General features: G+C 72.2%; 47 protein-coding genes, 1 tRNA gene, 5 pseudogenes and 1 riboswitch (2 of these 54 only partly in view). Of the genes and pseudogenes, 20 read left to right on the top strand and 33 right to left on the bottom strand.

Annotated features, from left to right (window positions below; genetic code table 11):
• The 3 genes in view from ACFYQA_RS20745 to ACFYQA_RS20755 are tightly spaced (at most 43 nt apart) and all read left to right on the top strand, a layout consistent with a single transcriptional unit that may run on beyond the window.
• Nucleotides 1-876, top strand: the 3' portion of a protein-coding gene (locus tag ACFYQA_RS20745; protein ID WP_388919675.1) for an HpcH/HpaI aldolase/citrate lyase family protein. Its footprint begins 291 nt before the window's first position; the window shows 876 of its 1167 coding nt (coding positions 292-1167); its start codon lies off the left edge, out of view; the stop codon is at nucleotides 874-876.
• Nucleotides 877-919: 43 nt separating this feature from the next.
• Entirely contained in the window at nucleotides 920-3553 is a 2634-nt protein-coding gene (locus ACFYQA_RS20750; RefSeq protein ID WP_388919678.1) for a phosphoribosyltransferase, read from the top strand.
• Nucleotides 3553-4365, top strand: coding sequence for an HAD family hydrolase (locus ACFYQA_RS20755; protein WP_388919681.1), 813 nt, complete (start codon nucleotides 3553-3555; stop codon nucleotides 4363-4365). Before ACFYQA_RS20750 ends, ACFYQA_RS20755 begins: the two co-directional genes overlap by 1 nt.
• Nucleotides 4366-4447: 82 nt before the next feature.
• On the opposite strand, the gene ACFYQA_RS20760 is transcribed toward ACFYQA_RS20755, so the two are convergent.
• The 5 genes and pseudogenes from ACFYQA_RS20760 to ACFYQA_RS20780 all read right to left on the bottom strand — a co-directional run.
• On the bottom strand, nucleotides 4448-5209 hold the full coding sequence (locus ACFYQA_RS20760; RefSeq protein ID WP_388919684.1) for a DedA family protein: 762 nt from the start codon (nucleotides 5207-5209) through the stop codon (nucleotides 4448-4450).
• A 102-nt stretch (nucleotides 5210-5311) separates the two neighbouring features.
• On the bottom strand, nucleotides 5312-5539 hold the full coding sequence (locus ACFYQA_RS20765) for a zinc ribbon domain-containing protein (protein ID WP_332427180.1): 228 nt from the start codon (nucleotides 5537-5539) through the stop codon (nucleotides 5312-5314).
• Between the two features lie 145 nt (nucleotides 5540-5684).
• Nucleotides 5685-7184, bottom strand: coding sequence for a hypothetical protein (locus ACFYQA_RS20770; protein ID WP_388919687.1), 1500 nt, complete (start codon nucleotides 7182-7184; stop codon nucleotides 5685-5687).
• Nucleotides 7185-7259: 75 nt separating this feature from the next.
• Nucleotides 7260-8087 carry a DUF4097 family beta strand repeat-containing protein gene (locus tag ACFYQA_RS20775; RefSeq protein WP_388919690.1) on the bottom strand — a complete coding sequence of 276 codons (828 nt, stop codon included), beginning with the start codon at nucleotides 8085-8087 and terminating at the stop codon, nucleotides 7260-7262.
• 370 nt (nucleotides 8088-8457) lie between these two features.
• Nucleotides 8458-9660 (bottom strand): annotated as a pseudogene (locus tag ACFYQA_RS20780) (IS110 family transposase); the annotation flags it as partial.
• Nucleotides 9661-10029: 369 nt separating this feature from the next.
• On the opposite strand from ACFYQA_RS20780, the gene ACFYQA_RS20785 reads away from it, so the two are divergent.
• Nucleotides 10030-10101: transfer RNA gene (locus tag ACFYQA_RS20785), tRNA-Val, on the top strand.
• Nucleotides 10102-10425: 324 nt separating this feature from the next.
• Here ACFYQA_RS20785 and tnpA read toward each other — a convergent pair.
• Nucleotides 10426-10854, bottom strand: a complete 429-nt coding sequence (gene tnpA / locus ACFYQA_RS20790) for an IS200/IS605 family transposase (RefSeq protein WP_386404260.1) — start codon at nucleotides 10852-10854, stop codon at nucleotides 10426-10428.
• Between the two features lie 174 nt (nucleotides 10855-11028).
• Between tnpA and ACFYQA_RS20795 the strand changes: the two genes are divergently transcribed.
• Nucleotides 11029-12096: an RNA-guided endonuclease InsQ/TnpB family protein gene (locus tag ACFYQA_RS20795; protein WP_388919693.1), complete on the top strand. Its 1068-nt coding sequence runs from the start codon at nucleotides 11029-11031 to the stop codon at nucleotides 12094-12096.
• Nucleotides 12097-12320: 224 nt separating this feature from the next.
• Nucleotides 12321-12545 (top strand): annotated as a pseudogene (locus ACFYQA_RS20800) (DUF2277 domain-containing protein); the annotation flags it as partial.
• Nucleotides 12546-12683: 138 nt separating this feature from the next.
• On the opposite strand, the gene ACFYQA_RS20805 reads toward ACFYQA_RS20800, so the two are convergent.
• The 3 genes from ACFYQA_RS20805 to ACFYQA_RS20815 form a co-directional block, all read right to left on the bottom strand.
• Nucleotides 12684-13286 carry a DedA family protein gene (locus ACFYQA_RS20805; protein ID WP_388919696.1) on the bottom strand — a complete coding sequence of 201 codons (603 nt, stop codon included), beginning with the start codon at nucleotides 13284-13286 and terminating at the stop codon, nucleotides 12684-12686.
• 173 nt (nucleotides 13287-13459) lie between these two features.
• Complete coding sequence (locus ACFYQA_RS20810; RefSeq protein WP_388919699.1) at nucleotides 13460-15196, bottom strand: alkaline phosphatase D family protein; 1737 nt, start codon at nucleotides 15194-15196, stop codon at nucleotides 13460-13462.
• Between the two features lie 88 nt (nucleotides 15197-15284).
• Nucleotides 15285-15929, bottom strand: a complete 645-nt coding sequence (locus tag ACFYQA_RS20815) for an HNH endonuclease family protein (protein ID WP_388919702.1) — start codon at nucleotides 15927-15929, stop codon at nucleotides 15285-15287.
• A gap of 550 nt (nucleotides 15930-16479) precedes the next feature.
• On the opposite strand from ACFYQA_RS20815, the gene ACFYQA_RS20820 reads away from it, so the two are divergent.
• Complete coding sequence (locus ACFYQA_RS20820) at nucleotides 16480-17061, top strand: TMEM165/GDT1 family protein (RefSeq protein WP_388919705.1); 582 nt, start codon at nucleotides 16480-16482, stop codon at nucleotides 17059-17061.
• A 334-nt stretch (nucleotides 17062-17395) separates the two neighbouring features.
• A complete protein-coding gene (locus ACFYQA_RS20825; RefSeq protein ID WP_388919708.1) occupies nucleotides 17396-18073 on the top strand; it encodes an HAD-IA family hydrolase in 678 nt (225 codons plus the stop codon).
• A gap of 54 nt (nucleotides 18074-18127) precedes the next feature.
• Here ACFYQA_RS20825 and ACFYQA_RS20830 read toward each other — a convergent pair whose 3' ends face one another.
• Nucleotides 18128-19531 (bottom strand): peptidoglycan-binding protein, encoded by a 1404-nt coding sequence (locus tag ACFYQA_RS20830; protein WP_388919711.1) that lies wholly within the window; start codon nucleotides 19529-19531, stop codon nucleotides 18128-18130.
• A 160-nt stretch (nucleotides 19532-19691) separates the two neighbouring features.
• Between ACFYQA_RS20830 and ACFYQA_RS20835 the strand changes: the two genes are divergently transcribed.
• The gene (locus ACFYQA_RS20835) at nucleotides 19692-21890 is read left to right on the top strand and encodes a DHA2 family efflux MFS transporter permease subunit (RefSeq protein ID WP_388919714.1); all 2199 of its coding nucleotides are present in this window, start codon (nucleotides 19692-19694) and stop codon (nucleotides 21888-21890) included.
• A 13-nt stretch (nucleotides 21891-21903) separates the two neighbouring features.
• Here the strand turns inward: ACFYQA_RS20835 and ACFYQA_RS20840 are convergent, their stop codons facing one another.
• Nucleotides 21904-22395 (bottom strand): GNAT family N-acetyltransferase, encoded by a 492-nt coding sequence (locus tag ACFYQA_RS20840; RefSeq protein WP_388919717.1) that lies wholly within the window; start codon nucleotides 22393-22395, stop codon nucleotides 21904-21906.
• A 124-nt stretch (nucleotides 22396-22519) separates the two neighbouring features.
• Between ACFYQA_RS20840 and ACFYQA_RS20845 the strand changes: the two genes are divergently transcribed.
• Nucleotides 22520-23194 carry a hypothetical protein gene (locus tag ACFYQA_RS20845; protein WP_388919720.1) on the top strand — a complete coding sequence of 225 codons (675 nt, stop codon included), beginning with the start codon at nucleotides 22520-22522 and terminating at the stop codon, nucleotides 23192-23194.
• Nucleotides 23195-23199: 5 nt separating this feature from the next.
• On the top strand, nucleotides 23200-23826 hold the full coding sequence (locus ACFYQA_RS20850) for a hypothetical protein (RefSeq protein ID WP_388919723.1): 627 nt from the start codon (nucleotides 23200-23202) through the stop codon (nucleotides 23824-23826).
• Nucleotides 23827-23850: 24 nt separating this feature from the next.
• Here ACFYQA_RS20850 and ACFYQA_RS20855 read toward each other — a convergent pair whose 3' ends face one another.
• Nucleotides 23851-24282: a DUF1992 domain-containing protein gene (locus ACFYQA_RS20855; protein ID WP_388919726.1), complete on the bottom strand. Its 432-nt coding sequence runs from the start codon at nucleotides 24280-24282 to the stop codon at nucleotides 23851-23853.
• A 153-nt stretch (nucleotides 24283-24435) separates the two neighbouring features.
• Here ACFYQA_RS20855 and ACFYQA_RS20860 point away from each other — a divergent pair, with 153 nt between their 5' ends.
• Entirely contained in the window at nucleotides 24436-24828 is a 393-nt protein-coding gene (locus tag ACFYQA_RS20860; RefSeq protein WP_332427157.1) for an FHA domain-containing protein, read from the top strand.
• Nucleotides 24829-25512: 684 nt separating this feature from the next.
• Here ACFYQA_RS20860 and ACFYQA_RS20865 read toward each other — a convergent pair.
• The 10 genes and pseudogenes from ACFYQA_RS20865 to ACFYQA_RS20910 all read right to left on the bottom strand — a co-directional run bounded on the left by ACFYQA_RS20865 (nucleotide 25513) and on the right by ACFYQA_RS20910 (nucleotide 37447).
• Nucleotides 25513-25929 (bottom strand): transglycosylase SLT domain-containing protein, encoded by a 417-nt coding sequence (locus ACFYQA_RS20865; protein WP_388919729.1) that lies wholly within the window; start codon nucleotides 25927-25929, stop codon nucleotides 25513-25515.
• A 361-nt stretch (nucleotides 25930-26290) separates the two neighbouring features.
• The gene (locus ACFYQA_RS20870) at nucleotides 26291-27079 is read right to left on the bottom strand and encodes an ECF transporter S component (RefSeq protein WP_063793824.1); all 789 of its coding nucleotides are present in this window, start codon (nucleotides 27077-27079) and stop codon (nucleotides 26291-26293) included.
• A 101-nt stretch (nucleotides 27080-27180) separates the two neighbouring features.
• Entirely contained in the window at nucleotides 27181-28944 is a 1764-nt protein-coding gene (locus ACFYQA_RS20875; protein ID WP_388919732.1) for an ABC transporter ATP-binding protein, read from the bottom strand.
• Nucleotides 28941-30080, bottom strand: coding sequence for a CbiQ family ECF transporter T component (locus ACFYQA_RS20880; protein WP_388919735.1), 1140 nt, complete (start codon nucleotides 30078-30080; stop codon nucleotides 28941-28943). Before ACFYQA_RS20880 ends, ACFYQA_RS20875 begins: the two co-directional genes overlap by 4 nt.
• Nucleotides 30073-30831, bottom strand: coding sequence for an SCO2322 family protein (locus tag ACFYQA_RS20885; protein ID WP_388919738.1), 759 nt, complete (start codon nucleotides 30829-30831; stop codon nucleotides 30073-30075). The genes ACFYQA_RS20880 and ACFYQA_RS20885 overlap by 8 nt, the downstream gene beginning before the upstream one ends.
• A complete protein-coding gene (locus ACFYQA_RS20890) occupies nucleotides 30828-32075 on the bottom strand; it encodes a prenyltransferase/squalene oxidase repeat-containing protein (RefSeq protein ID WP_388919741.1) in 1248 nt (415 codons plus the stop codon). Before ACFYQA_RS20890 ends, ACFYQA_RS20885 begins: the two co-directional genes overlap by 4 nt.
• Before the next feature lie 130 nt (nucleotides 32076-32205).
• Nucleotides 32206-32278, bottom strand: a riboswitch (cobalamin riboswitch).
• A pseudogene (locus ACFYQA_RS20895) lies at nucleotides 32251-32727 on the bottom strand (hypothetical protein); the annotation flags it as partial. (Overlaps the previous riboswitch by 28 nt.)
• A 72-nt stretch (nucleotides 32728-32799) precedes the next feature.
• A pseudogene (locus ACFYQA_RS20900) lies at nucleotides 32800-34000 on the bottom strand (RNA-guided endonuclease InsQ/TnpB family protein).
• Between the two features lie 101 nt (nucleotides 34001-34101).
• Nucleotides 34102-35853 carry a group II intron reverse transcriptase/maturase gene (gene ltrA, locus ACFYQA_RS20905; RefSeq protein WP_388919744.1) on the bottom strand — a complete coding sequence of 584 codons (1752 nt, stop codon included), beginning with the start codon at nucleotides 35851-35853 and terminating at the stop codon, nucleotides 34102-34104.
• An 889-nt stretch (nucleotides 35854-36742) separates the two neighbouring features.
• Nucleotides 36743-37447 carry a TetR family transcriptional regulator gene (locus ACFYQA_RS20910; protein ID WP_388919747.1) on the bottom strand — a complete coding sequence of 235 codons (705 nt, stop codon included), beginning with the start codon at nucleotides 37445-37447 and terminating at the stop codon, nucleotides 36743-36745.
• A gap of 207 nt (nucleotides 37448-37654) precedes the next feature.
• Here ACFYQA_RS20910 and ACFYQA_RS20915 point away from each other — a divergent pair, with 207 nt between their 5' ends.
• From ACFYQA_RS20915 to ACFYQA_RS20925, 3 genes are read left to right on the top strand one after another with little or no spacing between them, the layout of a single operon-like run.
• Entirely contained in the window at nucleotides 37655-39088 is a 1434-nt protein-coding gene (locus ACFYQA_RS20915; RefSeq protein ID WP_388919750.1) for a glycosyltransferase family 4 protein, read from the top strand.
• Nucleotides 39082-39876: a methyltransferase domain-containing protein gene (locus ACFYQA_RS20920; RefSeq protein WP_388919753.1), complete on the top strand. Its 795-nt coding sequence runs from the start codon at nucleotides 39082-39084 to the stop codon at nucleotides 39874-39876. The genes ACFYQA_RS20915 and ACFYQA_RS20920 overlap by 7 nt, the downstream gene beginning before the upstream one ends.
• Entirely contained in the window at nucleotides 39873-40949 is a 1077-nt protein-coding gene (locus tag ACFYQA_RS20925) for a prenyltransferase (RefSeq protein WP_388919756.1), read from the top strand. Before ACFYQA_RS20920 ends, ACFYQA_RS20925 begins: the two co-directional genes overlap by 4 nt.
• A gap of 240 nt (nucleotides 40950-41189) precedes the next feature.
• On the opposite strand, the gene ACFYQA_RS20930 is transcribed toward ACFYQA_RS20925, so the two are convergent.
• The 5 genes from ACFYQA_RS20930 to ACFYQA_RS20950 all read right to left on the bottom strand — a co-directional run bounded on the left by ACFYQA_RS20930 (nucleotide 41190) and on the right by ACFYQA_RS20950 (nucleotide 46088).
• Nucleotides 41190-41483 carry a hypothetical protein gene (locus ACFYQA_RS20930; protein WP_386422084.1) on the bottom strand — a complete coding sequence of 98 codons (294 nt, stop codon included), beginning with the start codon at nucleotides 41481-41483 and terminating at the stop codon, nucleotides 41190-41192.
• A gap of 136 nt (nucleotides 41484-41619) precedes the next feature.
• Nucleotides 41620-42441, bottom strand: a complete 822-nt coding sequence (locus ACFYQA_RS20935) for a hypothetical protein (protein ID WP_388919759.1) — start codon at nucleotides 42439-42441, stop codon at nucleotides 41620-41622.
• 156 nt (nucleotides 42442-42597) lie between these two features.
• On the bottom strand, nucleotides 42598-43608 hold the full coding sequence (locus tag ACFYQA_RS20940) for an N-acetylmuramoyl-L-alanine amidase (RefSeq protein WP_388919761.1): 1011 nt from the start codon (nucleotides 43606-43608) through the stop codon (nucleotides 42598-42600).
• 77 nt (nucleotides 43609-43685) lie between these two features.
• Nucleotides 43686-44372 carry a class I SAM-dependent methyltransferase gene (locus tag ACFYQA_RS20945; protein WP_388919764.1) on the bottom strand — a complete coding sequence of 229 codons (687 nt, stop codon included), beginning with the start codon at nucleotides 44370-44372 and terminating at the stop codon, nucleotides 43686-43688.
• A gap of 225 nt (nucleotides 44373-44597) precedes the next feature.
• Nucleotides 44598-46088 (bottom strand): MFS transporter, encoded by a 1491-nt coding sequence (locus tag ACFYQA_RS20950; RefSeq protein ID WP_388919767.1) that lies wholly within the window; start codon nucleotides 46086-46088, stop codon nucleotides 44598-44600.
• 266 nt (nucleotides 46089-46354) lie between these two features.
• Here ACFYQA_RS20950 and ACFYQA_RS20955 point away from each other — a divergent pair, with 266 nt between their 5' ends.
• Entirely contained in the window at nucleotides 46355-47794 is a 1440-nt protein-coding gene (locus ACFYQA_RS20955; protein ID WP_388919770.1) for a DHA2 family efflux MFS transporter permease subunit, read from the top strand.
• Between the two features lie 109 nt (nucleotides 47795-47903).
• On the opposite strand, the gene ACFYQA_RS20960 is transcribed toward ACFYQA_RS20955, so the two are convergent.
• The gene (locus ACFYQA_RS20960; RefSeq protein ID WP_388919831.1) at nucleotides 47904-48536 is read right to left on the bottom strand and encodes a response regulator; all 633 of its coding nucleotides are present in this window, start codon (nucleotides 48534-48536) and stop codon (nucleotides 47904-47906) included.
• A gap of 120 nt (nucleotides 48537-48656) precedes the next feature.
• Between ACFYQA_RS20960 and ACFYQA_RS20965 the strand changes: the two are divergent.
• Nucleotides 48657-49157: pseudogene (locus ACFYQA_RS20965) on the top strand (MaoC family dehydratase); the annotation flags it as partial.
• A 446-nt stretch (nucleotides 49158-49603) separates the two neighbouring features.
• Here ACFYQA_RS20965 and ACFYQA_RS20970 read toward each other — a convergent pair.
• Complete coding sequence (locus tag ACFYQA_RS20970; RefSeq protein WP_388919773.1) at nucleotides 49604-50917, bottom strand: hypothetical protein; 1314 nt, start codon at nucleotides 50915-50917, stop codon at nucleotides 49604-49606.
• Between the two features lie 195 nt (nucleotides 50918-51112).
• Between ACFYQA_RS20970 and ACFYQA_RS20975 the strand changes: the two genes are divergently transcribed.
• From ACFYQA_RS20975 to ACFYQA_RS20985, 3 genes are read left to right on the top strand one after another with little or no spacing between them, the layout of a single operon-like run.
• Nucleotides 51113-51979: a Nif3-like dinuclear metal center hexameric protein gene (locus tag ACFYQA_RS20975; protein ID WP_388919776.1), complete on the top strand. Its 867-nt coding sequence runs from the start codon at nucleotides 51113-51115 to the stop codon at nucleotides 51977-51979.
• On the top strand, nucleotides 51976-52719 hold the full coding sequence (locus ACFYQA_RS20980) for a zinc ribbon domain-containing protein (protein WP_388919834.1): 744 nt from the start codon (nucleotides 51976-51978) through the stop codon (nucleotides 52717-52719). Before ACFYQA_RS20975 ends, ACFYQA_RS20980 begins: the two co-directional genes overlap by 4 nt.
• A gap of 59 nt (nucleotides 52720-52778) precedes the next feature.
• On the top strand, nucleotides 52779-54230 hold the full coding sequence (locus ACFYQA_RS20985; protein WP_388919779.1) for a bifunctional RNase H/acid phosphatase: 1452 nt from the start codon (nucleotides 52779-52781) through the stop codon (nucleotides 54228-54230).
• Here ACFYQA_RS20985 and ACFYQA_RS20990 read toward each other — a convergent pair.
• The 4 genes from ACFYQA_RS20990 to ACFYQA_RS21005 form a co-directional block, all read right to left on the bottom strand.
• Nucleotides 54205-54870 carry a bifunctional 4-hydroxy-2-oxoglutarate aldolase/2-dehydro-3-deoxy-phosphogluconate aldolase gene (locus tag ACFYQA_RS20990; protein ID WP_388919837.1) on the bottom strand — a complete coding sequence of 222 codons (666 nt, stop codon included), beginning with the start codon at nucleotides 54868-54870 and terminating at the stop codon, nucleotides 54205-54207. The two genes, ACFYQA_RS20985 and ACFYQA_RS20990, sit on opposite strands and share 26 nt — an antisense overlap.
• 130 nt (nucleotides 54871-55000) lie before the next feature.
• Entirely contained in the window at nucleotides 55001-55783 is a 783-nt protein-coding gene (gene yaaA / locus ACFYQA_RS20995) for a peroxide stress protein YaaA (protein WP_388919782.1), read from the bottom strand.
• Between the two features lie 29 nt (nucleotides 55784-55812).
• On the bottom strand, nucleotides 55813-56463 hold the full coding sequence (locus tag ACFYQA_RS21000; RefSeq protein WP_388919785.1) for a hypothetical protein: 651 nt from the start codon (nucleotides 56461-56463) through the stop codon (nucleotides 55813-55815).
• On the bottom strand, nucleotides 56460-56663 hold the 3' portion of the coding sequence (locus tag ACFYQA_RS21005) for a MerR family transcriptional regulator (protein WP_388919788.1). 552 nt of this gene lie beyond the right edge of the window; only the last 204 of its 756 coding nucleotides appear in the window; the start codon falls outside the window, past its right edge — the gene reads right to left on this strand; it ends in the stop codon at nucleotides 56460-56462. Before ACFYQA_RS21005 ends, ACFYQA_RS21000 begins: the two co-directional genes overlap by 4 nt.

A 56663-nucleotide genomic window follows, 5' to 3' on the forward strand; every position in this document is an offset into this window, starting at 1 on the left:
GATCTGCCGCTGCTGTTCATCCGGGTCCGCACCCCCGAGCAGATACCCGACCTCGTCCGACGCCTCGGCCCCATCGCCGGGCTGCTGTCCGGGTTCGTCCTGCCGAAGTTCACCGAGGAACGCGGCACGCCCTTCCTCGAGGCCCTCACCGTCGCCGAGGCCTCCGGCGGACACCGCCTCTTCGCGATGCCGGTGCTGGAGTCCCCGGAGCTGCTCTACCGCGAGACCCGGGTGGAAACCCTCGAGGGCATCCTCCGCGCGGTCGACAAGTACCGCGACCGGGTCCTCGCCCTGCGCCTCGGCGTGACCGACTTCTGCTCCCCGTACGGGCTGCGCCGCGGTCCCGACATGACGGCCTACGACCTCCAGCTCGTCGCCTCCGTGATCGCCGACGTGGTGAACATGCTGGCCCGGGTCGACGGCACCGGATTCACCGTGACCGGGCCGGTCTGGGAGTACTTCCGGGCCCAGGAGCGCATGTTCAAGCCGCAGCTGCGGCAGAGTCCGTTCCTCGAGGTGAAGGCCGTGAAGCTGCGCCAGTCACTGATCGAGCACGCCATGGACGGCCTGCTGCGGGAGATCTCCCTGGACCGGGCCAACGGACTGCAGGGCAAGACCTGCATCCACCCCTCGCACGTCCTGCCCGTGCACGCGCTGTCCGTCGTCAGCCACGAGGAGTACAGCGACGCCCAGGACATCCTGCGGCCGGAACGCGACGGCGGCGGTGTCATGAGGTCGGCGTACACGAACAAAATGAACGAGGTGAAGCCGCACCGCGCCTGGGCCGAGCGGACCGTGCTGCGCGCCGAGGTGTTCGGCGTCGCGAACGAGGACATCGGGTTCGTGGAGCTGCTCGCGGCCGGCCTGGCCAAGTGACCCGACGCCCCGACGACCCGACCGGACCGACGGCAAGGAATCCATGGAGAAGGCAGTGAACGAGGAAGTGCGCCGCGAGGCGCGCGAAGGATCGCGGACCGGCGAGGACATACCGGCCGGGGACGTACCCGCCGGGGACGTCTGGTCCGGGAGCTGGGTCGCCGAGCGCCTCGGCGTCGAGCTGGCGGGCGACGACCGGCTGACCGGGCTGCTCGGGCTGGCACTGCGCCGCAACCCCAAGCGGGCGCACCTGCTGGTGTCCCACGTCCTCGGCAAGCACGTACCGCAGTCGCCCGCCGTCGTGTACGGCCACGGCGTCGCCCTGGGCCGCCGGGTCCGCGAACTGCTCGGCGAACAGGCGCACCGGGCGGTGGTCCTCGGGTACGCCGAAACCGCCACCGGCCTCGGCCACTCGGTCGCCGACGGTCTGGGCGTCGCCCCCTGCCTGCACTCCACCCGCCGCCCGGTCCCCGGGGTCGCCACGGCGGGCGGCTTCGAGGAGTCCCACTCCCACGCCACCTCGCACCTGCTGCTCCCCGAGGACCCCGGACTGCTGGCCGGGGACGGGCCGCTGGTCCTGGTCGACGACGAGTTCTCCACCGGCAACACGATCCTGAACACCATCCGCGACCTGCACGCACGCCACCCCCGGCGGCGGTACGTGGTCGTCGCCCTGGTCGACATGCGCTCGCCCGCCGACACCGGCCGGCTGGACGACTTCGCCCGCGGGATCGGCGCCCGTGTCGACCTGGTGACGACCCTCTCGGGCACGGTACGGCTCCCGGAGGGCGTGCTGGAGAAGGGGAGGGAGCTCGTGGCCCGCCAGGAGGCGGAGGAGGCCGCACAGACGGCGGCCGGGACGGCACCGCGGGCCGGCCGGGTCGCACGCTTCGAACTGGGCTGGCCGGACGGGCTGCCCGACGGCGGGCGGCACGGGTTCACGCCCGCGCACCGCGCCCGCCTGGACGACGCCCTGCCCGCCATGGCCGACAGGCTCGCCGACGCCCTGCCCGACGGCGCCCGCCGCGTCCTCGTCCTCGGCTTCGAGGAACTGATGTACGCCCCGCTCCGCCTCGCCCACACACTGGAGCAGAAGCTGGAGCAGAAGCGGGGAGAGAAGCGGGGAGAGAGTCCGGAGCAGACACCGCCCGCCCGGAAGGCCGGTGCCGAGGTCCGCTTCTCGACCACCACCCGCTCGCCCGTCCTCGCCGTGGACGACCCCGGCTACGCGATACGCACCCGGCTGGCCTTCCCCGCCCACGACGACCCCGCCGACGGCCCCGGCGAGCGCTACGCCTACAACGTCGCCGGAGCCGGCTTCGACACCGTCGTCGCCGTCGTCGACTCGGCCGCGGACACCCCCGCCCTGCACGTGCCCGGCGGGCTGCTGACCGAACTCGCCGCCCACACCCCGCAGGTCCTCCTCGCGGTCGTGCCGTCGTACGCACCCGCCCCACCTGACGCGCCGGCCGGACCGGACGCCCCGGGTTCCCCGGCCGCCCCCGAAAGGCCCGCACCCATGCTGCCCGAGCCCCTTCGCGGCCCCGCCTTCTCCTCGTACGCGCCCGAAGAAGTCGGCTGGCTGCTCCAGGACCTCTCCGACGTCACCCTGGAGGCACCCACCGAGGAGCGCGAGGAGGCCATCCAGAGCGGCGGCGCGCACTACGCCGAGTCCCTGCCCGTCGAATACCAGCCGAGCGTGGACTACCAGGAGCTGTTCCGCGCGGCCCTGCACACCTCGGCGGCCCGCCTCGCCCACGCGGTCGGCGTGGTCACCGAAACCGTGCTCGCCGAGAGGTCCCCGCGCCCGGTGCTCGTCTCCCTGGCCCGGGCCGGCACCCCCATCGGCATCCTGATGCGCCGCTGGGCCCAGTACCGCCACCGGCTCGACCTCCCGCACTACGCCGTCTCCATCGTCCGCGGCCGGGGCATCGACGCCAACGCGCTGCGCTGGCTGGCCGCCCACCACGACCCCCGAGACGTCGTCTTCGTCGACGGCTGGACCGGCAAGGGCGCCATCACCCGCGAACTCGCCCAGGCCGTCGAGGAGTTCGAGAAGACCCACGGCGTCACCGGCTTCGACCCGGAGATCGCGGTACTGGCCGACCCCGGCTCCTGCGTGCGGACGTACGGCACCCGCGAGGACTACCTGATCCCGTCCGCCTGCCTCAACTCGACCGTCTCCGGCCTCATTTCACGCACCGTCCTCCGCGCCGACCTGGTCGGCCCGGACGACTTCCACGGCGCCAAGTTCTACCGCGAACTCGCCGGCGCGGACGCCTCGGTGGCCTTCCTGGACGCCGTCTCCGCCCGCTTCCCCGAAGTCACGGACGACGCCTGCGCCCAGGCCAAGGAACTGCTCGCCACCGACCGCACCCCCACCTGGGAGGGCTGGGCCGCGGTCGAACGCATCAGTGAGGAGTACGGGATTCACGACGTGAACCTCGTCAAGCCCGGCGTCGGCGAGACCACCCGCGTCCTGCTGCGCCGCGTGCCGTGGAAGATCCTCGCGCGCGCCGGAGCCGGCCACGACCTCGACCACGTACGGCTGCTGGCCGAGCAGCGGGGCGTCCCCGTCGAGGAGGTCGCCGAACTGCCCTACACCTGCGTCGGCCTGATCCACCCCCGGTACACGCGCGGCGCGACCGGCGCCGACGGCAGGGCGGTGACGTCCTGATGACCGTTCTCGTCGCCAGCGACCTCGACCGCACCCTCATCTACTCCGCCAACGCCCTCGCCCTGACCGGACCCGACGCCGAGGCCCCGCGCCTGCTGTGCGTGGAGGTCTACGAGAGCCGACCGCTGTCCTACCTGACGGAGACGGCGGCCCGGCTCCTCACCGAACTCGCCGACACCGCCGTGTTCGTACCGACCACCACCCGCACCCGCGAGCAGTACCGGCGCATCAGCCTCCCCGGCCCCGCACCGGCGTACGCGATCTGCGCCAACGGCGGCCACCTCCTGGTCGACGGCGAGAGCGACCCGGACTGGCACGCACGGGTGAGCGCCCGCCTCGCCGCCGAGTGCGCCCCGCTCTCCGAGGTACGCGGCCATCTGGAGCGGACCGCCGACCCGGCCTGGACGCGCAAGCACCGCGTCGCCGAGGACCTCTTCGCCTACCTCGTCGTCGAGCGCGAGCTGCTGCCCGAGCAGTGGGTGAAGGAACTCGCCGTCTGGGCGGAGAACCGCGGCTGGACGGTCTCCCTGCAGGGCCGCAAGATCTACGCCGTACCCAAGCCGCTCACCAAGAGCGCGGCCATGCGCGAGGTCGCCCGCCGCACCGGTGCCGACCTCACCCTCGCCGCCGGCGACTCGCTCCTCGACGCCGACCTGCTGCTCGCCGCCGACCGGGGCTGGCGCCCCGGCCACGGTGAACTGGCCGACGCCGACTGGACGGCCCCCGGGATCACCGCGCTCCCCGAGCGCGGGGTCGTGGCCGGGGAGGAGATCCTGCGGGAGTTCCTGGGAGCGGCGCGCCAGGGCCGGTGAGGCGGCCCCCGCGGGCGGCCCCCGCGGGCGGCCTCAGTGGGGCGGCGGCCTCGGCGAGGCCGCCGGGGAGCTGTGAGCGGAGTCAGCCGTGGCGTCCCCGGCCGGCCAGGTCGTACCGGTCGGCGGGGTCGTCCTCCTCGGGGGAGTCCGACGGCCGTACCTCTTCCGTGCCCGCCTGCCGGTCGCGCCGCCTGCGGCCGGCACCCGGCCGCAGCATCCGCAGGACGAAGAACGCGAGCACCGCCAGCGCGGCCAGGCCGAGGACCACCTTCGAGTAGGCCGACACGACGGTCGTGACCTGCTGCCAGTTCTCGCCCAGCGCGTAGCCCGCGAGCACGAAGACGGTGTTCCAGAGGGCACTGCCCAGCGTGGTCAGACCGAGGAACACGGACAGCCGCATGCGCTCCACACCGGCCGGCACCGAGATCAGCGAGCGGAAGATCGGGATCATCCGGCCGAAGAACACCGCCTTGGTCCCGTGCCGCAGGAACCACGCCTCGGTCTTCTCGATGTCCGAGACCTTCACCAGCGGCAGCCGCCCCGCGATCGCCACCGTCCGTTCCCGGCCGAGCAGCGCACCCACGCCGTACAGCGCGAGCGCACCGATCACCGAACCGGCCGTCGTCCACAGCAGTACGGCGAGCAGGCCCATCCGCCCGCTGCTCGCGGCGAACCCGGCCATCGGCAGGATCACCTCGCTCGGCAGCGGCGGAAAGAGGTTCTCCAGCGCGATGGCGAGCCCCGCCCCCGGCGCACCCAAGGTGTCCATGAGGTCGTTGACCCACTGGGGCCCGGCTTCCCCGCCCGCTGCGGCGGACACGGTGTGCGCTGCGACGGCTGTCATGCAGGCAACCGTACGGAGCCGCAGTTGAAGAGAACCTGAGGAAGATCCCCGACAGCTCCCTGGCCGCGCCCCGACGCCCGGGTGCCGCCGGGGCGGGGGCGGTCAGCCGCAGCAGCCTCCGCCGCAGCAGCCCCCGCCACCACCGCCTCCGCCCGCGCGGGGAGCGGCAGCCGGTGCCTGGGCGGCACCGCCCACGGCGACCGTGGACAGGAGCTTCACGGTGTCGTCGTGTCCTGCCGGGCAGTCGGCCGGGGCAGCGGATTCGGCCATGGGACGGCTCAGTTCGAAGGTGTCGCCGCAGGTCCGGCAGCGGTACTCGTAGCGAGGCATGAGTACAGGCTAACCGGCGGACGGCGGTTGTGGCCCGTGGCCCGTGGCGGTGGCCGCCGGCCGAGGTGCGTGGGCTGCGGGGCGCGGGCCGATGGCCGCGGGCTGCGGCTGCGGGTTGTAGCGGGGGCGGCCGGATCCGTACCGGTCAGCCGGCGGAGCCGCCCCGGTCCTCACGGATCAGGGCCACCACCCGTGCCACCGACTGTCTGACCGCTTCCGTCTCCGTCAGGAAGTGCCAGTAGTCGGGGTGGCGGCCCTCCAGCGCGGCGACGGCCCGCTCCAGCCGGGCCACGGCACTGTCCAGCGGGTGTGCGTGGCGCGGGTCCGGGGTGTGACGGCCGGCCATGGCCAGGCGCTGGGCGTCCCGGATGGCGAAGCGGGTGCGTTCGATCTCCTGTTCCGGGTCCTTCTGCACGGCGTTCAGCTGCCGCAGCCGGTCTCCGGCGGCGGACACGGCCTCGTCGGTCGTGTTCAGCAGCGCCCGTACGGTCGACAGCAGCGCGGTGGCGTCCGCCCAGCGCTGCTCGTCGCGTGCGGTGCTCGCCTCGGCGAGCTTGCTCTCGGCCTGCCGCACGTTCTCGGTGGCCAGGGCGGGGACGCCCTGGAGATCCTGCCAGCAGGCGGCGCTGAAGCGCCGGCGCAGCTCGCTGAGCACCGGTTCCACCTGCTCACTGCGGGTGGTGAGGGCCTGCGCGCGGGTGCGCAGGGAGACCAGCCGGCGGCCGGTCTCGGCGGCCTGTTCCGGCAGCCGGTCGGCCTCCGCGCGGATGGCCTCGGCCTGGCGGATGACCCGTTCGGCCCGCTCCAGGGTCTGCGGCACGCCGTGCTGCCCGGCGCCCTGGTTCAGCTTGGTCAGCTCCGTGGAGAGCGCGGCGAGCCGGGCGGCGAGATCATCGGCCCGCAGCTTCGCCGCACGGGCGGTGTCCAGCGCGTTCGACGCGGCGAGCAGCGCCTGACGGGCCCGCTCGACGGCGGGTGCGAGCCGGGCCAGCTGGGTCTCGGCCTTGCCGAGGAGGGGGCCGAGCCCGTCGGTGAAGCGGTCCAGTTCCCGCTTGACCCGGTCCAGCTCGCCCTTGGCGGCGGTCAGTTCGGTGCGGGCCCGGGAGGCGGCGGAGGCCTCCAGGTCGTGGCGGTCGAGATCATGGGCGTCGACGGCGTCGATGTAGGTGTGGCTGGCCTCGTCGATCCGGCGGCCGAGCGCCTCGAAGTCGGCGACGGCGCGGCGGGCGGCGGGGGAACTGTCCACGGCGGTGATCGTCTCGATGGAGATCCGCAGGTCCCGCTGGGCGGTGTCCAGCTCGTAGAACGCGGCCGCCGCCGCGTCCTTGGCGGCCTGCGCCTCGGCTCGCTGGTTCTCGGCCCGCCCGCCGAACCAGCGCCGGGTGCCGCCGCCGGCGAACGCGGCGGGCAGGGCCAGCACCGCCACCAGCGGCAGGACCGTCAGCGCGAGCGTGTCACGGAGCGGACCGGTGCCCCGGTCCCGAGTGACCCGGCCCCGGAAGACGGGGCCCTGCCTTCCGGGGCCCTGGAAGACGGGGCCCCGGAAGGCAGGGCTCCGGAAGACCGGAACCCCGGACAGAAGACCACGCGTACGGCCCACGCGTGGTCTCGACGGCGAGTACGGCTGCTCTGGTATCGCCGTCACATCCCTCTCCCGTACTGTCGTTCGCCCTTCCCGATGGCCATTGTCCCACCGGTGAGGGGCGAACACACGGGTCGGTCAGTCCGCCGTACGGACCGTGAGGCTCCCGTCGCCGGTGCGGACGTCCACCGCATGGGAGCTGGTGTCGTCGCGGGGCACCGACACCTTCTCGGCGCCGTCACCGGTCCCGGACGTCACCCGGTAGGCGGCCCGGGGCAGTTCGACGGTGGTGGAACCGTCGCCGCTGCGGGACTCCACCAGGTCGGGTACGGCGCTCAGCTCCAGACGGATCGAGCCGTCGCCGGTCCGGGCGCGCACCGTGCGGGACGCGACCTCGGCCCGCACCGATCCGTCGCCGGTCCGCAGGGTCAGGGGACCGGTGGTGTCGGTGACGTGTATGGAGCCGTCCCCGGTACGGATGTCCAGCGCGTCGCGGAAACCCCGGGCGCGCACACCGCCGTCGCCCTCCTCGACCTTCACGGCGACCCCGCGGGGCACCTCGACACGATGCTTGGCGGAGCAGTTGGCGACGACGCCGGAGCACTTGATCCGCAGCTTCAGCCGGTCGCCCTCCATCGACCAGGTGGCCTTCGGGTCCGTGCCGAGGGCGACGGTGCCCTGGAACCACCGGGTGACCTCGACCTTCCCCGACGGGCTTCGGTCCACGGCGACGATCTCGAGCGCCGAGTCGTCGGAGTCGACGGTGAGGGTGCTGCCCGGCAGGTCGAAGGACCGGCGGTCGGGGTCGGTGTCGTCCGCGGCCGACGCCCCGCAGGCCGTCAGCCCGCCGACGAGCACCACGGAGGCCCCGCCGAGGGCGACCGCGCGCAGGCGCACACCACGGGAGGAGCCGGCGGTGGCGCGGGTGGTACCGGTGGTACTGAACGTGCGGGTCGTGCGGGTCATGACGGTCTCCCCCTGGGACGGACGGTCGCGCTTTCCGGCGCTCTTCGACCGTACGGAGACGGGACCCGCAGGGGGATCCGGGCCACTCCCGGATTCGAGGTGGGGTTACCCCCAGGACGGAACCGGGGAAGAACGCTGAGGGGATCGGGGGGGGTGCCCCTATCTGTTTCGTCAACCCCGTCAGGGCCGGTTCGTGGAGGTTGATCCTGGCTTTCGGGAACGTCCCGCGAAGCGGGACGTTCCCGGCGGATCGGGTGCGCGGTGGGCAGTCCGGTGGCCGGCAGGGCCGGACTGGCCGTGCCGGCGTGCGGGCGTGATGGGGCCTGGAGGGCAGCAGCGGTGGAGCCGTCAAGCGGCGAGGCCGACGTCGTCGGGGGATGCGTGGTTCGTAGAGGGTGCCGGTGCGGATCATCGCGTGGATGACGTTCACGCGTTGCCGGGCCAGGCGGAGGATCGCCTGGGTGTGGGTCTTGCCGCGTGCTCTCTGACGGTCGTAGTAGATCCGGGAGGACGGGTCACTCTTGCAGCCGATCGCGGCGAACGCGGCCTGGAACAGGGCACGTTTGAGGAGCCGGTTGCCGCGGTGGGGTGCGTGCTCGCCGCGGATGGAGGTGCCCGAGGACTTCGTGGCCGGGGCGAGTCCGGCGTAGGAGGCGAGGTGTCCGGCGGTGGGGAAGCCGGTGCCGTCACCGATCGCGACGATCACCGCGGCCGTGGTCCTGACGCCCAGGCCGGGCAGGGACGTCAGGAGGTGGAAAAGAGGGAGGGCCTCCAGCAGGGCGGCGATCTCCTGCTCGGCCTGGCGTCGCTGGGCGTGGGCGGCGGCGAGCTGGGCGGCCAGGCCCGGCACGATCAGCGCGGACGCCTCGGTGCCGGGAACGACCAGGGTCTGCTCGGCGAGCGCGTCGAAGATCTCGGTGGCGAGGTGGTGGGCCTTGCGCGAGCCGTGCGCCCTGAGCAGGGCCTCGCACCGCGTGCGGCCGAGCTTCTTCAGCCGGGCCGGGGAGCCGTGCCGGGCCAGGAGGGCCTGGACGTAGGGGTAGGCCGGGCGCGGGCCGAGCACACGCTCAAGAGAGGGATGGATCTGGGAGAGCAGGCCGCGCAGCCGGTTGGTGGTGCGGTTGACCTCGCCGGCCAGGTCGTTGTCGTAGCCGGTGAGCATCGTCAGCTCGGCCAGCACCTCGTCGTCACGGTCCACCGCGCGCAGGGTGTGCGGCATGGACCGGGCGGTCTCCGCGATCACGAACGCGTCGCGGGCGTCGGTCTTGGCCTCGCCCGGGTGCAGGTCGGCGGCCCGCCGCATCGACAACCCGGGCAGGTAGGCGACCCGGCAACCCGCCGCGCGGGCCACCGTCAACGGCAGCGCGCCGATGTTGGCGACCTGGTCCACGATCACCAGGACGGTGCCGAACTTCGCCACCAGTCTGGTGAACAGTTCGAGCAGTTTCGGCTCGGTGTTGGGCAGCCGTTTGTCGTGCACGGTTCTGCCGTCCGCGGTCCGGCCGTGGGCGTGGTGGAACTCCTTGCCCAGGTCCAGGCCGAGGAAGAGATCTGTCGCGGTCGTGTCGACCATCTGCCCGTGCCCCTCGTCACTCGTGTCCCGTCTCCCGGCCGTCCCTGCGGCACCACACGCCGGCAACCACGTTACGCAGACATCCCCACCCGTAAAACGGTCCGGCATTGCGCCGGGCCGGGCGGTCGTCAGGCCCCTCATCAGCGGTCAAGCGGTGCCCCGAAGCCCGGCGGCAACACCCCCCAGGTCATCGACTTCGACAGGGGGCACACAGCCATACCGGGCCCGGGGGCCAGGCGCCCCATTGCGGGGCCACGAAAAAGGTAACGGGGGAACCCGCCCGGACGGATGAGGAAGGACCCGGGAGCCGGGATCGTTCCCCGGGCCATGTAGGCTGTCGAATCGGTCTGGGCGGTGCGCCCGGGTCCCGGGTGCGTAGCTCAGGGGTAGAGCGCCTGCCTTACAAGCAGGATGTCGGCGGTTCGAAACCGTCCGCGCCCACCGCATCGCGAGCCCGCGGTCTCGCGGGAACAGGGTCCTCCGGAGCAGCTCCGGAGGACCCTGTTCCGTTCGTGGTGCCGTTCGTACCGGGGGTGTCCCTACGGGGACGGTTCCGTCCCGCCCGGCGACGGCGCTGTCCCGTGCGCGTGCTTCAGCCGGGAGCGGGCGTGGACGCGGTCGGCGCCGGTCAGCTCCGCCCAGTACCGATGGGTGCTGACGAACACCACCAGCTCGTGCTCCCGACTCCGGAGGAATTGCATCCTGCGTAGGGCGGCGCGGAGCGCCGCCGCGTCGCTTCGTAAAGCTTCCGCGACGGTGCCGCGCTCAGTCGGGCCGGTTCTGGTTCTCGATGTACTCCTTGACCACTGCCAGTGGTGCGCCACCGGCGGAGGCGGCGAAGTAGGACGGGGACCAGAAGTGTTCGCCCCACAGGTACCGCTTGATGTGGTCGTGGAACTCCTTGCGGAGGTAGTGGGCGGAGACGCCCTTGAGGGAGCCCACCAGGGCGGACAGCTTGACCTGCGGTGGGTAGTGAACGAGGAGGTGGACATGGTCGCGTTCGCCGTTGAACTCCCGCAACTCGGCGTTGGCCTTGGCGCACACCTCGCTCATGATCTCTTCGCATCGGGTCAGGATCTCGTCGGTGAAGACGCCGCGCCGATACTTCGGGACAAAGACCAGATGCGCGTGCAGGGTGTGGACGACGCTGCGTCCCCTGCGGATATCGGGGTTTGGTTCCCATCGTGGCGACATAGACACGATGCTACGATGCACGGTGTGAAAGTCGTCGTGCAGGTCAAACTCACGCCGTCGCCCGAGGTGGCCACGGCACTTGAGGCGACCCTGCACGCGACCAACGACGCGGCGAACTGACTGTCTGTCCGCGCCCAGGGCCGGGAGGGTGACCGGGACCGCACGCGCAAGGCATTGCAGCCTTTCGCCTATGCCGAGCTGAAGGCGCGGGGGCTGTCGGCGCAGCCGGCACTGCATGTGATCAGGAAGGTGGCCGATGCCTACTCGACCCGCAAGGCGAACCTGAAGGCCGGGAACTACGGCAAGAAGGACTCCGATCGGTGCCGGCGCATCGCGAACACCCCGGTCCGCTTCCGCCCCGACGCCGCCCAGTCGTATGACGACCGGTGTCTTTCCTGGCAGTACGACCAGCAGACCGTGTCGGTCTGGACCACCAGCGGCCGTATCCGGGGTGTGCCGTTCGTCTGCTCGCCCGGCGCGTTGAAGACGCTGGCTGAGCGTCGCAAGGGAGAGAGCGACCTCGTCCGCCGTGACGGGGCCTGGTATCTGATCGCCACGTGCGAGATCCCGGCCGCCGATCCCAACATGCGGCCGAACGGCTGGATCGGCGTGGACCTCGGGATCGCGAACATCGCCACCACCTCGGACGAGGGGGAGCCGTTCGCCGGGCAGGAGCTGAACAAGTACCGGCGCCGGCAGCTCCGCATCCGCGCCGAACTCCAGGCACGGGGGACGAAGTCCGCCAAGCGGAAGCTGAAGAAGCGGTCCCGTCGTGAGGCGCGGCACGCCACGCACATCAACCACGTCATCTCCAAGCGCATCGTGACCGAGGCTGAACGCACCGGGCGCGGAATCGGTCTGGAAGACCTGACCGGTATTCGCGAACGGGTACGGCTCCGAAAGCCCCAACGGGTCGCGCTGCATTCCTGGGCATTCGCCCAGCTCGCCGCCTTCGTGCAGTACAAGGCAGAGCGAGCCGGGGTCCCGTTCGTCCAGGTCGATCCCGCCTACACGAGCCAGCAGTGTTCGTGGTGCGGGCACACGGAGAAGGCCAACCGTCCCACGCAGGAACTCTTCGCCTGCCGGTCATGCGGCGTCGTCGCGCACGCAGACCACAATGCGGGCCGCAACATCGCGGACCGCGCCGAACACGTCTGGGCTGCCGTCAACCAGCCCCATGCGGCGGACACCTCTGGTACTCCAGCTGCAAGCGCGGCCCTTCATCAGGGCTCGCGTAGTTGACAAGGGCCGACAGCTCGGCCTGGACCTGACGCAACTCCTCCTGACCGGCGAGGAGGTCACTCGGGAAGTCATAGGTCGCAGCCACGCATTAATGATACGTCTGTTCGATTTTGGAGGACGGGTCGACTCGGGGGTCTCCTCGCCCGGTTCGCCCGATCGGGCAAGCCCGGGTACGCGGTCGTCCGGTATGGCCGTCGAGGGCGTCCCGGGGTGAGACTGGGGGCATGTGCCGGAGTATCAAGACCCTGCGTCCGCCCGCGTTGTCCGAGGAGGCCACCGAAGACGAGATCCGGGCCGCCGCCCTGCAGTACGTGAGGAAGGTGTCCGGCTTCCGGGCGCCGGCCGCCCACAATCGCGAGGTCTTCGACCGGGCCGTGGACGCGATCGCCGAGGCCACGGCCGGCCTGCTGGACGGCCTGGAGGTGCGCGGCGCGGGCGCGAGCACGACCACGGCGCGGCAGGCGGGGTGGACGAAGAGGCGCGGTGGACGAGAAGGCGCGGTGGACGGGGGAGCGGGATGGGGGACGGGGCGAGTGGGTGAACGGCGTAGCGGGTGAAGAGGAGCGGGGCGGGCCCCCGTTACCCCGTTACGACGCCTCTACCGGTACGGGCTGCCTGCGCATCAGGTACGCCGCCCCCGCGCCCGCCCCGAACAGCGCGCCGACCGACACCGCGGTGGCGACCCAGGTCGCGCCCAGCCAGTGGGCGCCGAGGTAGCCGAGGGCCACGCTGTAGGCGGCCCAGGACAGGCCGGCCAGTGCCGACCAGGGCAGGAAGTCGCGGGCCCGGCGGCGGGCGGCGCCCGCGCCGAGCGAGACCAGTGAGCGGCCGGCCGGGGCGAAACGGGCGAGGACGACCAGACCGCCGCCGCCGCGGGCCAGAGCGGCGCCGAGACGTTCCTGCGCACCGGCCAGACGGCGGGAGCGGGCGATCGCCCGGTCCAGGCGGTCGCCGCCGCGCCAGGCGAGACGGTAGGCGACCAGGTCGCCCAGGACGGAGGCGGTGGCGGCGCAGAGCGTCAGGACCAGGATGTCGGGCACGTCGGTCGCGGTGCCCGCGGCGGCGGCCGTGGCCGCCGCGATCACGAGGACCCCGCTCGGCAGTACCGGCAGGAACACGTCAAGGAGGACCGAGAGGGCCACCACCGCGTAGACCCATGGGCTGCCGATCAGCGACCCGAAACTCTCCACCCGAACTCCCCGTTGCTCCCCCGTCGGCCAGACCGTGCCGCGGTGGCGCGGAGGAGCGGCAGGAGTGACCGTTGACAGTCACTGAGAGTACGCCGGACAGGTGACGGAAAGGTCACGAAGAGTTCGTGTGTACGACGCCGTGCCTATGTGTTGCCCTGCGTCCCTCCCGTACCTCACCCGCTCAGTTCGGTCTCCGTCACCCTTCTCAGCCGGACCTCCGGTCCCGGGCCCGGCTGCCCCGCGTCCGTCCCCGGTGCCGGGCGCTCCGCCGTGTGCGCGTGCTCCAGCCGCAGCACCGAGGAGCGTCCGCGCATCGTCAGCGTCATGAGCTGGTTGCCGAACCAAGGCCCGCCGGTCCTACGCCACTTGACCGGCGGTCGCCCCGAGTGCCCGTGCCGGGCGAAGACCCGGCCGAGGCCGCGGGCGACGGCGCTCCAGCCGAAGCGGAACCCGAGCCGGATCGACAGGGGAATGGAGTTGTGCACAGGGGAGCAGGTCAGCTGCACCACCCGGGCATCCGGCCCCCGCACCCGTCCCCGTCCGTCCCCGGACCCGCGCCCCCGGCCCTTCGTGTCCCAGCTCGGCTCCGCGACATACGCGTGATGGACATCACCGGAGAGAACACACACCGTCGCCGGCGCGTCCGGTCCCGTACCGGCCTCGGCGATCACCTCCGCCAGCTCCCCGAAGGACTCCGGGAACGCCGCCCAGTGCTCCAGATCCGCCGCGCGCCGCAGCCACTCCCCGAACCGCGCCCAGCGGGGCCCCTTGTCGCCCCGGGCCAGCACGGAGCTCCACCCCTCGACGTCGTGCACCAGATGCGGCAGCAGCCAGGGCAGGGACGTACCGATGAGGAGATGGTCGTACGCGCCGCGCCCGTCCAGAGCCTGTTCGCGCAGCCAGGCCGCCTCGGCCGGGTCGAGCATCGCACGCTCGCCCTCCGCCAGGACCCGGGCCGCCCGGCTGTCCACCATCAGCAGCCGCACCCGGCCGAAGTCGCGCCGGTAACTCCAGCGCACCGAGGCCGCGTCGGCCTCGGCCTTCGCGGCGAAGGCCCGCAGCACGTCCGTACCGTCGGGGCGTTCCCGCACGGACGCGTACAGCGGGTCCGCCGCCAGTTCGCGCGGGGAGAGGTTGCCGAGATGCTGGTACACCCAGTACGACATCAGACCGCTGTGCACCCGCTCGCCCCACCAGGACGTGGCCCGCATGTCGGCGACCCAGGAGGCGGAGGTGTTCCAGTCGTCGACCACGTCGTGGTCGTCGAAGACCATGCACGTGGGGACGGTCGACAGCAGCCAGCGCACCAGCGGGTCGAGCCAGGACTCGTAGTAGAGGTGGGTGTACTCCTCGTAGTCCGCCACCTGGTCGCCCGGCGGGGCCTCGAGGCCGCGGCGGGCGGCGAGATAGGCGCGCGTGGCGTCGGAGACCTCGTCCGCGTACACCTGGTCGCCCAGGAGGAGCAGCACGTCGGGCCGCTCGCCGTCCGGATCGGCGGCGATGCGCGCGGCCAGGCCGTGCAGCGCGTCGGGGCCGACGGGATCGGGTTCGCCGACCGGCGGGGACGCCCAGCGGCAGGAGCCGAAGGCGACCCGCACCCCGGCGCCGGCCTCCGCGCCGGGCGTGGAGATGACGGAGGGCGGCAGCGACGCGAAGGCCTCGTCCTCGGCCGGCGGCCACACGCGGGTGCGGTCGAGGAACACCTCGTACGGCGTCGCCGTGCCGGGTGTCAGGCCGGTCACCTCGACGAGCGCGTAGTGGTGCCCCGCGATCTGGAAGGTGCGGGCCGTCCCGCCGGGCCCGTCGGCGCAGCGCACCTCGATGGTGCCCGGCCGGCTCGTCTCGACCCAGACGGTCGCGGACGAACCGTCGATGTACCTCAGCAGCGGCCCGAGGCGCAGTCCGGTCATGGTGGTGCCCCTTCCTCCGTCGCCCCGTACGGTACGGAACGACGGAGGAGTACGGGGGATCTTGCGCCTGTTGCGGTGTACCGCGCGGTCAGCAGCTCGCGAGGTAGCCCTGCAGGGCGGACTTCTCGGCCGAGTCGACCGACAGGCCGTAGTAGTACTTCACCTGCACCCAGGCGCGGACGTAGGTGCAGCGGTAGGCCGTGCGGGACGGCATCCACTCGGCGGGGTCCTTGTCGCCCTTGGACTGGTTGACGTTGTCGGTGACCGCGAGGAGCTGCGGGCGGGTGAGGTCGTTGGCGAAGGCCTGGCGCCGGGCGGTGGTCCAGGAGCCGGCGCCGGAGTCCCAGGCCTCGGCGAGCGGGACGAGGTGGTCGATGTCGACGTCGGAGGCGGCGGTCCAGGTGGCGCCGTCGAACGGGGAGTACCAACTGCCGCTGGTGGAAGCGCAGGCGGAGTCGGTGACGACGTTCGTGCCGTCGCGCTTGAGGACCGTCTCGCGGGTGTTGCAGGTGCCGCTGATGGTGATCCAGTGGGGGAAGAGGTCACGGTTGTAGCCGGTGCGGCTTTCGGTGGACACGGTGAGCGAGGCGAGGTAGGTGCGGGCCGTGGAGCCGCTGACCGGGGTGGGGAGGGCGGCGGAGGCGCTCGGGCCGTTGAGCATTCCGGCGGAGGCTATGAGCCCGGTGAGCGCCGCGACTATGCTCAGGCGTCGACGCGCGTAGAACTTGGGCATGCGAACTCCCTTGTGGGGTGGGGGCGTTGGGGTGCGAGCAAGGGGAATGCTCGCCTCGCGGCGTTACGGGGAGGGGTGGACCCGGTGAGAACTTAATGACGTGTGCATGACGTGTCTAGACGTGCGGCGGTGCCGATGTGGTGTGGATGTCGTGCGGGCGTGACGTTTCTGCGGGCGCCCCGCCTCTACGGGCGGGGCACCGAAGGGTGTGCGGGGGGCGCGCAGGAGGGTGGGTGTGGCTGCCCGGCAGGCGCTCGGGCGGGTGCTCGGGCGGCGCTCGGGCGGTACTCGGGAGGGTGCTCGGACCGGCCTCGCGTACGATGGATGGCGCAGAGGGGGAGTAGCCCTTCGCCGGACCGTCGACATACTGCTCAGCCCGTCTGAGCCGGCGCCCGGAGGCAGGCCCCGTACAGGGGTCGGCCGGCGAGACCTTCGGCAAGCAGTGCACGCCCGTGCCCCTCGGCACGGGTGCCATGTGTGCTGCCGTGCCGAGGTGTCCCGTGGACACACACAGACTCTCGGTGGGGCAGCCCCGACCGATCGAGGAACCTTGATCAACCTGACCGTGACGGCCGTCGTGTTCGGCGTCGTCTTCCTCGCCGAGCTGCCGGACAAGACCGCGCTCGCCGGCCTCGTCCTCGGCACCCGCTACCGGGCCTCCTACGTCTTCGCAGGTGTCGCCGCCGCCTTCGCCGTGCATGTCGTGCTCGCGGTGGCGGCGGGCAGCGTGCTCACCCTGCTGCCGCAGCAGCTCGTGCACGCGATCACGGGCGTGCTCTTCCTGGGCGGCGCGGCGGTGCTGCTGTTCAGGAAGGACGACGACGACGAGGAGATCCGCAAGCCGGAGAACCAGTCCTTCTGGAAGGTGTCCGGGGCGGGCTTCATGCTCATCCTGGTCGCCGAGTTCGGCGATCTCACCCAGATCATGACGGCCAACCTCGCCGCCCGTTACGACGACCCGCTCTCCGTCGGCCTGGGTGCGGTGCTGGCGCTGTGGACGGTGGCCGGGCTGGGCATTGTCGGCGGAAAGGCCCTGATGAAGCGGGTTCCGCTCAAGCTGATCACCCGGATCGCGGCGCTGCTGATGCTGGGGCTCGGGGTGTGGAGCCTGTGGGAGGTGGTGACCGGCTGAGCGGGGCGGGGCGGGGCGGGGCGACGGGGCCGACGGGGCGGACGGGCGAGTCGGGCAGGGCCGGCGGGGAGGGTGGCACGAGCGGGGCGGCCGGCCGGTCGGCCGGTTCCGCCGACGGCTGCGGGGGCGACGGCGCGGCCAACGATCCGTGAACGGTCGGCGGGGGTGCTGGCGGGATGCCGGGCTTGTTTTGTATCGTGAATGAACAAAGTGGCTCCCGCCCGTTTTCCCTGACCGGCGGGCGGGGCCGCCTTGTCCCCCTCCCCGGGAACCGCACCGGGGCCCGCACCCGGGTCCCGCGCCCGGACCCCGCACCCGCGCTTTGGAGCTGCCGATGACGGCCACCGCCGTACTCACCGCCCGTGCCCTCCTGCTGGACATGGACGGCACCCTCGTCAACTCGGACGCCTCGGTCGAGCGCGTCTGGCGGCGCTGGGCCGAGCGGAACGGGCTCGACGGCGACGAGGTCATGAAGGTCGTGCACGGCCGCCAGGGCTACGCCTCGATGGCGCTGCTGCTGCCGAACCGGCCGGTGGAGCAGAACCACGCCGACAACGCGCGCATGCTCGCCGAGGAGACCTCGGACACCGAGGGCGTCGTCGAGATACCGGGCGCCCGCGCGTTCCTCGCCTCGCTCGACGGCTTCCCGCACGCCCTGGTGACCTCCGCCGACGTCGCCCTGTCCACGGCGCGGATGGCCGCCGCCGGGCTGGAGCGGCCCGAGGTGCGGGTGACCGCCGAGTCGGTCGGCGCGAGCAAGCCCGACCCCGAGGGCTTCCTCAAGGGCGCGGCGGAACTGGGCGTCGCCCCGGCCGACTGCGTGGTCTTCGAGGACTCCGGGGCGGGAATCGCCGCGGGACGCGCGGCCGGCATGCGGGTCGTCGGCATCGGCCCGCGCGCCGGGTTCCACGACCCGGACGTGGTCGTGCGCGACCTGACCCAGGTACGGGTGGAGCGCGGCGCGGACGGGACGATCCTGCTGCACATCACGGACGCCGGGCACGCGGGCTGACGCCGCCTGCCGCCGCCGCGCGGCGTTGAGGCCGGCGCGGCGCGTTCCGTCGCCTCAGCGGTTGTTCGTCTCCGCCTCCAGGCGGCTCCGGGTCTCCGGTCCGTACACACCCAGCTCGTCGCCGCGGACGCCCCGCGACCACTGGTAGTTGCGGACGGCGTCCTCCGTGCGGTGATTGAACCGGCCGTGGGCCGAGTCGTTGTACAGGTACACCTTGCTCAGGCGCTGCTGGAGGTCGGCGACCTCCGGACCCCGGTCGCCGCGCCTCAGCGTGGCGCCGGTGGCGTTGCCGTCGTCCGCTTCCTCCGTCTCCTCGGGGACGGCGGCCGGGGCGGTCGTCGTCGGGGCCGCGGAGGACTCCGCCGCGTTTGACGGGGTCGCCGAAGCGTCCGCCTCCGCTTCGTCCTCCGGCCCCGGCTCCGAGGCCGACGGCGACGCCGACGGGCTCGCGCTCCCGGACGGAGCGGCCGAGGCCGACGCCGGGGCGGACACCTCCGGTGAGCCGGAAGCGCTCGCGGCCGGCGCCGCCAGGGGCGCGTCGGACGGCGCGTCCGGCACGCTCGCCCGTACGTCCTTCGGCAGTGCGCCGTCCCGCGACGGCGTCTCGTAGGCGAACAACCCGCTCGCCCATCCGGCGCCCCCGACCACCGCCACGACGGCTCCGGCGGCCACGAGCAGCGTGGTGCGGCGACGGCGGCGGCCGGCGGAGGGAGCGGGTCCGCCGGCGTCCGGGGCCGGGCCCGTGTGCGGCCCTGCCGCGGCGGACACCGCCCTGAGGGGGCGCGTGGAGTCGAACAGGTTCAGGTCGGTGGCACTCGGCTCGCTCATGGGCGGCGCGAGAGGTGCGGCGAGGGGCGAGGGCTGAGGGGCCGTCACCGGAGTGGCCGAGGGGAGTACGGACGTCGCGTCCGGGTCCTCGGGAGCCCCTGGGGCTCCGGAGGCGACGGGAGTACCCGGAGTCCCGGGCGCGGTGAGTGCGTCCGGGGCGATGGCGCGCAGTTGCATGGTCGCGTCGGCCGGCTGCGGTGCACCGGGCGTCACCTGCCCGGCCTGCCCGGCCTGCGGGGTCTGCTCGTTCCGCGCCGCGAGCCCGCCGTGAGCCGCCGGTGCGTCCTGCCGGCTCGCATCGGGCTGGGCGGGGGGCTCTTCCGCCCTTTGCCCGGCCTGTTCGATCCGGTCGGCTTCTTGTCCGGCTTCAGGGGCCGGGGGGCGGCTGCCCCCCGGCGTGCCACCGCTGTTCGGCGTACCCGGTGCGGCCGGTGCGGCCGTCGTGTCGTCGTCGAGTTCGACGTACGGGCGGATGCGGAGCGGAGTGAAGTCCTCGGCCTCTGCCACCTGCGCCGTACGGGCGTCGCGGAGGGCGTCGGACGCGCGCAGAGTGCAGGCGCAGGAAGGGGTGTTGTCCCTGTTCCTGAACGCACCGCATTCCGGACACGGGGTGCCCGTCGAATCGTCCACGTGTACTCCCTCCCCTCGTGATCTCCAGAGATTATGCAGATCTTCTCCACATGCCGACGCACACGCCCCCGGAATGCGACCCTCCGGATGGGCTCGACAGGCCATAACCGGCCATACCGATCACGATGGACCGTGGAAACGAGAACCTGTGGAGGTGGTCATGTCCGGGGACGCGCACGGCAGGGCGGAGAGGGCGGGCAGCGCGCGGCCCTCGCCCGGTGCCGGTTCCGGACCGCCGGCCCCCGATGCCGCTCCGGGCGGCCCGGGTGGCCCGGGTGGTCCGGGTGGCCCGGGTGGTCCGGGTGGCCCGGGTGGTGTCGGCGGCCCCCACGAGCAGGTGCCCCGCAACGTCGTCGTCTCGATGAGCGCCCTGCTCCTCGGCCTGCTGCTCGCCGCCCTCGACCAGACCATCGTGGCCACCGCGCTGCCCACCATCGTCAGTGAACTGGGCGGTCTGGAGCATCTGTCCTGGGTGGTCACCGCGTATCTGCTGGCCTCGACCGCCGTGACCCCGCTGTGGGGCAAACTCGGCGACCAGTACGGCCGCAAGCGGCTGTTCCAGGGCGCCATCGTCATCTTCCTGGTGGGGTCCGCGCTGTGCGGCACGGCGCAGGACATGGCTCAGCTGATCAGTTTCCGCGCGCTCCAGGGGCTGGGCGGCGGCGGACTGATCGTGCTGTCCATGGCGATCGTCGGAGACCTCGTGCCGCCCCGTGAACGGGGCAAGTACCAGGGCATGTTCGGCGCGGTCTTCGGTACGACGAGCGTCCTCGGGCCACTGCTCGGCGGACTGTTCACCGAGCACCTGAGCTGGCGCTGGGTGTTCTACATCAACCTGCCCCTCGGGATCGTCGCCCTCGCCGTCATCGCGACGGTGCTGCACATCCCGCGCAGGTCGACCCGGCACGTCATCGACTACCTCGGCACCTTCCTCATCGCCTCCGTCGCGACCTGCCTGGTCCTGGTCGCCTCCCTCGGCGGCACCACCTGGGCCTGGGGCTCGTCGCAGATCATCGGCCTCGCGGTGCTGGGCGCCGTCCTCGCCGTCGCGTTCGTGGCCGTGGAACGCCGGGCCGTCGAACCGGTGCTGCCGCTGGGACTGTTCCGGATCCGCACCTTCACGCTCACCGTCGTGGTCAGTTTCATCGTCGGCTTCGCCATGTTCGGCACGAACGTCTATCTGCCGACGTTCCTCCAAGTGGTCCAAGGCACCAGCCCGACCATGTCCGGTGTGCACATGCTGCCGATGGTGGCCGGAACACTGCTGGCCTCGACCGCCTCCGGACAGATCGTCAGCCGTACCGGCCGCTGGAAGGTGTTCCCGATCGCGGGCACCGGCCTCATCACCATCGGCCTGCTGCTGCTCCACCAGCTCGACGAGAACAGCCCCATCCCCGTGATGAGCGCCTTCTTCTTCGTCTTCGGCCTGGGGCTCGGCCTGGTGATCCAGGTCCTGGTGCTGATCGTGCAGAACGCCGTCTCCTACCGGGACCTCGGCGTCGCCACCTCCGGCGTGACCTTCTTCCGGTCCATCGGAGCCTCCTTCGGCGTCGCCGTCTTCGGCATGATCTTCACGAACGGCCTCGACGACAAACTCACCGCCGCCTTCCGCGATGTCCGGCTCCCGCCCGGTGTCTCCGCCGACGCGCTGGAGTCCGACCCGCGCGGCATCGGAGGCCTGCCGGCCGCCCTGCGCCCGGAGGTCGTCCACGCGTACGCCTCCGCCATCACCGACGTCTTCCTGTACGCCGTTCCCCTCGCCCTCGTCGGGTTCGTCCTCGCCTGGTTCCTCAAGGAGGACAAGCTGCGCGCCTCGGTCACCGCGCCCGACGGCACCGAGATACTGGCCAGCAACCCGGTGGAGCGGTCCTCGTACGACGAGGTGTGCCGCGCGCTGTCCCTGCTCGGTACCCGCGAGGGCCGGCGCGACGTCTACCGGAAGACCACCACCCGCGCGGGCTACGACCTGCTGCCCGCGACGAGCTGGATGCTGCTGCGGATCAGAAGGCACGGCTCGGTGGAACCGGCCCTGCTCGCCGAGCGCAGCACCGTCCCGCTCGATGTCGTCATGGAGGCCGCCCGCCAGGCCGAGGTGCGGCACCTCGCCCGGCGCGAGGGCTTCGGCCTCGTCCTGACCGACGACGGGTTCGAGGCCGCCGAGCGGCTGGCGCGGGCCCGGGAGGAGTCCCTGGCCGAGCTGCTCGGCGACTGGTGGGGGCCGGACCGGCCCACCGATCTGGTGCAGCTGGTGCACGAACTGTCGGGAGAACTGGGCGGATCGAGCGGGGAACGCCCGCACGACGGCGGCGGACGTCCGAGGGGTGCGCGCGGCGGCCGCCCGGGTGCGCCGGTCGGCTGAGCCCGCCCGGAGTTCAACCGAGCCGCTTGGTGAACCAGTGCTCGGCGAACGGTTGGCTGTTGTGCGGTTCCGTCTCGGTGAAGCCGAGCCGCGCGTACAGGGCGCGGGCCTCCACCAGGTCGCCGCGCGTGTCCAGGATCAGCCGGGCGGCCCCCGACGCGCGGGCCGCGTCCTCGGCGGCGCGCACCAGGAGCACCGCACCGCCCCTGCCCCGCATCCCCGGGTGCAGGAAGACCCGGGTGAGTTCGGCGGTCGTACCGGCCGACAGTCGGATCCCCGCACTGCCCGCCGCCTCGTCCCCGTACCACGCGACCAGCAGATGTCCCCGCGGCGGCACCAGGTCGGCGCCCGACTCCGCGGCGATCTCCCGCTCCAGTTCCTCCGGATCGGTCCGGCGTCCCTCGTGCAGCAGGTACCAGCGGTCGCTGACCTCCGTGTAGTACGCCCGCCAGAGCGCGGCGGCGACGGGGGAACCGGGGAGTTCGGGACGGATGGTCCATGTCATGTCCGCATTCTGCGTATGTCTCTCCCCGAGCGCGCAACTCTGTTTGCGGGCGGTTCTTCGGGCAACCCGAACGGAGAACCGGCGTGCGAGGAAAGCCGGTTGGCCGACGAACCGGAAGGCATCCATGTCCACTGGCCTGATCATTGCCTTGATCGTGATCGTGGCGGTCGTTGTCATCGCGGCGGCCGTACTGACCCTGCGCGCCCGTGGGCCACGCCACGGCGCGCACCTGAAGCGGCGCTTCGGACCCGAGTACGACCGGGCCGTCACCCAGCACGACGGGGACACGGAGGCCGCCGAACGTGAACTGGCCCAGCGCGTGAAGCTCCACGGCGACCTGCGGGCACGCCCGCTGGGGACCGCCGAACGGGAGAGGTACGAGGCGGGCTGGACGGCCGCGCAGGAGCGGTTCGTCGACTCGCCGCGGGAGGCCGTCGCCGAGGCGGACCGGCTGCTCGCCGACCTCGCCGCCGCCCGGGGCTACCCCGACGGCGGCCAGTACGAGGAGCAGCTCGCCGCCCTGTCCGTGCACCACGCCCACCACGTCGACGGCTACCGCCGGGTGCACCGGGTCGCGCAGGCCCGCGTGAACGGCGGGCACGAAGGCGGCGCGGGCACCGAGGAGATGCGCGAGGCCATGGTCGAGGCCCGCACCCTCTTCGACGACCTGGTGCGGCCGTCCCGTCACGACGGCGAAGACCACCGCGGCGACCCGGAGGGCCACCGCGCGAGGACGGCCGAACGCGGCCGCCCCCACACGCCCTCATTGCTCCACCGGCGACAGGCGAAGGAGAGCTGACCGAGATGACCGACACGACACGGCGCCCCGGCGACGAACCGCTGACCGAGGCGCCCCGCACCACCACCCGCACGACCGTCCCCGGGACCCACGGCGGTGTCGGCGAGGACGCCCACCAGGACCTCCACGGCGACCCCCGCCGGGACGCTTACGAAAAGGGCGCCCGACCCGGCGCACCGGACCTCCGCGAGGACACCGGCACAGTGACGCCCGCCCGCGACGGCGTGGGCCCTTCGGCCGCCGGCCGCTCCCGGACCGGCGGCACGCCGGACACGTACACGTCCCTGGACGAGCGCCGCGACCGCCACGGCGGTGACCGCGCCCTCGAGGAGGGGCACGGTCACCGTCTGCTCCCGCACGACGACGGCGACAAGCTCACCGCGCAGTTGCAGCACGCCGTGGCCGGTTTCGTGGACACCCCGAGGGACTCCGTCGCGGAGGCCGATCGCGTGCTGGAGGAACTCGCCGCCCGCTTCACGGACGCGGTGACCGAGCGGCGCCGTACCCTGCGCCGGTCCTGGCAGACCGAGGACGTCGGCGAGGGCCCGAACGCCGCCGAGACCGGCACCGAGCAACTGCGCCTGGCCCTACGGGACTACCGCGAACTGGCGGAACGGCTCCTGCGCGCCTGACCGGTTCCGGGCCCGGGGCCGCCGTCAGGCGTCCCCGGGCTCCGGCCCGTCCGCCCCCGCCCGGCGCTCCCGCCACTGCCGTACGACGTCCTCGACGTCGTACGGCTTTTTGCCCAGCGGGGGGCCGGGCGGCGGCTTGTACATCATGTCGCGGATCTTGACGTTGATCTCCGTGAGGATCCTCCGGACGATCCGCTCCGAGGGGGCCGCGTAGGCCGCCTCCAGGGCGTCCTCGGCCTCCTTGCGCAGGGCCAGTGTCGGCGGCAGCACCGAGTAGCCCTCGCGGGCCAGCTTCCGCTTGACCCACCACATCTCGTCGTACGGGGTCTCCAGATCGCGCGGAAGGGGCTTTCCCGCTCCCGGCAGCCGCGCGAAGTCCCCGCGCGACTCGGCATCACGGATCTGCTTGTCCACCCACGTTTCGAAGGACACGTCCGGCGGCTTTCGCTCGGTCATGAGGCCATTGTGCCCGCCGGACGGACGGACGGGAGGGAGCCGGGCGTTTTATCATGCGGCGACAGCGAGCCGTTCCGGCCGCCGCACCAGGCCGTTGTGGCCGCCGTCGGGCCGGTACAGCCGGCCCGCCAGAACGTCTCAGGAGGAACGCACGTGCTCGAACTCACCATGGCCACCGTGTCGTCGGCGGAATCGGGGGCCACGGCAGGCATGCTCATGGCCGACGCACCGACCGAGCCGGGCGCCGTGCTGCGGGTGGGCCGGGACAGGTCGGTGTGCCGGCTCTCCACACCGGACGACTGGCTGTTCGTGTCCAGGGTCCACCTGGAGTTCCAGTGCGCCCAGGACGGCACCTGGTACCTGAGCTGGCTGCGCGGTTCGCTCCCCGAGCCGTCCTCCGAGGTCCGGCTGACCATCGGCGACCAGGCCCACCCGGTCGCCTACGGCGGCAGCGTCGCCCTGCCCCGGGGCGGCAACGGCGAGGTCGTCATCCTGGACCGCTCGGCCCCGCGCAGCGTCAACGTGGGTTTCTACCACGAGGTGTGAGGCGGAAAGCCGCTGCCGCAAGGACACTCCGGCCCACTCCGGCACCCGAGCCGGGGCAGAACCGTTGTACCCCTCGACGCCGGCCGCCCGGACCGCCGTCCCGCGCGGGGGAGCTTCAGGGCCTGCTCCAGGAGGCGCCGGGCGCCCCGCACCCGGGTCTCCCGGGTGATCCCTCCCGCGTCCCGGCGGGCGCCCCGCCCCCCGCGTCTGTCGTCATCCCGGCCAAAGCGGGACCAAAGCGGAGCGGACGTCAGGTGAACCGGGGGTTGCCTGCGTCTCTTCCGGGGGCGGTGCGAGCCTCAGTCGCCGCGATCGTTGCCACGGGCAACCACTGGGTGCTGGACGCGGCGGGCGGAGCCCTCGTCGTCGTGGCCGGTTTCGGCCTGACGTGCCTCCTTCAGGGTCCGCGGGCCCGCACGGTGGCGGACCGCCGCCGCCGTCACCAGCACCGGTCCGGGGCCGGAGGCCACGGAGACGAAGCCGCCGGGTCCTTTCCCCGCACAGGAGAAACCCGCACAGGAGGAGCCGGCCCGGAAGTAGTTCCCTGCGTGGTCCCCCTGCCGCCGCAGTGGTCCGCGAGGGCCCGCCGGGCACGGCGAAAGCGGCGGCCCAGGGGATCAAGGGCCGCCGCTTTCGGTATGCGGGGTACTGCTGCGGGTGGTGCTGGGACCGGCTCCGGGTCGGTCAGTACCAGTTGTTGGCCTGCCAGAAGTCCCAGGCGGCGCACGGGCTGCCGTAGCGCTCGTTCATGTAGTCGATGCCCCACGAGATCTGGGTGGCGGGGTTGGTCTTCCAGTCCGAGCCGGCCGAGGCCATCTTCGAGGCGGGCAGGGCCTGGACCAGGCCGTAGGCGCCGCTGGAGGCGTTGGTGGCGGTGTGGTTCCAGCCGCTCTCGTGCTGGACGATGTTCGAGAAGCACTGGTACTGCGCGGAGTCGCCGATCATCGACTGCGCGGTCACCTGGGCCGAGCCCGTGGCCGTGGTGGCGGCCTGTGCGGGGGCGGCGGCGATCAGCGAGCCGCAGGCCGCGGCGGCGACGGCGGCACCGGCGAGGGCCTTCTTCGGGGTGGCGACGGTGCGGAGGATGGAAACGGCGGACATGTAGAAACCTTTTCTTCGACTGCAGGGCGGTCGTCGTAGCTCCGGCCCCGGAACACCTGGTGGTGCGTGGGGGTGGGGCATACGTCGGCGCCGCGGCCCGGGTGGGGCACGTCGGCGCCTGGCGACTGCTCCACAGAAGCAGCTTTCGGGGTTTGTCCGCAAAGGTCCCTTTTACTAGCCGTGGTCGCATTTAGGGGAGTGTCGGTCTGTAACTGACGGTCATCCGCGCAGGTAGGGGCGGGCAGGCGTGGAGGCGGAGAGGTCTCCCGGGCTACGACCCCGCTTCGTATGTGAGCCGGGTCATGTGGGGCGCCTCACGACGGGCCGTCAGTTCCGTCACCCTCGGCGTGCGCGGGAACACTCAGGGGTGGCCGGTGAACGTGACCGGCGTCTCGAAAGCCGCCCTGCGGGTGGCGCGGCGCAGGGCGCGGAGCACCGGGGGGCCCAGGGTCAGGGCCAGGACGACGGTCAGCAGGGCCCGGCCCAGGTCCCAGCCGAGGGACGTGGCCAGGCAGTAGGCCAGGAATCGGGCCAGGTTGGCGGGGACCGACGCGTCCGGGTCGAAGGAGATGTTCGAGGCCAGGGCGGCCATGAAGGGCCAGCCCGCCATGTTCATCATCGTGCCGTAGGCGAAGGCCGCCAGGAAGCCGTAGGCGGCGAGCAGGCACAGCTCCGCCCGGCCCCGCAGCCTGTCCTGGCCCGGGAGCAGGCCCGCGCCCATCGTGAACCAGCCCATCGACAGCATCTGGAACGGGAGCCATGGGCCCACCCCGCCCGTGAGCAGCGCGGACGCGAACATCGTCACCGAGCCGAGCACGAAGCCGAAACCCGGCCCGAGGACCCGCCCGCTGAGGACCATCAGGAAGAACATGGGTTCCAGACCGGCCGTCCCCGCGCCGATGGGGCGCAGCGCCGCCCCCGCCGCCGCCAGCACGCCCAGCATCGCGACCGCCTTCGGGCCCAGGCCCGACTCCGAGATCGTCGCCGCCACCACCCCGACCAACAGCACGAGGAGCCCCGCGAACAGCCACGGCGCGTCCTGCGCGTGGGCGTTGAGGGTGGAGGCGGGCGGGGCCAGGAAGGGCCAGCCGAACGCGGCCACGCCCACCGCGCTCACCAGGGCCAGCGCCACCAGCGAACGCGGGCCCAGACGGACGGCCCGCGCCTGGCGCTGGGTGCCGGTGGCCTGACCGGTGGTGCCGGTGGCTGTGGAGGCCTTGTCCGTGGCCGGGGTGGGGGCGGGAGAGGAAGTCAAGACAGGGCCTCCTGGACCTGGGAGACCGTGAGCCAGTGCTGCGGGGCCAGGATCTTGGCCACCTGCGGGGCGAAGGACGGCGACGCGACGACCACGTCGGCCGCCGGGCCGTCGGCGATGACCTCGCCCTCGGCGAGGAGGACGACCCGGTGGGCGAGTTCCGCCGCCAGCTCCACGTCGTGCGTGGCCAGGAGGATCGCGTGCCCCTCGGCGGCCAGCCCGCGCAGGAGGGTCACCAGACGGGCCTTCGCCGCGTAGTCCAGGCCGCGGGTCGGCTCGTCGAGGAGGAGCAGCGGCGGGCGGGCGGTGAGGACGACCGCCAGGGCGAGGGTCAGGCGCTGGCCCTCGGACAGGTCACGCGGGTGGATGTCGTCCGCGATGCCGGGCAGCAGCTCCGACAGCAGGGCGCGGCAGGTGCCCGGCTCCGCCTCCGCGTCCCGGTCGGCGGCGACGCACTCCGCGGCGACCGTGTCCGCGTACAGCAGGTCCCGCGGCTCCTGCGGGACGAGTCCCACCCGGCGGACCAGGTCGCGGGGGCGGGTGCGGTGCGGCACGGCGCCACCGGTGCGGACCGAACCGGCGGACGGTTCCACGAGCCCGACCAGTGCGCCGAGCAGCGTGGACTTGCCGGCGCCGTTGCGGCCCATGAGCGCGATCGTCTCGCCGGAGGCGACCGTCAGATCGATGTGGCGCAGCGCGCGGACGCCGCCGCGACGGACGGCCAGGGCGCGGACCTCGGCCACGGGGGCGGGCGCGGGGGCGGGGGTGGGGGAGGGAGAGGCCGTGGCCGTGGCCGGCCGCTTGCGGGTGAACAGGGAGAGGGGGGTCCTGCGAGTGGCGGTGGGGGCGGCCGGGGCCGTCCGGGCGGGGCCCGGTGCGGTCGTTGTCGCTTCCTTCGCCGTGACGGATGTGGCCTTTGTCCTCGCCTCCGCCTCCGCCTCCGCCTCCGCGAGGCGCTCGCGCAGGGGGGCCGCGCGGCGGCGGGCGTCGCGTACGGTCAGCGGGAGCGGGGACCAGCCGGCGAGCCGGCCCAGGGCCACCACCGGCGGGAACACCGGGGAGACCGCCATCACCTCCGCGGGGGTCCCGAGCAGCGGGGGCTCGCCCGGTCCCGGCAGCAGCGCCACCCGGTCGGCGTACTGGATGACGCGTTCCAGGCGGTGCTCGGCCATGAGGACGGTGGTGCCGAGATCGTGGACGAGACGCTGGAGCACCGCGAGGACCTCCTCGGCCGCCGCGGGGTCCAGCGCGGACGTCGGCTCGTCGAGGACCAGCACCCGGGGGTGCGGGGTGAGGACCGAGCCGATCGCGACGCGCTGCTGCTGGCCGCCGGAGAGCGTGGAGATGGGGCGCTCCCTCAGGTCGGCCAGGCCCAGCAGGTCCAGCGTCTCCTCGACGCGACGGCGCATCACGTCCGGGGGCAGCCCCAACGACTCCATGCCGTAGGCGAGTTCGTCCTCGACGAGGTCCGTCACGAAGTGCGACAGCGGGTCCTGGCCCACCGTCCCCACCACGTCGGCCAGTTCGCGTGGCTTGTGGGTACGGGTGTCGCGGCCGGCCACCGTGACCCTGCCGCGCAGGGTGCCGCCCGTGAAGTGCGGGACGAGGCCGCTGACCGCGCCCAGCACCGTGGACTTGCCGACGCCGGACGGCCCGGCGAGCAGGACGAGTTCGCCCTCCGGGACCTCGAAGTCGACGCCCCGCACGGAGGGTTCGGGGGAGCCGTCGTACGTCACGGAGACGTTCTCGAAGCGGATCACGACGGCTCCTTGCCGGTGTCCTCGGGGGCGGGGGTGACGAAGGCGGGGAGCAGGCCGATGAGTACGGCCGCCGCCGGCCACAGGGGCAGTGTGGGCGCGACCAGCGGCACCACACCGGGGTGCAGGGCCGCCGGGTCACGTGCGGCGGCGAGGGCCAGCAGCGCCGCGACCGCCGCGCCGCAGCCGGCGACCAGCCAGGCGCGGGCGTCCCAGCGGTCGGGCCGGTAACGGGTGCGCAGGGAACGCCGTCCGCCCAGCCGCAGTCCCGCGAGTGCGGCGGCCAGACCGGCGAGGAGCACGGGGACGCCGTATACGGCCCCTTCGGCGGTGAGTAGCCCGTAGGTGCCCGCGCAGATGCCGAGCAGCCCGCCGAGGGTGAGGGCGGCGGTGGTACGCCGGACCCCGGCCGGGACCTGTGCCGTACGGCCGTACCCGCGGGCGTCCATCGCGGCGGCGAGCGCGACCGAACGCTCCAACGCGCCCTCCAGCACCGGGAGTCCGACCTGGAGCAGACCCCGGACCCCGCGGTCGGGACGGCCCCGCAGCCGACGGGCGGCGCGCAGCCGCTGGACGTCCGTGATCAGACTCGGCGCGAAGGTCAGCGCCACGACCACGGCCACGCCCATCTCGTACAGCGCGCCGGGCAGGGATTTCAGCAGGCGGGACGGGTTGGCGAGGGCGTTCGCGGCACCGACGCAGATGAGCAGCGTGGCCAGCTTCATGCCGTCGTACAGGGCGAACGTGAGCGCCTCGGCCGTGACCCGGCCGCCCAGGCGGATGCCCTGCGCCCAGTCGGGGAGCGGGACTTCGGGCAGGTCGAGAAGGACGTGCGTACCGGGGATGGGGGAGCCGAGGACGATCGCGAAGAGCAGCCGGACGACGATCACGGCCAGCGCCAGCTTGACGAACGCGCCGTACGAGCGGGCCCAGGGGGCGTTCGGCCGGCGGACGGCCACGACGTACGCGGAGACCACGACCAGGAGGGCGAGCAGCAGGGGGTTGGTGGTGCGGGTGGCGGCGACGCCGAGGGCCAGCGCCCACAGCCACCAGGCGCCGGGGTGCAGGGGGGTGCCCTGCCGGCGACGGGGGGCGGGGGCGGTGCGTTCCCGTGGCCGGTCGCCGCCGGGTTCAGCCACGACGGCGTACCTGCCGGAAGGCCGCCGCCCCGAGCAGCGCCACCACGGCGATCCCGGCGAAGAGACCGAGGGACGGACCACCGGACTCCCCGGACTCCCCGGACTCCCCGGACTCCCCGGACTTCCCGGCCTTCTCGGACGCCGAGGAACTGCTGTCCTTGGAGCCGCCCTCCGTCTCCTTCCCGGGCGCCGAGGCGCCCGTGCCGGACTCCGTGTCCGTCCCCGACACCTGCTCCCCGCACCCGCGCTGCGGGTACCCGGCGATGGCGCACAGCAGGGCGCTGTTGTCGTAGCGCAGGGGTTCGGCGACGGAGGCCAGTGCCTCGGCGCTGCTGGCGTCCGGGGCGACCCGGGCGCAGGCGGCGGTGCGGTGCGCCGGCGGGGTCTCGCCGGACGGGGCGTCCTGGGTCGTACCGAAGTCGATGACGAGGGCGACCCGCTTGCTGCCGTCCTTCGCCGGGGTCTGCCCGCAGATGCCGTCGAAGTCGGCGGCGCCGCGAGGCTGCGCCGAGTCGTCGGACTCCTCGCTGACGGCGAAGCGGAAGCCCTGGACGTCGCCGTCGGCGGGGCGGGCGACGGACGGGCCCTGGGTGGCGTACGTCCAGGTGTCGCCGTCGAGGTCCCAGAAGGACCAGTACCGGTAGCCGGCGGCCTGCGCCTGGCCCGCGCCCGCCAGGAGGGGCAGGAGCGCGGCCAGGAACAGGACGACGGCCCGGCCGGCCGGGCCGGCTCGGCGGGGCCGGTGGATCACAGCTGCTGCCTCTTCTTCCGGCTGCTCACCAGGATGCCGACGCCGGCGCCGGCCACCAGGCAGACCCCGAGGGCCCACCAGACGACCGCACCGGAGCCCGAGTCGTCCTTCTCCTTCTCGTCCTTCTGCCCCTGCTCGTTCTTCTCGCCGGAGGCGTCGGCCGCCGGCGCGGCGGGCCCGGTGGCGGTCAGCTGCTTCACCAGGTCGGTGCCGCCGAAGGCGCGCGGGTCGGTGCCCGTCGCGTGAGCGGCGAAGATCAGCTGGGCATAGGCGGCGGGACCGCTCTGGGCGGCCCAGTCGGCGGCGTTCTTCTCCAGCCAGGCCACGGACTTCGCGGCCGGCTCGGTGGCGCCCTGCGCCGCGAGCGCGACCACCGCGTCGGCGGTGTTGCCGTAGTCGGGCTGGTCCTCGGCGCCGGGGAGCGCGGAGACGAGATGAGCGTCGGCGGCGAGCGCGTCCGTGAGGTGGGCGGCACCGTTGGCGGCGGCCTGCTCGGGCGTCCCGGCCTTCTCGCACGCGGCGTCCGCCGCCTTGCCCTTGCCCGGCTCGACCACCAGGCCCGCGCCGAGGGAGCCGGCCACGCCGGCCGCGGTGGCGTCGGCGTTGGCGACCAGTTCGCCCTTCTTGTCCGGCTGGAAGGCGAAGGCGCCCGCCCCGTCGCCCTTGGTGTCGCACGGCAGGGCCAGCTTCAGCAGGGCGTCGTAGGGGGACTTGCCGTCCTTGACGACCTCGGCCGGCTTCTCGCCCGCGGCGGCGAGGGCGCCGACGACGACGGACGTGGAGTTGGCGTCACTGTCCCCACCCGCCATGTAGCCCCAGCCGCCGTCCTTGTTCTGGACGGACTTCAGCCAGTCGAGGGCCTTGCCGGTGACGGCGTCGTGCCCGCCGAGCGCGGCAAGGGCCTGCACGGCGGCGGCGGTCTGGTTGGTGTCGACCATGGTCTTGGCGTCGCACGCGGTGCCGGTGTCGGCGCGGAACGGGGCGAAGGAGCCGTCGGCGCACTGCTGGCCGGCCAGCCAGTCGACGGCCGCCTTCGGCGGCTCGGCACCCACCGTGTGCTGGGCGAGCAGGGCCAGCGACTGGCGCCACACACCGTCGTACTGGGGGTCGCTCGCGCCGTACAGGGCGGAGGGGAGGGCCTGCTGGGACGGCGAGGGGGACGGGGACGAGTCGGCGGCGGCCGGTGCGGCGGCGCCGATCACGGCTATGGCGGCCAGGACCGCTGCGCTGCTGCGGACGTTCATGATCGGCGGGGGCCTCTCCCTGTGGGGGAGCCGGGCAGCACGGGACACCCCGGCGGCTCGGCTCCGTATGCCTCGACGGTGCCGCGCACCGGCAAACCGCCGGACGCGTGAGCCGGTCACGTTCCGTCCGGGGCATTCCGGCTCGCCGTCCTGGCGGACGGCTCACGGTTGCGGGTCAGCGCCGGAATTGCACCGGCTTCCCCCCGTACGGGTGTGATGACGACGTCGCCACTGTACCCGCCCGTAGGAAAGCGGCCAGGGGCGGCCTGAAGGGGGTGGCCGAGGTCACCGGCGGCGTACGCCACCGCTCACACGGCCACGTACCACCGGCTCGCTGCCCGTCACCGCCTCCGCGCGGCCCAGCTCGACCAGGCGGTGCAAGTGGGACTCGGCCCGAGCGCATCCTGGCGGCGTCCGAGATATGCCCCGCCAAAGCCGCCGTCGTCACCCTGCTGGGCAGCGGGAAGTCGGCGTTCCCGCCTGACGAGTAGTGCCGAGGGGGCCGGGCCGGGCATGAACCGGCTCGGCCTCGTGCGGGGGAGGCGCTGTTGAGCAGGGGCTGGAAGCCTGCACCGTCGACGGGCACGCTCCGGGACTTGAAGCCCCGGACTATGACTTGGACAGCATTACTCGTCGCGCTGCAGCCGTCGGTGTTGTAGTCGTTTTGACTTGCTCCTCGGGCTGATGTCCGAGGATTCCGGTCTTCCCGCGGGTTGTTGTGCCGCTATGCGGCACAGTTTCCATGTGGGATGCCTTGGCTTCCTGTTTCTTCACGCTGTGCCAGAAACGGGTTCTGGTCTTACCGGCGCTCGGCAGGCTGTCACCGCCAGTCCGGCGGCCTGTTTGACGTTGATGGCGGCGTTGTGGTCCCGGTTGTGGAGCGTGCCGCAGGCCGTGCAGGTCCATTCCCGCACGTGCAGTGGTTTGGGTCCGCTCGGGTGCCCGCAGATGGAGCACACCTGGCTGGTGGGTTGGAACCGTCCGATCTTGACGAAGATGCGCCCGTACCGCTGGGCTTTGTAGGCGAGCATGTTCACGAACTGGGACCAGCCCGCGTCATGGATGCTTTTGGCTAGCCGGGTGCGCGCGAGTGCCTTGACCGCCAGGTCTTCCACCGCGACCGCTTGGTTCTCGCGGATCAGCTTGGTGGAGAGCTGGTGGTGGAACTCGCGGCGCGCGTTCGCCACGTGCGCGTGCGCGCGGGCGACCTTCCGGCGGGCCTTCTTCCGGTTCTTCGATCCCTTCTGCTTGCGGGACAGTACCCGCTGGGCCTTTTTGAGTTTCTTCTCTGCGCGGCGCAGGAACCGCGGGGAGTCGATCTTCGTGCCGTCGGACAGGACGGCGAAGTGGGTCAGCCCCAGATCGATACCGATGCTCTGGCCGGTGTCGGGCATGCGGGCCGCGTCGGCGAGCGAGTCGGTGTCGATGACGAAGGATGCGAAGTACCGGCCCGCCGCATCCTTGATCACGGTGACCGAGGATGGGACGACGGGTAGAGGGCGGGACCATGTCACCCGCACCTCGCCGATCTTCGGCAGGCTTAGCCGGCCGGCCGGTGTGATGGACCAGCGGGCGTTGGCGGTGAACCGAATCGACTGCCTGCGGTCCTTGCGCGACTTCAAGCGCGGCGCGCCCAGCCTCGGACCCTTGCGCTCGCCTGTGCGGGAGGCGAAGAAGTTGCGGTAGGCGGCCTCGGCGTCCCGCAGAGACTGCTGCAGCACCACCGCGGAGACCTCGCCCAGCCAGGCGCGGCCGGGCGTGCGCTTGGCCTGGGTGATCAGCTGTCGGGACAATTCGGCGGCCCTGGGGAACGGCAGGTTCTGCCTGCGGGCCTCCTCGCGGGCACGCACCGCGTCGTTGAAGACCACGCGGGCGCACCCGAAGGCCCTTGCCAGCGCGATGCGCTGACCTGGCTGCGGGTACAGGTCGGGTAGCCGGGATGCATTGCTGCATCCCGGCCCCCTCAGAACCGTGCGTGCACCTTTCAATGCACACGGCTCAAGCTCGCCCCATGGGCCAGCGCATTTCAGTTGGCCCGCTTGCCATCTTGAGCGTGTAGCTGTCGATGGCAGGCGGAGTGCACGAGACGGAGGTTGGTTCTCTCGTCGGAGCCGCCTTCTCTCCGGTAAACGAAGTGATGCTTGTTCAGCATCTTCTTCGACGCCGCGAACCAGTTGATCCACTCGCGTGGACTGTCCGGCTCGTACTCGGCTCCGGCGATAAGCGCCTGATTGCAGAGCGGACACAGCCCTTTCTGCTTGTACGCCAGGGACAGGCTTACTTTGTCCATGGGCGGTGGCGTCTTCTTTCGGCGACGTCCCTGCCAGTACTCGTTCAGGGATGGGTCGTCAGGAGACGCCGCACCCTTCACTTGTACGTGACGGACGATTTTTGTCCATTTGAACTGGGGAAGATAGGCACCGCTGTTGCGATCCCCGAAGACCCATTTGTCATTTCTGGACTCGTTGAACCTGCCGAAGTGTCTGTTGGCCACCCAGACTCTCGACTTCCTCGGATGGCTCCTTCGGGACCATTCCCACAGCAGCTTCCACACGTAGTGGTCGAGGCTGGCGAATACTCGCGAAGAAACCGCCTTCCGGTAGTACGCTGACCACCCTCGGATGATGGGGGTCAGCACCCTCAATACACCTGCCGTGTTGGAGCCGTAAAGCCCCTTCACTTCGGTGCGCAGGGTCTGCCGGATTCTCTTGACGGCATCGGCGCTCGGTTTGATAAGTAGCTTTCCGTCGTAGCGACGGATGTTGAAGCCGAGGAAGTCAAACCCGTTCTCCACGTGGGTGATCCGGGTCTTTTCTTCGTTGAACCGTAGTCCTCTCGGCTCCAGCCACTCCGACAGTTTCTCCTTGACCTGTTCCGCCTCCGACTTGCTGTGGCACATGACCACGAAATCGTCTGCGTACCGGATCAGGATCGGCGTCCCGGGGGCTGACTTCGGCTCGTAAGACTTCGCCTCGGTTCCCCAGTACCGGCACCCTGCCGCCTCTTCCATCCCGTGGAGTGCCACGTTCATCAGCAGCGGGCTGATCACTCCGCCTTGTGGAGTTCCCTCCTCGGTCGGCGTGAACCGCCCTTGTTCGACCACGCCGGCTTTCAACCATGCCCGAATGAGGCTGCGGCCGGGGAATCCCCCGACGGCGTCCATCAGACGTGGGTGGTCGATGCGGTCGAATGCTGCCGATAGGTCCGCATCCAGGACCCAGAGGCGTTTGGCGTTCTTGCGTGCCGCTGCCCCGAAAATGGCCTCGATGGCGTCGTGGCAACCCCTCCCCGGTCGAAAACCGTACGACCGGGGTTCGAAACGAGCCTCCCACTCGGGTTCCAACGCATTCTTGACGCGAGCCTGCATGGCCCGGTCTCGGATGGTGGGAATCCCCAGCGGTCGTTGTTTCCCGTTGCTCTTCGGGATGTACACCCGCTTGACTGGCATGGCGTGCCATGGTTTTTCGGCCTGATGGACTTCTGTCGCCAAGTTCCATCGGGCCCCGGGTGTGACAGCCTTCTTCCTGTCGACCCCGGCAGTCTTGCGGCCAGTGCTCAGCTGGGTCACTCGTCTCACGCTGGTGAGCGTGTTGGAGTGGCTCCGCAGCATGAGCTTCTGAAGATTCCTGACCTTGGGCCAGTCCTCTTCTTGCGCGGCCTTGAAGATCCGCTGTCTCAGTCGCCGTACCTCTCCCTCGCGCTGGCTCCAGTCGATCTGATGCCAGAGCGTGGAAGCGTCCTCTGGTCCGTTCGCCGGGGTGAGTGGCAGATCAGACATGTCCACCGTCCTCCCGGTGTCTAACTTGTCCGTCGGTTCGGGCTTCGTCTCAGTTCACTTCAAAGGCTTACCTGGTCCACGTCTGCTCCCTTTCGGGTCGGGGAAGCCCCGTATCCGGCAGGTTATACAGGCGCATTCGCCCGCTTTCCCTTTCCCTTTCGGGGACCGGCGTTCGCTTTTTGGACCATCCTGTCCGGCTGAGGAGTTCCGCTTCCCTTGCGGTCGGCCTACCAGATCGCTCTGGACCTCAACCGGGTTTCCACGTTCCGCACCACCAAGATGCGTTCGGGGAGGGTGCCCCCTATTGCCCCGCGGCCAGCGGTGTTCGCGAGCCTCAGGTCCGAACCCTCGGCTCCGCTCGATGCCTCCCAGCATCCGGGCCGTGACCGCCGCTCTTGCTCAGCATCGGGCGGGCTACTTTGACGAGGCTTTGACAGGGGTTCACTTTCGTTCACCCTTCCGAACTGCCCCTCGGCCTGTGGTGCCAGATGCCTTGGCACCCTTGGGCCTTGAGCGCTCAGCTTCACACCCCGCCGTTGCCAGCGACGCATGTGAGCGTGGGGCCAGACCTCAGAACACTGGTCTGGGAAAGCCCAGTTGAGACCGGGCTGCCCACTTGAATGGTGCGACCTCGTGTCGCACGCGGAAGCCGTACCGAAGCTGCATGCGGATCACTCTACGTACTTGGGTTATGGCCAAGATACGGAACATTCGAGCTGGTCAGCATGTGTTTCGTGATGCACGTTCACTTGGTCTTTCTGACCAGGTTCCGGCACAAGGTGCTCACGGGTGCTCATCTGTAGTGCATGGGGAGATCGTGCGGGCGGTGTGCGCGAACTTCGAGTGCGAGTGTTGGGGTTCGGCTCGCGGAAGGGCGGCGAACGGTTCGCTAGTACGTTTCGGGTTCCTCTGGTGCCGCCAGGTCGATCAGGCGGCACGCCGTCTCTATGTCGATCTTGACCTGGGCGATGGAGGCGCGCCCCGACAGCCAGGTGATGAGTGCCGAGTGCCAGGTGTGCTCGATGACGCGGACCGCCGAGAGCTGGTCCGGCGTGGGGTCCTCGAGGCCCATGGAGTCCAGGATGATCATCGTCGTCTGGCGGGTGACCTGGTCGACCTCCGGGCTCACGCTGCGGTCCGCGAACGTCAGGGCGCGCACCATCGCGTCGGCCAGTTGCGGCTCGCGCTGGAGCGCGCGGAAGGCCCGCATCAGGGTCTCCGCGACCCGCTCGGCTGCCGTCGCGCCGGTCGGCGGCTTCTTCCGCAGGGTGCCGTGCATGTGCTCCAGCTGGTCCTGCATCGTGGCCACCAGCAGGTGGATCTTGGACGGGAAGTACCGGTACAGCGTGCCCAGTGCCACCTGCGAGGACTCCGCGACCTCGCGCATCTGCACCGCGTCGAAGCCGCCCCGGCCGGCCAGCCGGGCGCTCGCGCGCAGGATGCTCCGCCTGCGCGCCTCCTGTCGCTCGGTCAGGGGTGAGGCAGGGGAGGTGCGAGCGGTGCCGGCTCCCGGCTTCGCCGCCTTGTCCGCCTCGGCCGGCTCATTCGGCTTCGCCGCCTCGGCCGCCTTGTCCCTGTGGGCTTCCGCGGGCATGGGCCCCATTCCGTGACCGTCGGTGAGGGTTGGTGATCGGACAGCATGGCACGCATCCCGCCGTGGCGTGAATCACCTGATCCACTGCCCGCCGCGTCCCTACCTGCCGGTAGATTCGGAGCCTTGGAACGATCAACTCTGAAACTTGTTCTAGGTTAGCGTCCCGACGTACAGTCGCGGGACCGTGCAGGGAGAAGGGGGCCCAGAGTGACCGCTGAGGCCAGTCAGGCCGGGCTCTCGCAGGGCCCGTCCTCCGACGGCTTGCGACCGCTCCGCATAGCGCTCCTCACCTACAAGGGGAACCCGTTCTGCGGCGGACAGGGTGTCTACGTCCGACACCTCTCCCGCGAGCTCGTCCGCCTCGGACACCAGGTCGAGGTCATCGGCGCCCAGCCCTACCCCGTCCTCGACGAGGGCTACGACGGGCTGAGCCTGACCGAGCTGCCCAGCCTCGACCTCTACCGTCAGCCGGACCCCTTCCGCACCCCGGGCCGCGGCGAGTACCGCGACTGGATCGACGCGCTCGAGGTCGGCACCATGTGGACCGGTGGCTTCCCCGAACCGCTGACCTTCTCCCTGCGCGCCCGCCGTCATCTGCGGGCCCGACGCGGTGACTTCGACATCGTCCACGACAACCAGACGCTCGGCTACGGCCTGCTCGGCGACGTCGGCGCGCCCCTGGTGACCACGATCCACCACCCCATCACCGTCGACCGGCAGTTGGACCTGGACGCGGCGGAGAGCAGGCGCAGGCGCGCCTCGGTGCGCCGCTGGTACGCGTTCACCAGGATGCAGAAGCGGGTCGCTCGCCGTCTGCCCTCCGTACTCACCGTCTCCGGCACCTCCCGCGACGAGATCGTCGGCCATCTGGGCGTACGCCAGGACCGCATCCGCGTCGTCCACATCGGTGCCGACACCGACCTGTTCTCACCGGATGCGTCGGTGCCCGTCGTACCGGGCCGGATCGTGACGACGTCCAGCGCGGACGTGCCGCTCAAGGGCCTGGTCTTCCTCGTCGAGGCGCTGGCCAAGGTCCGCGTCGAGCAGCCCGAGGCGCACCTCGTCGTCGTCGGCACGCGCCCCGCCAAGGGGCCCGTCGCGCAGGCGATGGAGCGGTACGGGCTCGGTGACGCCGTCGAGTTCGTCAAGGGCATCTCGGACGTGGAACTGGTCGATCTCGTGCGCTCCGCCCAGATCGCCTGCGTACCGTCGCTGTACGAGGGCTTCTCGCTGCCGGCCGCCGAGGCCATGGCCACCGGCACCCCGCTGCTCGCCACGACCGGCGGTGCGATCCCGGAGGTCGCCGGCCGCGACGGGGAGACCTGCCTGGCCGTCCCGCCCGGCGACGCGCAGGCGCTGGCCGCCGGGCTGAACCGGCTGCTCGGCGACCCGGAGCTGCGCGTGCGGCTCGGTGCCGCCGGACGGGAACGGGTGCTGCGGCACTTCACCTGGGCCCGCGCGGCCGAGGGCACGGTCGCCCGCTACCGCGAGGCGATGGCCCGCGCCGACGGGGCCGCAGCGGCCGATCCCGTCGTCGCCGCTCCCGCGGCCGCCACGGGCGCCGCCGGCCCCGGGGTGGCCCAGGCGTCCGTCGCAGAAGAACCCGTCACCTCCCACCGTGAAAGCAGGGCCACGTGCTGACCGTCGACTTCTCCCGGTTCCCGCTCGCCCCGGGCGACCGTGTCCTGGACCTCGGATGCGGTGCCGGCCGGCACGCGTTCGAGTGCTACCGGCGCGGAGCGCAGGTCGTGGCGCTGGACCAGAACGGCGAGGAGATCCGCGAGGTCGCCAAGTGGTTCGCCGCGATGAAGGAGGCCGGGGAGGCGCCCGCCGGGGCCACCGCCACGGCCATGGAGGGCAACGCCCTCGCCCTGCCCTTCCCCGACGAGTCCTTCGACGTCGTGATCATCTCCGAGGTCATGGAGCACATCCCCGACGACAAGGGCGTCCTCGCCGAGATGGTCCGCGTGCTCAGGCCCGGCGGCCGCATCGCGGTCACCGTGCCGCGCTACGGCCCCGAGAAGGTGTGCTGGACCCTGTCCGACGCCTACCACGAGGTCGAGGGCGGCCACATCCGCATCTACAAGGCCGACCAGCTGCTGGCCAGGATGCGCGAGGCTGGCCTGCGCCCCTACGGCACCCACCACGCGCACGCGCTGCACTCGCCGTACTGGTGGCTGAAGTGCGCCTTCGGCGTGGACAACGACAAGGCGCTGCCGGTACGGGCGTACCACAAGCTGCTGGTCTGGGACATCATGAAGAAGCCGCTGGCGACCCGCCTCGCGGAGCGGACCCTGAACCCGGTGATGGGCAAGAGCTTCGTGGCGTACGCGACCAAGCCGCATCTGCCGCGCGCCGAGGCCGGTGCGGGGGCAGGTGCGGGTGTGGGCGCCATGGCGGCCGCCGAGGCCGGGGCGGCCACCCAGTGACGGCCTCCCGGACGGAACACCTCGTCCTGCCCGGGGTCCTCACCGCCGAGCAGGCCGTGGAGACCGTCGCCGGCATCCTCGCCGTGCAGCGTGAGGACGGGGCGATCCCCTGGTTCAGGGGCCACCACCTCGACCCGTGGGACCACGTCGAGGCCGCGATGGCCCTGGACGCCGCGGGCGCCCACGAGGCCGCCGAGCAGGCCTACCTGTGGCTGGCCAGGCACCAGCTGACGGACGGATCCTGGTACGCGGCGTACGCCGACGGCGACCCCGACGACGTCACCGACCGGGGGCGGGAGACCAACTTCGTCGCCTACGTCGCCGTCGGCGTCTGGCACCACTACCTCTCCACCGGCGACGACACCTTTCTGGAGCGTCTGTGGCCCACCGTGTACGCGGCCGTGGAATGGGTGCTGCGGCTCCAGCAGCCCGGCGGACAGATCGGCTGGCGGCGCGACGACGACGGCACGCCCACCGCGGACGCGCTGCTCACCGGCTGCTCCTCCGTCCACCACGCGCTGCGCTGCGCCCTCGCCATCGCCGAGCAGCGGGAGGAGCCGCAGCCGGACTGGGAGCTGGCGGCCGGCGCGCTCCGGCATGCGATCCGGCACCACCCGGAGCGGTTCCTCGACAAGGACCGCTACTCCATGGACTGGTACTACCCCGTACTGGGCGGCGCCCTCACCGACGCCGAGGCCAAGGACCGGATCGAGGAGGACTGGGACCGCTTCGTCGTCCCCGGCCTCGGGGTGCGCTGCGTGGCCCCCAACCCGTGGGTGACCGGCGGCGAGTCGGCCGAACTCGCCCTGGCCCTCTGGGTGATGGGCGAGTCCGACCGCGCGCTGGAAGTGCTCCAGTCCATCCAGCACCTGCGCGATCCGCAGACCGGCCTGTACTGGACGGGGTACGTCTTCGACGACGAGGCGATCTGGCCGGTCGAACTGACCGCCTGGACGGCCGGTTCACTGCTGCTGGCCGTCGCCGCGCTCGGCGGACACGAGGCCACCTGCGCGGTCTTCAGCGGCGACCGCCTCCCCAAGGGCCTCGACCCCGACTGCTGCACCCGGGTCTGACCGGGGGCACGGCCGCCGGCGGACGCGGGTGAGGGCCCTCGCCCGCGTCCGCCGGTGGAGGCTGTTGGCGATGGTGTGGCCGATGAAGAGGTGGACCACGGCGGCCAGGCCGTACCCGGCGACCACCCGGGCCCATTCCTCGTCGAAGGTGCTGTGTTCTCCGGGGGAGACCCCCCAGACCCTCCTGGTCACGCGGTGGGTGGGCCGGACGGGCCGGGGGTGGGGGTCTGGGAGGTTCGGTCAGCGCCGGTGGAGGCTGTTGGCGATGGCGTGGCCGATGAAGAGGTAGACCACGGCGGCCAGGCCGTACCCGGCGACCACCCGCGCCCAGTCCTCGTCGAAAGTGAACAGGTCACGCGACCAGCCGGCCAGCCAGTTGGCCGCGTCATGGACGAACTGGACCAGTTCATTGGCCCGGTTGGCATCCAACAGGTACATCAGAATCCAGAGTCCGAGAATGGCGGCCATGATGTCCGCGATCACCGCGACGGCCGTCCCTGCGGAGCTGGAACCACTGCGAGTTCGTGGGGACATGGTGTCCGTCTGGCCCCGAAACCGCGATTGAAACCCGGACGGCCGGACAGGCACCGGTGGGTCGGATGCGCGGGTGCCGGCCGTACGACAACGGCCCCCGCCCGGAAGGGCGAGGGGCCGTGCGCTGCGGAGCGGGTCAGCCGCGCTGGATGCCCGAGGTGTCCTGGAGGACACCGCGACGGCCGTCCTGCGTCTGGGCGACGAGGGCCGGACCGCGCTGCTCGACGGCCAGGTACCAGGTTCCGGGGGCCAGTTCGGCGATCGGCGTCTGCGAACCGTCCTCCGGGAACAGCGGCCGGGGCACCGGCACGGCGAACCAGAACGGCGAGAAGTCGGCCGTGGGCGGCGCGGCCGGCTGACCGGGCTGCTGGCCGGGGTACGACTGACCGGGCCGGCCCGGCTGCGGCTGACCGCCGAAGCCGGCCTGCTGCGCACCCGGGTAGCCGTAACCACCGGGCGGCTGGGCGCCGTAGGGCTGCGGGGCGGCGGGACGGGCCGCTGGGATGAGGGCGCCCTTGAGGGCGGGGACCAGGGGGGTGGCGACGGCGGCGGCGGCCATGACCAGCGTCGCGACGAGGGCCAGGATCAGGCCGATACCGGAGTCGGGTCCGTCCGTGGAGGAACCGGTGGTGACGTTGTTGACGCCACCGGACGGATCGAAGACGTTGCCGAGCGCGCTCCAGGCGGCGAAGACGGTGAACGCGACGCCGAACTGGCCGAGGTCCAGGCCCGCGACCTTCGGCGGCTGCGGCAGCCCGCGGGACACGACGACGAGTGCCGCGCCGATGATGCCCGCCAGCACGACACCGAGCACGACCGGGCCGCTGCTCCACAGGCTGGGGATGACGTCGTCGGGGGCACCGTCGATCGAGTAGAGGTCGAGGAACGACGCGATGAACAGCAATACCGCTGCTCCGATCACCACGCCGTCGCCTCGAGTGAGAGAGCGGATATTCACTTCAGGTCCTTCTCGGTCGTCTCGTCGTCGGCAGAGGCGTCGCTGTCACCACGTCGCCCTCAGGGCCCGGTGTGAAGCGCGGGGGTGACCCCTCATCGTGGAACGACACTATCGTCCGCACGATCGGGCTGTTCGCCCGGATCAGCCCACCTACCCCTACCCGCGCAGGAAACTCACAATTCCCTCGGAGATTCCCTGCGCCGCCTTCTGCCGCCAGGCACCGCTGGTCAGAAGTGCCGCGTCCTTGCTATCGCGCATGTTGCCGCACTCGATGAACACCTTGGGAACCGTTGACAGATTGAGACCGCCCAGGTCCTTACGCGTGACGAGACCGGTACCGCCGCCCACATAGTTGGACGGCCCGTTGCCGGTGGCGCGTACGAAGTTGCCCGCGATGCGCTCACCGAGTTCGCGGGACGGCTCGACGATGGCCCGGGTGTCGGCGGCGCCGGAGTTCACGGGCCCGGGAAGGATCACGTGGAAACCGCGGTTCCCGGCGCCCGAACCGTCCGCGTGGATCGACACGACGGCGTCCGCCTTCGCCTCGTTGCCGATCCGCGCCCGTTCGTCGATGCACGGTCCGAACAGCCGGTCGTCGTCCTGCGTCAGTTTCACCGTGGCGCCCTGCCCCTCGAGGAGCGCGCGCATCCGGTGGGCGACGTCCAGGGTGAACTTCGCCTCGCTGAAACCGTCGTCGGTGGACGTGCCGGTGGTGTCGCACTCCTTGGAGTTCGTCCCGATGTCCACCTGACGGTTGATCTCCGCGGTGTGCTGGAAGTTGCCCGGGTTGTGCCCGGGGTCGATGACCACGACCTTCCCCTTGAGCGGCCCGGTCCCGGCGGGCGCGGACGCGGACGCGGAAGGGGAGGGGGACGCGGAGCCGGAGTCGGGGGAGGCGCTCGGCTTCTTGCCGTCGGACTCGTCCGCCTCGTCCGCCTCGTCCGAGGGTGAGGCGCCGGCGGAGGAGGGTGCCGGGGAGGAGGCCGAGGCGGACGCCCCGGCGGACGCGCTCGCGTCGCCCCCGTCGTCCCCCGACCCGCCCACGGCCGCGTAGACGGCCCAGCCGAGCAGCGCGCCCGGCACGAGCGCGGCGAGCGCCACGGTCAGCGGTCCACGCCGGAAGCGGCGGGACGGCGGCGGATCGAAGTCGGGCCCTGTGTACGACACGCAGCCACCCTAACGGCCGTCCGCACCCGCCATCGTCCGATCGGGCAGCGTTCACCGTCGGGCGGCACGCACCTGCCTCAGATCCCGTTTCCCGTACGGCGCAGGACGCGCAGCGAGTCCGTCGCCGGGAGTTCCGTGAAGGCGCCGGAGGCCAGGGCGCGGAGGTAGACGCGGTACGGGGCCTGGCCGGTGAACTCGTCGACGGGGTCGGGAAAGACGTCGTGGATGACGAGGAGACCGCCCTCGGCCACGTGCGGGGCCCAGCCCTCGTAGTCGGCCGTGGCGTGCTCGTCCGTGTGGCCGCCGTCGATGAAGACCAGGGCGAGGGGGGAGTTCCACAGGGCCGCGACCTTGGGGGAGCGGCCGACCAGGGCGACCACGTGGTCCTCCAGGCCCGCCCGGTGGAGCGTGCGGCGGAAGGCCGGCAGGGTGTCCATCACGCCGAGTTCGGGGTCGACCGTCTCCGGGTCGTGGTACTCCCAGCCCGGCTGCTGCTCCTCGCTGCCCCGGTGGTGGTCCACGGTGAGCGCGGTGACCCCGGCCTCACGGGCGGCACCGGCGAGCAGGATCGTGGAGCGGCCGCAGTAGGTGCCGACCTCCAGCAGGGGGAGGCCCAGCCGTCCCGCCTCGGCCGCCGCCGCGTACAGGGCCAGCCCCTCGCCGACGGGCATGAAGCCCTTCGCCGCCTCGAACGAGGCCAGGATCTCGGGCCCCGGTGCCGGGGGGTTCGGCGGCGGCGTCGGGGTCGGAGTCGGAACGGGCATCGGTCCGGCGTCCTCTCGGTCGTGTGTCCTGGATGCACGGCTCGGGGCGCATGGCGGGGGTGCATGTCCTGAGCGCTTGTCTTGGGCGCACGTCTTGGGTGAATGTCTTGGGTGTCCATGCTGCCGTACCGCCCGCCGTGCGGTACGGCAGGGGTGCCGGTGAGGATTACCGCGGAGGGGCACTGCGGAGGAGTACCGGGGAGGGGAGCGATGCCGGTCCGGCGGTCAGGCCGGGACCGGCCCGCGCAGGGTCTGCTCCGCGCGCTCCAGGTTGGCGTCCTCCTCGCTGCTCGCGCGCAGCCGCAGGGTGTCCGAGGGGCGTCGGCCGGGGATGAACAGGGCCAGGACCAGGCCCACGGTCACCGCCGCCGTCGCGATCATGAAGGAGAGGCGGAAGCCGTGCATGCTCGGGATCTCCGCCCCGCCCACCGTGTTCGCCGTGCCGGCCAGCACCATCCCGACGACCGCGCTCGACATCGACGTACCGATCGAGCGCATCAGGGTGTTGAGGCCGTTGGCCGCGCCCGTGTCCGAGGCCGGGACCGCGCCGACGATCAGGGCGGGCAGGGATGCGTAGGCCAGGCCGATGCCCGCGCCGATGACGACCGAGATGACGACGGCTCCCCAGACCGCGTCCAGCAGACCCAGACCGCCGGCGTAACCGGCCCCGATGACCAACAGGCCCAGGACGAGGGTGACCTTGGGGCCGTAGCGGGCGGACAGACGGGCGTAGACGGGCGCCGTGAACATCATCGTCACGCCCAGCGGCGCCACGCACAGACCCGCCACCACCATCGACCGGCCGAGACCGTACCCGGTGGAGGCGGGGAGCTGGAGCAGTTGGGGCAGCACCAGGGAGATGACGAAGAAGGAGACGCCGATCATGATCGACGCGAGGTTGGTGAGGAGGACCTCGCGGCGGGCGGTGGTGCGCAGGTCCACCAGGGGCGCGGGCACCCGCAGTTCCATCACGCCCCAGAGCAGGAGCACCACGGCCGCCGCCCCGAACAGGCCGAGCGTGGTCCCGGATGCCCAGCCCCAGTCACTGCCCTTGGTGAGCGGCAGGAGGAAGAGGACGAGACCGGCGGACAGCCCCAGCGCGCCCGGCAGGTCGAAGGTGCCGGGCGCCCGCGCCGGTGACTCCGGTACGAAGGTCAGGGTGAGGGCGATGGCGAGGACACCGAGGCCGGCGGCGCCGAAGTAGAGGACGTGCCAGTCGGAGTTCTGGGCCACCAGCGAGGCGGCGGGCAGCGCGAGACCCCCGCCGACGCCTATCGAGGAACTCATCAGCGCCATCGAGGAGCCCAGCCGCTCCGGCGGCAGCATGTCGCGCATCAGCCCGATGCCGAGCGGGATCGCGCCCATCGCGACGCCCTGGAGGGTACGGCCGGCGATCATCAGCAGCAGGTCGCTGGTGAGCGCGCTGACGAGGGCGCCGGCCACCATGACCGAGAGGCTGGCGACCAGCATGCGCCGCTTGCCGTAGAGGTCGCCGAGACGGCCCATGATGGGGGTGGCGACGGCACCGGACAGCAGCGTCGACGTCAGGACCCACGTGGCGTCGCCGGGCGTGGTGTCCAGCAGACGGGGCAGATCCTTGATCACCGGGACGAGCAGGGTCTGCATCACCGCGACGACGATGCCCGCGAAGGCGAGCACCGGGACCACGGATCTGCCCGCTCCGCCCGCGGGACGGCCGTTCGTCGACTGGGTCATGAAAAGGGGCCTCCAGGCCGAAAGCGTGAGGTCGGTACGGGACAGGGGGTGCCGGATCCGTGCGTACGGAACCCGTGTGCCGGGGCAACTATTCCGATGCTTTGGCACACTAACGATTTCTTGACCAACCCTTGGGCCACCACGGGCCATCGGACCGTCCTGCGGGATGCCGACGGGTGCGGGCTCCCTCCTGATCGCCCTAGGACGGAAGACCGAGGACCCGCCCGGCGAAATCCCGATGCAAGGGGCACCGGACGGTTGAGACCATGACACCCATGCTCGGAGCCCAGGACACCGCCCTCACCGCCCGCACCCCCCGTCGCCGCACGCCGCCCCCCTGGCTGGCGGTGGCACTCGCGTGCCTGGGGCAGTTCCTCGTCGTGCTCGACATCTCCGTGGTCAACGTCGCGCTGCCGTCGATGCGTACCGGCCTCGGCCTCAGCGAGCAGGGACTGCAGTGGGTGGTGAACGCGTACGCCATCGCCTTCGCCGGGTTCATGCTGCTCGGCGGACGCGCCGGTGACCTCTACGGGCGCAAGCGGATGTTCCTCGTCGGCCTCGGCCTGTTCACCCTGGCGAGCCTGGCGGGCGGGCTGGCCCAGGAGGACTGGCAGCTGCTGCTGGCGCGGGCGGTACAAGGGCTCGGGGCCGCGGTCCTGGCGCCGTCCACCCTCACCATCGTCACCTCGGCGGTCCCGGAGGGCCCCGCGCGGGCCCGCGCCATCGCGACCTGGACCGCCGTCGGCGCAGGCGGCGGCGCGGCCGGCGGCTTCGTCGGCGGGGTGCTCACGGACACCCTGTCGTGGCGGTGGGTGCTGCTGATCAACGTGCCGATCGGGGTGCTGGTGCTGGCCGGGGCGGCCTGGTGGCTGGCGGAGGGCCGGGCCGGGGACGGACGGCGGCTCGACCTGCCCGGCGCGATGCTGGTGACGGCGGGCCTCGCCACCCTGGCCTTCGGTATCTCCCAGACCGAGGCCGAGGGATGGACGGCGCCGCCCACCCTGGTGCCGCTGTGCGCCGGACTCGCCCTCATCGCCCTGTTCCTCCTCGTCGAGGCGCGGACCAGGGCCCCGCTGATGCCGCTGGGACTGTTCCGGGTGCGGTCGGTGTCGTCGGCGAACGTGGCGATGTTCCTGAGCGGCGCCGCCATGTTCTGCATGTGGTTCTTCATGACCCTCTACGCCCAGAACGTGCTCGGCTACACCCCGCTCGAGGCCGGATTCGCCCTGGTGCCCAGCTCGCTCGCCGTGGTCGTCGGCTCCAAGGTCGCGCCCCGGCTGATGCGCGCCGCCGGGGCACGTGCCGTGGCCGTGCTCGGCACGCTCGTCGCGCTGGCCGGTTTCGCCTGGCAGTCGACGATGACGGCCGACGGCGCGTACCTGACGGCGATCATGTTTCCCGGCATCCTGATGATGCTGGGCGCGGGCCTCGCCGGAACCCCCCTCGCGGCGCTCGCCATCTCCGGCACCGCGCCGGAGGAGGCCGGCCTGGTCTCCGGCCTGATCAACACCTCGCGCACGATGGGCGGTTCGCTCGGTCTGGCCGTCCTGTCGACCCTCGCGGCGGCCCGTACGGGAAGCAGTACCACTCCGGAGGCCCTGACCGAGGGCTACGCCCTGGCCTTCCGCACCGGAACGGCGATCCTGGCCGTCGGCCTGGTCCTGATGTGGCTGTGGCTGCCCCGAAAGGCCGCGACGGCCCACTGAGTTCCCGGGCGGACGGGCGGCCGGGCGGCCGGGTGGATGGGCGGACGGATGGGTGGATCGACTGACCGACCGGCGACCGGCTGGCTGGTCGACCGGGTGCTCGACCGATTCAGACCCAGCCCAGTCTGCGGGCCTCGCGCAGTGCCTCGGTGGGAGTGGGGGCGCCGGTCTTGGCGAGGGCGCCGGCGAGGTGGGCGGTGACGGCGGCCTCGGAGAGGTGGAGCCGGGCGGCCAGGTCGGCGAGCGGTGTGCCGTTCGCCGCGGCCTCGAGGGCGGCGCATTCGCCGGGGGTGAGGGGAAGGGGCTCCGCGTTCTGGGCCGCGGCGGCCAGGACTGGGTCGATCACCGTCTCCCCGGTCAGTACCCGGCGGATGGCCGAGGCCAGCTCGTCCACCGAACCGTCCCTGACCAGGAAACCGGCGGCTCCCGCGGCGATGGCCCGCTGCAGATGGCCGGGGCGGCCGGAGGTGGCGAGGATCAGCACCCGGCAATCCGGCGCCTGGTCGCGCAGTGCGGCGGCGGCGTCCAGGCCGCTCATGCCGGGCAGTTCGATGTCCAGGAGGGCGACGTCGGGGCGGTGGGTGAGCACCGCGTCCAGGACCGCGTCCCCCGCCGCCACCTGGGCGACGACCTCGAGGTCCGGCTCCATCCGGAGCAGTAAGGCCAGCGCCCCGTGCGCCGTCCCGCCGTCCTCCGCGAGCAGGACCCGTACGGACTTGGCGGGCCGGTGGTCCGCGGGCATCTCGTTCACGCAGGAAGCTTAGGGCGGATGTGGCGGTATGTCCTTGCCGGGGCGTATGTTCCACCCCGACGTGGGAGTCTTCGCAACGGTCGAGGGCTGGGCTGTACAGGGGACGCCGTCGACGCGCAGATCCAGGTACGCGGCGAGGGCGGCTGGGGCGGCGACCGCGGACCGTCCGCCCGGCGGGAGGAACCCGCCGGGCCACCGGACCGGACCGTCGAGCGGCCGATCCGGGAGGGCCAGGCCCTGCTCTACCGCCTCTCCGGCGACTGGAATCCGCCGCACGCCGACCCCGGGTTCGCGAAGCTCGCCGGGTTCGAGCGGCCGATCCTGCACGGACTGTGCACCTACGGCATGACGCTCAAGGCGGTCGTCGACACGCTGCTCGGCGGGGACGTCACCCGCGTCCGCGGCTACGCCACCCGGTTCGCCGGGGCCGTGTACCCGGGCGAGACGCTCCGCATCCGCATGTGGCGCGGCGACGGTGGCGACAGCGGTGATGGGGGCGGCAATGGGGACGGCGATGGGGCCGGCGATGGCGGCGAGGTGCGGGTGGCCGTGAGTGCCGTCGAGAGGGGTGACGCGCCCGTGCTCATCGACACGGTCGTCACACACTCCTGAACCGGTCGGTCCGCAAGCCGAGGGGGAGCCCGGCCGGCCGGGCGCGCTGCCGCGGCTAGTCGGAGAACAACTGCTTGTCGTGCACGGCGGCGCGGACACGGACGTGGAACGGCCCCGCTCGTCCACGACGGACGGGGCCGTTCAGCTGTCCACTTGGCGTCCGAGTGCGTATCTGACGTGACGTCAGGCAGCCGGCTCCGCATGCTCGTTCTCACCGGCAGGCCTCCGATGGCGGCCGCGAGGGGCCGTCGTGGCGTCCTGTCGGGACACCGGTCCGCGGTGCTTGCCGTGCCCGACGGCGATCTGCCCACCGTCGACGGTCCGTGGCTGGTTGGTGCTCGCATCGTTCATCGGAAAACTCACCCCGTAAACATGATCTTTTCTACAGCCGGGCGAGTTTATCCAGGGGGCCAGGGGGTGAATCCAGGCGGCCACGCCGACCGCCGCTACTTCGTTACAAGCCGTTCCAGAGGTGCTTGTTGCAGGGGGACGGGGCGGGGCGCGGCCGGTTCGACCGGAAGCGTGGACTCCCCTTCCGGAGAAGGCTGTTCGGGCTTCGCCGAGGAGCCGTTCCGGTCCTCCTTCCGGTCCTCGCTCCGGTCTCGCTCCGACTGTCGTTTCAGCCCCGGCGGGTTCAGCCCCGGCGGGTTCAGTACGGCCACCCCGCACGGCATCGCCGGGGTGGCGCACGGCAGGCGCAGCACCCCGTCCGCCGTCCACAGTCCGCTGCCGGCCAACCACCCTTCGGGCGCCGGGAGATGGTGAAGCTGCCGCTGGGCCGGCCGCCACACCCCGACCCAACTGCCCAGTGGCCCGTCGACGCGCAGCGCCACCGCGCACCCCTCCGGCGTCAGCGCCTGGCCGGGCTGGATCGCGAACGGTGTGACCGCGCAGTCCGGCAGCCGCAGGCACGCGGGGAAGCGCACCGGCAACGTGCTGCCCAGCACCCCCCAGCCCAGCCGCTCCTGCCCCGGCGAGGGCGCGTCCGAGCGGATCAGTAGCAGGCCGCTGTCCGGATCGGCGAGCAGGACCCGGTCGTCGCTCCCCTCGGTGATCTGCAGCAACGGCGACACCTCGCCCCCGCCCTCCAGGTCCACGACGACCGCCTTGGTGCGCCCGCCGGCCTTCCGGTCCAGGGAGAGCATCCGGCCGGTGCGGTCCAGCCACGCCCCGCCCGAGCAGCGGCCCGGGATCTCGGCGACGCGCTCGGGCCCGAAGGCGCCGCCCGCCACCAGCCACAGGGCCGTCGACCGCGGGCCCACGGCGACGGCGTACGCCCGCTGCCCGCACGGCGCGGGCGGCAGGAGCCGCAGCGGGGCCCCTCCGTCCGGGCGCCCGACCGCGCCGAGCGGCACCTCGCCGGTGCCGGGACCGGTCGGGTACAGGAGAGAGAACGCGTGTCTCCCGTCCACCAGCCGGTGGATGAGGACCCGCCCGTCGCCCATGGGCTGTACCTCGGTGCCGGGCTCCTCGGGCTGATCGGTGCGCAGCGGCACCGCGTAGGGCTCGGGGCCGCCCAGGGTCCAGCGCTCCGGGAACAGGGAATCGCCCTCGCGGGCGAGGCGCGCACCGTAGGAACCGTCGGCGCTGAGGACACAGCCCGGTGGCGGCGGCGCCACCGCCGCCGAGGTCCTCTCCTCGTGCCTGGTGTCCTCGTACCTGGTGTCCTTGTGACCCGAGAGCTCGTGACCCGAGACCCCGTGATCCGGAACCTCCCGGCCCGTGGAAGGCTCGATCGCACGCATCGTCATCGTTGTCATCGTTCGGTCACCTCCGGCGACGAACGTAGTTTTCGTACGCGCGGACGGGAGACCCACCGGGCCCCGCTTCACACGTAAGGGTGTTCCAGGAACGATTCGTCCGAGGAAGCGGAGGCGTATGTGCCGGCCGGTGCGGGCGCGGTTCCCGCACCCGCACCGGTACTGCCGCGCCATACGGGCAGGTAGCCTTGCGTTGTGCCCCGTCTGTCTGAAGTCATCACCGCGCTGGAGACCCTGTGGCCCGCCGAGTGGGCCGAGTCCTGGGACGCGGTCGGTACCGTCACGGGCGACCCCGACCAGGAGGTCGGACGAGTCCTGTTCGCGGTGGACCCGGTCCAGGAGATCGTCGACGAGGCGGTGGAGCTGGGCGCCGACCTGCTCGTCACCCACCACCCGCTCTATCTGCGCGGCACGACCACCGTCGCGGCCACGACCTCCAAGGGCCGTGTGGTGCACACGCTCATCAGGAACGACATCGCGCTGCACGTCGCCCACACCAACGCCGACACGGCCGACCCCGGTGTGAGCGATGCCCTGGCCGGCGCCCTGGACCTGCGCATCGTCCGGCCGCTGGTGCCGGACACCACGGACCCCGAGGGTCGCCGCGGGCTCGGCCGGGTCTGCGAACTGGATCACCCGCTGACCGTCCGCGAGCTCGCCGCCCGCGCCGCCGAGCGCCTGCCCCGCACCGCCCAGGGCATCCGCGTCGCCGGCGACCCCGAAGCGCTCGTGCGGACGGTCGCCGTCAGCGGTGGCTCCGGCGACAGCCTCTTCGCCCACGTCAGGGCGGCCGGCGTGGATGCCTACCTCACCGCGGACCTGCGCCACCACCCGGCGTCGGAGTTCGCGGCGGAGCATGCCGCCGGTCGGCCTCCCGCGCTGCTCGACGCGGCACACTGGGCCACCGAGTGGCCCTGGTGCGAACTGGCCGCGGCCCAGCTCGACACGATCTCCGACCGTCACGGATGGGGCCTGCGGGTCCATGTCTCCGCCACGGTCACCGACCCCTGGACCGCCCACGCGGCCTCCTTCGACACCGATACCTCTGGAGCCCCCAACTGAACGCCGAGCCCGCCGACCAGATCCGACTCCTCGCCCTCCAGGATCTCGACGTCCGCCTCCAGCAGCTCGCGCACAAGCGGAGGTCGCTCCCCGAGCACGCCGAGATCGAGTCGCTGACCCGGGACCTCGCCCAGCTGCGTGACCTGCACGTGGCCGCGCAGACCGAGGAGAGCGACTGCGCCCGCGAGCAGACCAAGGCCGAGCAGGACGTGGACCAGGTGCGCCAGCGCGCCGCCCGCGACCAGAAGCGCCTCGACTCCGGCGCCGCCTCCTCGCCCAAGGACCTGGAGAACCTCCAGCGCGAGATCGCCTCCCTCGCCAAGCGCCAGGGCAATCTCGAGGACGTCGTCCTGGAGGTCATGGAGCGCCGCGAGTCCGCGCAGGAGCGGGCCGGTGAACTGGCCGAGCGGGTCACCTCCGTCCAGTCGAGGATGGACGACGCGACCGCCCGCCGGGACGCGGCCTGCGCGGAGATCGACGGCGAGACGGCCAGGGTCACCAAGGAGCGCGAGGTCGTCGCCGGATCCGTTCCCGCGGACCTGCTCAAGCTGTACGAGAAGCTGCGCGCGCAGCAGGGCGGCGTCGGCGCGGCGAAGCTCTACGCCCGCACCTGCCAGGGCTGCCGCCAGGAACTCGCCATCACCGAGCTGAACGAGATCCGCCACGCCGCGCCCGACACCGTGGTGCGCTGCGAGAACTGCCGGCGCATCCTGGTCCGCACGTCGGATTCGGGGCTGTAGGGGATCCCCTGGATCCAGGGGATCCGACGGGATACAAGGAGATCTGAGGGGATTTCCCGGTGCGGGAGTTCATCATCGAGGCGGACGGCGGATCGCGGGGCAACCCGGGACCCGCCGGCTACGGGGCCGTGGTCAGTGACGCGGCGACGGGGGAGACCCTGGCGGAGGCGGCCGAGTACCTCGGCACCGCCACGAACAACGTCGCCGAGTACTCGGGTCTGCTGGCCGGTCTGCGGGCCGCCCGCGAGCTGGACCCGCAGGCCGCGGTCCACGTCCGGATGGACTCCAAACTCGTCGTCGAGCAGATGTCGGGCCGCTGGAAGATCAAGCACCCCGCCATGAAACCGCTGGCGGCAGAGGCGGCACGCGTCTTCCCGCAGGGCCGGGTCACGTACGAGTGGATTCCGCGCGAGCGGAACAAGCACGCGGACCGCCTGGCGAACGAGGCGATGGACGCGGGGCAGCGGGGGGAACTTGGGGTCTCCCATGCTCGAACGGAGTTGAGAGCTCGGGGAAGGAGTGCGTCGGCTTCGCGTGCCGCACTGGATACGCCGCGTGCCGGGGCGGTTCTGCCCGAGCGCCCCTCGTCCCCGCCCGGGGACGCGACCGCCGGTGCGGCACGGGTCCGCGCGGCCCTGGACTCTGCCTCGGCTCCTGCTTCCAGCTCTGCCTCTGCCCTGCAGTCGGGCGCCATGGAGTCGGGCGTGCGGGGAGCCGGTGGCATCGGCGCCGGCGGAGGTGACGCCCCCGCGGGGAGGGCCGCCGCTGACCTGCGGGCCGCGCAGGCCGTGGCCACCCCCGGCAGCGGCACCGGGGCCGCTGCAGCCCGCGGTCCCGAGCCGGCCTCGGACGCCACCCCTTCCTCGGGTTGGGCGCCCGCCGATATGGGCCCGCCGGCCACCTTCGTGCTCCTCCGGCACGGTGAGACCCCGCTGACACCCCAGAAACGGTTCTCCGGCAGCGGTGGCAGCGACCCCTCCCTCTCCGACGCCGGCCGCGAGCAGGCCGAGCGGGCCGCCGCGGCACTCGTCCGGCGCGGCACCGTCCAGGCCGTCGTCGCCTCCCCTCTGGCCCGCACGCGCGAGACCGCCGGCATCGTCGCCGCCCGGCTCGGCCTGGAGGTGAGCGTGGAGGAGGGGCTGCGCGAGACCGACTTCGGCGCGTGGGAGGGCCTGACCTTCGCCGAGGTGCGCGAACGCCACCCCGACGACCTGAACACCTGGCTCTCCTCACCGGACGCCGAGCCCACCGGCGGCGGCGAGAGCTTCGCGGACACCGCGACCAGGGTCGCCGCCACCCGGGACAAGCTCACCGCCGCGTACGCCGGCCGCACGGTCCTGCTCGTCACCCACGTGACACCGATCAAGACCTTGATACGGCTCGCCCTGGGCGCTCCGCCCGAGGCCCTGTTCCGGATGGAACTGTCGGCGGCCTCGCTCTCGGCGGTGGCGTACTACGCCGACGGCAACGCCAGCGTCCGGCTGTTCAACGAGACGTCCCACCTGCGCTGAGCCCCGCCGCCGCGCGGGCCAGCCGCTCGATCCGCGCCCAGTCGCGCGCCGCCACCGCGTCCGCCGGGAGCATCCAGCTCCCGCCGACGCAGGCGACGTTCTTCAGCGCGAGATAGTCCGGCGCGGAGTCCGGGCCGATCCCGCCGGTCGGACAGAAGCGGGCCTGGGGAAGCGGCCCGGCGATCGCCTTCAGATACGCCGTGCCGCCCGCGGCCTGCGCCGGGAAGAACTTCATCTCCCGCACCCCGCGTTCCAGCAGCGCCACGACCTCCGAGACCGTCGACACCCCCGGCAGGAACGGCACCCCGGACGCCCGCATCGACTCCAGCAGGACGTCCGTCCAGCCCGGACTGACCAGGAACCGCGCCCCGGCCGCCACCACCTCGTGCACCTGCCCCGGTGTGATCACCGTGCCGGCCCCGACCACCGCGTCCGGCACCTCGGCGGCGATCGCGCGGAGGGCGTCCACGGCGGCGGGTGTCCGCAGGGTCACCTCGATCGCGGGCAGTCCACCGGCGACCAGCGCCCGCGCCAGCGGCACGGCGTCGGCGGCGTCCTCGACCACGACCACCGGTATGACGGGCGCGAGATCCAGTACGGATGCGGTCGCAGCAGTGGCAGTGGCAGTGGCAGTGGTCATGGGGGCGGGGGCCGACGAGGGCAGGGGAGCGGAGGGCAGGGATGAGCTCATGGCGTCATCCTGCCCGCGCCGAAGCATCCTGCGCAAAGGGCGTTGCGCAGGATGCAACACGCGGGGTTTTCGGCGGCCGTCAGTGCACCTCGTCCACCAGCACGTCCAGCGCCCACGGCGTCCCCGCACGGCCCGGCGCCCGCGCCTCCACCACGTACCCGAGATCCCGCAGCACCTCGACCAGCGCGGCGGGATCCTTCGGTGCGGCCCCGCCCGTCAGCAGGCTGCGGACGATCCGTCCCTTGGTCGCCTTGTTGAAGTGGCTGACCACCTTCCGGGTCGGCGCGTGCAGCACCCGCACGGTCGCCGTACGGGCGGCCACCTCCCCCTTCGGCTTCCACGCCGCCGCGTACGCGGCCGACCGCAGGTCCAGCACCAGGCCGCTGCCCGCCGCCTCCGGCATGACCGAGGCCATCGGCGTACGCCAGTACGCGCCCAGCGCCCCGAGCCCCGGCAGCCGTACGCCCATCGAGCAGCGGTAGGAGGGAATCCGGTCGGTGACCGCGACCGCGCCCCACAACCCCGAGAACACCAGCAGCGAACGGGCGGCCCTGCGCTTGGCGGCCGGGTCGAGGGAGGCCAGGTCCAGGGCGTCGTACAGCACCCCGGTGTAGATCTCCCCGGCGGGCCGGGCCCCGGCGGTCCGCAGCTCCAGGTTCTTCGCGACCTCGCCCCGCAGCCCCTCGCTCAGCCCCAGCACCTCGCGCGCCTTCTCCTCATCGGCGGCGCACAGGTCCACCAGCTCGGCGAGAACGGCCTCCCGGGCATCGGCCAGCCCCGGCAGCGACAGGGACTGAGGCTTCAGCGGGGCGCCGCGGCCGGAAGCGGCCTTGCCTTCGGACGGCGGCAGCAGGACAAGCACGCGTTGCTCCTCACGGTAGAACTCAGCCGTCAGGGTACGGCGCCGGGCCCTGACGCCTGAGCGGCCCGTTGTTCCGCCTCCCGTCGCCCCGTCGCCAGCGCTCGGACCAGGGCGTCGGACTCGTCGGCATGGAACCGTACGACGCGCACGTCCCGGCGCCGCCCGAAGAGGGTGACGTGGGTGACCGGCTCCGTGAGTTCCAGCGTGATGGTGGTCTGCGAACCGACCTCGACGTCCAGCTCCCCGTCGGCCCGTTCATGGCTCATCCGCAGCTCACGCCGTACGGAGGCGATCCGCTCCAGCGGTATCCGCAGATCGACGGGGACGGCCCGGCGGATCCGCAGCGTGCCGGAGCCCGGGTCCAGCACGTGCGGGCGGACGACATTGGCCGCGTGCAGCGCGACGACGAACACGACGGTGTACACGTCCAGGAACAGCACCACCGCGTGGACGGTCGGCCGGTCGAGCAGCAGCACGGACATCGCCGCCGTCTCGACCACGGACACGAACGCGAACCCGAACATGATCGCGCCCTGGCCCCGCGCGTACCCGAAGGGCGTCCCGCCCGCCGTGCCGTGGGTACGCCGCGCCAGCCACAGCACGAGGCTCACCATCAGCCGCAGCTCGTGCCGGGCGAGGGTCCAGACAACCTGCACACCCTTCCACGCGCCACTCTTCATGTCCGCTCCTCCATGACGATGTGCAGTGTCCGGCGGATCGCCTCCGCCTGGGCCGGGGGAAAGTCGGCGTACATGGCACGCAGGAAGCTGTGGTCCTGGTCCAGCGAAGCGTCCTTTGGAAGCAGGTCGGCGGGCAGGCACGCGGCGAGGGCACGGGCGGCCTCGTCCACCCGGGGGTCGTCCGGTTCGGCGTCGGCGAG

It is taken from the genome of Streptomyces sp. NPDC005774, assembly GCF_042871645.1.
Classification (GTDB): Bacteria; Actinomycetota; Actinomycetes; order Streptomycetales; family Streptomycetaceae; genus Streptomyces; species Streptomyces pratens.

Coding starts and splice junctions, on each gene's coding strand:
- ACFYQA_RS20750 (WP_388919678.1), top strand. CDS start 920: ATGGAGAAGGCAGTGAACGAGGAAGTGCGCCGCGAGGCGCGCGAAGGA.
- ACFYQA_RS20755 (WP_388919681.1), top strand. CDS start 3,553: ATGACCGTTCTCGTCGCCAGCGACCTCGACCGCACCCTCATCTACTCC.
- ACFYQA_RS20760 (WP_388919684.1), bottom strand. CDS start 5,209: ATGACAGCCGTCGCAGCGCACACCGTGTCCGCCGCAGCGGGCGGGGAA.
- ACFYQA_RS20765 (WP_332427180.1), bottom strand. CDS start 5,539: ATGCCTCGCTACGAGTACCGCTGCCGGACCTGCGGCGACACCTTCGAA.
- ACFYQA_RS20775 (WP_388919690.1), bottom strand. CDS start 8,087: ATGACCCGCACGACCCGCACGTTCAGTACCACCGGTACCACCCGCGCC.
- tnpA (WP_386404260.1), bottom strand. CDS start 10,854: ATGTCGCCACGATGGGAACCAAACCCCGATATCCGCAGGGGACGCAGC.
- ACFYQA_RS20810 (WP_388919699.1), bottom strand. CDS start 15,196: ATGACCGGACTGCGCCTCGGGCCGCTGCTGAGGTACATCGACGGTTCG.
- ACFYQA_RS20815 (WP_388919702.1), bottom strand. CDS start 15,929: ATGCCCAAGTTCTACGCGCGTCGACGCCTGAGCATAGTCGCGGCGCTC.
- ACFYQA_RS20825 (WP_388919708.1), top strand. CDS start 17,396: ATGACGGCCACCGCCGTACTCACCGCCCGTGCCCTCCTGCTGGACATG.
- ACFYQA_RS20835 (WP_388919714.1), top strand. CDS start 19,692: ATGTCCGGGGACGCGCACGGCAGGGCGGAGAGGGCGGGCAGCGCGCGG.
- ACFYQA_RS20840 (WP_388919717.1), bottom strand. CDS start 22,395: ATGACATGGACCATCCGTCCCGAACTCCCCGGTTCCCCCGTCGCCGCC.
- ACFYQA_RS20845 (WP_388919720.1), top strand. CDS start 22,520: ATGTCCACTGGCCTGATCATTGCCTTGATCGTGATCGTGGCGGTCGTT.
- ACFYQA_RS20850 (WP_388919723.1), top strand. CDS start 23,200: ATGACCGACACGACACGGCGCCCCGGCGACGAACCGCTGACCGAGGCG.
- ACFYQA_RS20855 (WP_388919726.1), bottom strand. CDS start 24,282: ATGACCGAGCGAAAGCCGCCGGACGTGTCCTTCGAAACGTGGGTGGAC.
- ACFYQA_RS20865 (WP_388919729.1), bottom strand. CDS start 25,929: ATGTCCGCCGTTTCCATCCTCCGCACCGTCGCCACCCCGAAGAAGGCC.
- ACFYQA_RS20890 (WP_388919741.1), bottom strand. CDS start 32,075: ATGAACGTCCGCAGCAGCGCAGCGGTCCTGGCCGCCATAGCCGTGATC.
- ltrA (WP_388919744.1), bottom strand. CDS start 35,853: ATGTCTGATCTGCCACTCACCCCGGCGAACGGACCAGAGGACGCTTCC.
- ACFYQA_RS20910 (WP_388919747.1), bottom strand. CDS start 37,447: ATGCCCGCGGAAGCCCACAGGGACAAGGCGGCCGAGGCGGCGAAGCCG.
- ACFYQA_RS20930 (WP_386422084.1), bottom strand. CDS start 41,483: ATGTCCCCACGAACTCGCAGTGGTTCCAGCTCCGCAGGGACGGCCGTC.
- ACFYQA_RS20945 (WP_388919764.1), bottom strand. CDS start 44,372: ATGCCCGTTCCGACTCCGACCCCGACGCCGCCGCCGAACCCCCCGGCA.
- ACFYQA_RS20950 (WP_388919767.1), bottom strand. CDS start 46,088: ATGACCCAGTCGACGAACGGCCGTCCCGCGGGCGGAGCGGGCAGATCC.
- ACFYQA_RS20955 (WP_388919770.1), top strand. CDS start 46,355: ATGACACCCATGCTCGGAGCCCAGGACACCGCCCTCACCGCCCGCACC.
- ACFYQA_RS20960 (WP_388919831.1), bottom strand. CDS start 48,536: ATGCCCGCGGACCACCGGCCCGCCAAGTCCGTACGGGTCCTGCTCGCG.
- ACFYQA_RS20970 (WP_388919773.1), bottom strand. CDS start 50,917: ATGACAACGATGACGATGCGTGCGATCGAGCCTTCCACGGGCCGGGAG.
- ACFYQA_RS20990 (WP_388919837.1), bottom strand. CDS start 54,870: ATGACCACTGCCACTGCCACTGCCACTGCTGCGACCGCATCCGTACTG.
- ACFYQA_RS21000 (WP_388919785.1), bottom strand. CDS start 56,463: ATGAAGAGTGGCGCGTGGAAGGGTGTGCAGGTTGTCTGGACCCTCGCC.